48 protein-coding genes, 2 tRNA genes and 2 pseudogenes (1 of these 52 running past the window's edge) are annotated in these 57,671 nt (G+C 37.8%); 40 read left to right on the forward strand and 12 right to left on the reverse strand.

The features are described 5' to 3' along the window. The first annotated feature begins 1 nt into the window (after position 1). Positions 2-205 (forward strand): helix-turn-helix transcriptional regulator, encoded by a 204-nt coding sequence (locus ACFIL7_RS07480; protein ID WP_375683478.1) that lies wholly within the window; start codon positions 2-4, stop codon positions 203-205. A gap of 99 nt (positions 206-304) precedes the next feature. Here ACFIL7_RS07480 and ACFIL7_RS07485 read toward each other — a convergent pair. Then, positions 305-380, reverse strand: a tRNA-Phe gene (locus ACFIL7_RS07485). 400 nt (positions 381-780) lie between these two features. Here ACFIL7_RS07485 and ACFIL7_RS07490 point away from each other — a divergent pair. The 3 genes from ACFIL7_RS07490 (at position 781) to ACFIL7_RS07500 (ending at position 5,289) form a co-directional block, all read left to right on the forward strand. Beyond that, positions 781-1,944, forward strand: coding sequence for a phosphoserine transaminase (locus ACFIL7_RS07490; protein ID WP_375613717.1), 1,164 nt, complete (start codon positions 781-783; stop codon positions 1,942-1,944). Positions 1,945-2,347: 403 nt separating this feature from the next. Further along, positions 2,348-3,637 (forward strand): adenylosuccinate synthase, encoded by a 1,290-nt coding sequence (locus ACFIL7_RS07495; protein WP_375634872.1) that lies wholly within the window; start codon positions 2,348-2,350, stop codon positions 3,635-3,637. Positions 3,638-3,867: 230 nt separating this feature from the next. Next, the gene (locus ACFIL7_RS07500) at positions 3,868-5,289 is read left to right on the forward strand and encodes a hypothetical protein (protein ID WP_375634870.1); all 1,422 of its coding nucleotides are present in this window, start codon (positions 3,868-3,870) and stop codon (positions 5,287-5,289) included. 203 nt (positions 5,290-5,492) lie between these two features. Here the strand turns inward: ACFIL7_RS07500 and rpoH are convergent, their stop codons facing one another. From rpoH to ACFIL7_RS07515, 3 genes are all read right to left on the reverse strand, one after another. Continuing rightward, positions 5,493-6,377 carry an RNA polymerase sigma factor RpoH gene (gene rpoH / locus ACFIL7_RS07505; RefSeq protein ID WP_375618560.1) on the reverse strand — a complete coding sequence of 295 codons (885 nt, stop codon included), beginning with the start codon at positions 6,375-6,377 and terminating at the stop codon, positions 5,493-5,495. Positions 6,378-6,525: 148 nt separating this feature from the next. After that, positions 6,526-7,530 (reverse strand): RluA family pseudouridine synthase, encoded by a 1,005-nt coding sequence (locus ACFIL7_RS07510; protein WP_375634868.1) that lies wholly within the window; start codon positions 7,528-7,530, stop codon positions 6,526-6,528. Between the two features lie 29 nt (positions 7,531-7,559). Further along, complete coding sequence (locus ACFIL7_RS07515; RefSeq protein WP_375633509.1) at positions 7,560-8,990, reverse strand: aldehyde dehydrogenase family protein; 1,431 nt, start codon at positions 8,988-8,990, stop codon at positions 7,560-7,562. 460 nt (positions 8,991-9,450) lie between these two features. Here ACFIL7_RS07515 and ACFIL7_RS07520 point away from each other — a divergent pair, with 460 nt between their 5' ends. Together ACFIL7_RS07520 and ACFIL7_RS07525 are read left to right on the forward strand one after the other, a co-directional pair. Further along, positions 9,451-12,012, forward strand: a complete 2,562-nt coding sequence (locus ACFIL7_RS07520) for a DNA translocase FtsK (protein WP_375634866.1) — start codon at positions 9,451-9,453, stop codon at positions 12,010-12,012. A gap of 1,141 nt (positions 12,013-13,153) precedes the next feature. Further along, the gene (locus tag ACFIL7_RS07525) at positions 13,154-14,860 is read left to right on the forward strand and encodes an ATP-binding protein (RefSeq protein WP_375655228.1); all 1,707 of its coding nucleotides are present in this window, start codon (positions 13,154-13,156) and stop codon (positions 14,858-14,860) included. 18 nt (positions 14,861-14,878) lie between these two features. Here ACFIL7_RS07525 and mscL read toward each other — a convergent pair whose 3' ends face one another. After that, on the reverse strand, positions 14,879-15,286 hold the full coding sequence (gene mscL / locus ACFIL7_RS07530; protein WP_026500234.1) for a large conductance mechanosensitive channel protein MscL: 408 nt from the start codon (positions 15,284-15,286) through the stop codon (positions 14,879-14,881). A 1,353-nt stretch (positions 15,287-16,639) separates the two neighbouring features. Between mscL and ACFIL7_RS07535 the strand changes: the two genes are divergently transcribed. From ACFIL7_RS07535 to ACFIL7_RS07630, 20 genes and pseudogenes are all read left to right on the forward strand, one after another. After that, positions 16,640-17,722, forward strand: a complete 1,083-nt coding sequence (locus ACFIL7_RS07535; RefSeq protein WP_375683479.1) for a quinone-dependent dihydroorotate dehydrogenase — start codon at positions 16,640-16,642, stop codon at positions 17,720-17,722. A gap of 138 nt (positions 17,723-17,860) precedes the next feature. Then, a tRNA-His gene (locus ACFIL7_RS07540) sits at positions 17,861-17,937 on the forward strand. Positions 17,938-18,483: 546 nt separating this feature from the next. Next, a complete protein-coding gene (locus tag ACFIL7_RS07545) occupies positions 18,484-18,798 on the forward strand; it encodes a hypothetical protein (RefSeq protein WP_375683480.1) in 315 nt (104 codons plus the stop codon). Between the two features lie 88 nt (positions 18,799-18,886). Beyond that, positions 18,887-19,798 carry a hypothetical protein gene (locus tag ACFIL7_RS07550; RefSeq protein WP_375683481.1) on the forward strand — a complete coding sequence of 304 codons (912 nt, stop codon included), beginning with the start codon at positions 18,887-18,889 and terminating at the stop codon, positions 19,796-19,798. 291 nt (positions 19,799-20,089) lie between these two features. Continuing rightward, on the forward strand, positions 20,090-20,623 hold the full coding sequence (locus ACFIL7_RS07555) for a hypothetical protein (protein WP_375683482.1): 534 nt from the start codon (positions 20,090-20,092) through the stop codon (positions 20,621-20,623). A gap of 55 nt (positions 20,624-20,678) precedes the next feature. After that, positions 20,679-20,906: a hypothetical protein gene (locus ACFIL7_RS07560; protein ID WP_375683483.1), complete on the forward strand. Its 228-nt coding sequence runs from the start codon at positions 20,679-20,681 to the stop codon at positions 20,904-20,906. An 11-nt stretch (positions 20,907-20,917) separates the two neighbouring features. Then, on the forward strand, positions 20,918-21,358 hold the full coding sequence (locus ACFIL7_RS07565; RefSeq protein ID WP_375683484.1) for a hypothetical protein: 441 nt from the start codon (positions 20,918-20,920) through the stop codon (positions 21,356-21,358). Next, positions 21,330-21,806 carry a hypothetical protein gene (locus ACFIL7_RS07570; RefSeq protein WP_375683485.1) on the forward strand — a complete coding sequence of 159 codons (477 nt, stop codon included), beginning with the start codon at positions 21,330-21,332 and terminating at the stop codon, positions 21,804-21,806. The genes ACFIL7_RS07565 and ACFIL7_RS07570 overlap by 29 nt, the downstream gene beginning before the upstream one ends. A gap of 2 nt (positions 21,807-21,808) precedes the next feature. Beyond that, positions 21,809-22,723: a hypothetical protein gene (locus ACFIL7_RS07575; protein WP_375683486.1), complete on the forward strand. Its 915-nt coding sequence runs from the start codon at positions 21,809-21,811 to the stop codon at positions 22,721-22,723. 272 nt (positions 22,724-22,995) lie between these two features. Next, entirely contained in the window at positions 22,996-23,571 is a 576-nt protein-coding gene (locus ACFIL7_RS07580) for a DEAD/DEAH box helicase family protein (protein WP_375683487.1), read from the forward strand. A gap of 14 nt (positions 23,572-23,585) precedes the next feature. After that, complete coding sequence (locus tag ACFIL7_RS07585) at positions 23,586-23,948, forward strand: hypothetical protein (protein WP_375633521.1); 363 nt, start codon at positions 23,586-23,588, stop codon at positions 23,946-23,948. Positions 23,949-23,961: 13 nt separating this feature from the next. Next, positions 23,962-25,953, forward strand: coding sequence for a hypothetical protein (locus tag ACFIL7_RS07590; RefSeq protein WP_375683488.1), 1,992 nt, complete (start codon positions 23,962-23,964; stop codon positions 25,951-25,953). A 65-nt stretch (positions 25,954-26,018) separates the two neighbouring features. Next, positions 26,019-26,189 (forward strand): hypothetical protein, encoded by a 171-nt coding sequence (locus ACFIL7_RS07595; protein ID WP_375634712.1) that lies wholly within the window; start codon positions 26,019-26,021, stop codon positions 26,187-26,189. Positions 26,190-26,327: 138 nt separating this feature from the next. Further along, positions 26,328-26,450 carry a hypothetical protein gene (locus ACFIL7_RS07600; protein WP_375633524.1) on the forward strand — a complete coding sequence of 41 codons (123 nt, stop codon included), beginning with the start codon at positions 26,328-26,330 and terminating at the stop codon, positions 26,448-26,450. A 158-nt stretch (positions 26,451-26,608) separates the two neighbouring features. Continuing rightward, the gene (locus tag ACFIL7_RS07605; RefSeq protein WP_375683489.1) at positions 26,609-27,526 is read left to right on the forward strand and encodes an MFS transporter; all 918 of its coding nucleotides are present in this window, start codon (positions 26,609-26,611) and stop codon (positions 27,524-27,526) included. A 794-nt stretch (positions 27,527-28,320) separates the two neighbouring features. After that, entirely contained in the window at positions 28,321-29,664 is a 1,344-nt protein-coding gene (locus tag ACFIL7_RS07610; protein ID WP_375633526.1) for an MATE family efflux transporter, read from the forward strand. Positions 29,665-30,005: 341 nt separating this feature from the next. Continuing rightward, positions 30,006-30,131, forward strand: a complete 126-nt coding sequence (locus tag ACFIL7_RS07615) for an NADPH-dependent FMN reductase (protein WP_375633527.1) — start codon at positions 30,006-30,008, stop codon at positions 30,129-30,131. Positions 30,132-30,379: 248 nt separating this feature from the next. Then, positions 30,380-30,547, forward strand: a complete 168-nt coding sequence (locus ACFIL7_RS07620) for a hypothetical protein (protein WP_375633528.1) — start codon at positions 30,380-30,382, stop codon at positions 30,545-30,547. A gap of 270 nt (positions 30,548-30,817) precedes the next feature. Further along, positions 30,818-31,225: pseudogene (locus tag ACFIL7_RS07625) on the forward strand (hypothetical protein). Further along, positions 31,222-31,365 (forward strand): hypothetical protein, encoded by a 144-nt coding sequence (locus ACFIL7_RS07630; protein WP_375633529.1) that lies wholly within the window; start codon positions 31,222-31,224, stop codon positions 31,363-31,365. The pseudogene ACFIL7_RS07625 and the gene ACFIL7_RS07630 overlap by 4 nt, the downstream one beginning before the upstream one ends. 825 nt (positions 31,366-32,190) lie before the next feature. Here ACFIL7_RS07630 and ACFIL7_RS07635 read toward each other — a convergent pair. Then, the gene (locus ACFIL7_RS07635) at positions 32,191-33,411 is read right to left on the reverse strand and encodes an MFS transporter (RefSeq protein WP_375683490.1); all 1,221 of its coding nucleotides are present in this window, start codon (positions 33,409-33,411) and stop codon (positions 32,191-32,193) included. Between the two features lie 10 nt (positions 33,412-33,421). Continuing rightward, a complete protein-coding gene (locus tag ACFIL7_RS07640) occupies positions 33,422-34,201 on the reverse strand; it encodes a hypothetical protein (protein ID WP_375633531.1) in 780 nt (259 codons plus the stop codon). A gap of 981 nt (positions 34,202-35,182) precedes the next feature. Here ACFIL7_RS07640 and ACFIL7_RS07645 point away from each other — a divergent pair. The 7 genes from ACFIL7_RS07645 (at position 35,183) to edd (ending at position 43,726) form a co-directional block, all read left to right on the forward strand. Continuing rightward, positions 35,183-35,878 carry a hypothetical protein gene (locus ACFIL7_RS07645; RefSeq protein ID WP_375633533.1) on the forward strand — a complete coding sequence of 232 codons (696 nt, stop codon included), beginning with the start codon at positions 35,183-35,185 and terminating at the stop codon, positions 35,876-35,878. Between the two features lie 223 nt (positions 35,879-36,101). Beyond that, positions 36,102-36,311 carry a class I SAM-dependent methyltransferase gene (locus ACFIL7_RS07650; RefSeq protein ID WP_375618461.1) on the forward strand — a complete coding sequence of 70 codons (210 nt, stop codon included), beginning with the start codon at positions 36,102-36,104 and terminating at the stop codon, positions 36,309-36,311. Positions 36,312-36,769: 458 nt separating this feature from the next. Then, positions 36,770-38,197 carry a glutamine synthetase family protein gene (locus ACFIL7_RS07655; protein WP_375633534.1) on the forward strand — a complete coding sequence of 476 codons (1,428 nt, stop codon included), beginning with the start codon at positions 36,770-36,772 and terminating at the stop codon, positions 38,195-38,197. Between the two features lie 11 nt (positions 38,198-38,208). Next, complete coding sequence (locus ACFIL7_RS07660; RefSeq protein WP_375629621.1) at positions 38,209-39,492, forward strand: NAD(P)/FAD-dependent oxidoreductase; 1,284 nt, start codon at positions 38,209-38,211, stop codon at positions 39,490-39,492. 120 nt (positions 39,493-39,612) lie between these two features. Further along, the gene (gene zwf, locus ACFIL7_RS07665; protein ID WP_375633535.1) at positions 39,613-41,085 is read left to right on the forward strand and encodes a glucose-6-phosphate dehydrogenase; all 1,473 of its coding nucleotides are present in this window, start codon (positions 39,613-39,615) and stop codon (positions 41,083-41,085) included. A 10-nt stretch (positions 41,086-41,095) separates the two neighbouring features. After that, complete coding sequence (gene pgl / locus ACFIL7_RS07670) at positions 41,096-41,848, forward strand: 6-phosphogluconolactonase (protein ID WP_375618432.1); 753 nt, start codon at positions 41,096-41,098, stop codon at positions 41,846-41,848. 54 nt (positions 41,849-41,902) lie between these two features. Next, a complete protein-coding gene (edd, locus tag ACFIL7_RS07675) occupies positions 41,903-43,726 on the forward strand; it encodes a phosphogluconate dehydratase (protein ID WP_375634707.1) in 1,824 nt (607 codons plus the stop codon). A gap of 66 nt (positions 43,727-43,792) precedes the next feature. On the opposite strand, the gene folD is transcribed toward edd, so the two are convergent. Then, positions 43,793-44,692: a bifunctional methylenetetrahydrofolate dehydrogenase/methenyltetrahydrofolate cyclohydrolase FolD gene (folD, locus tag ACFIL7_RS07680; RefSeq protein WP_375618434.1), complete on the reverse strand. Its 900-nt coding sequence runs from the start codon at positions 44,690-44,692 to the stop codon at positions 43,793-43,795. Positions 44,693-45,007: 315 nt separating this feature from the next. Here folD and ACFIL7_RS07685 point away from each other — a divergent pair, with 315 nt between their 5' ends. Beyond that, on the forward strand, positions 45,008-46,888 hold the full coding sequence (locus ACFIL7_RS07685) for an AsmA family protein (protein ID WP_375642958.1): 1,881 nt from the start codon (positions 45,008-45,010) through the stop codon (positions 46,886-46,888). Positions 46,889-47,203: 315 nt separating this feature from the next. Here ACFIL7_RS07685 and ACFIL7_RS07690 read toward each other — a convergent pair whose 3' ends face one another. Continuing rightward, positions 47,204-47,347, reverse strand: a complete 144-nt coding sequence (locus tag ACFIL7_RS07690) for a hypothetical protein (RefSeq protein ID WP_273790383.1) — start codon at positions 47,345-47,347, stop codon at positions 47,204-47,206. 235 nt (positions 47,348-47,582) lie between these two features. Between ACFIL7_RS07690 and ACFIL7_RS07695 the strand changes: the two genes are divergently transcribed. Further along, positions 47,583-48,326 (forward strand): 16S rRNA (uracil(1498)-N(3))-methyltransferase, encoded by a 744-nt coding sequence (locus ACFIL7_RS07695; RefSeq protein WP_375634705.1) that lies wholly within the window; start codon positions 47,583-47,585, stop codon positions 48,324-48,326. A gap of 68 nt (positions 48,327-48,394) precedes the next feature. Then, entirely contained in the window at positions 48,395-49,768 is a 1,374-nt protein-coding gene (locus ACFIL7_RS07700) for a glutamate--cysteine ligase (RefSeq protein WP_375612076.1), read from the forward strand. A gap of 1,123 nt (positions 49,769-50,891) precedes the next feature. Here the strand turns inward: ACFIL7_RS07700 and ACFIL7_RS07705 are convergent. Next, positions 50,892-51,122, reverse strand: a pseudogene (locus tag ACFIL7_RS07705) (type ISP restriction/modification enzyme); the annotation flags it as partial. A gap of 1,022 nt (positions 51,123-52,144) precedes the next feature. On the opposite strand from ACFIL7_RS07705, the gene ACFIL7_RS07710 reads away from it, so the two are divergent. After that, positions 52,145-53,500 carry an L-cystine transporter gene (locus ACFIL7_RS07710; protein ID WP_375612078.1) on the forward strand — a complete coding sequence of 452 codons (1,356 nt, stop codon included), beginning with the start codon at positions 52,145-52,147 and terminating at the stop codon, positions 53,498-53,500. A gap of 7 nt (positions 53,501-53,507) precedes the next feature. Here ACFIL7_RS07710 and ACFIL7_RS07715 read toward each other — a convergent pair whose 3' ends face one another. Next, positions 53,508-54,386 carry a methyltransferase gene (locus ACFIL7_RS07715; RefSeq protein ID WP_375634704.1) on the reverse strand — a complete coding sequence of 293 codons (879 nt, stop codon included), beginning with the start codon at positions 54,384-54,386 and terminating at the stop codon, positions 53,508-53,510. A gap of 195 nt (positions 54,387-54,581) precedes the next feature. Here ACFIL7_RS07715 and ACFIL7_RS07720 point away from each other — a divergent pair, with 195 nt between their 5' ends. Then, positions 54,582-55,367 carry a ComF family protein gene (locus ACFIL7_RS07720; protein ID WP_375683491.1) on the forward strand — a complete coding sequence of 262 codons (786 nt, stop codon included), beginning with the start codon at positions 54,582-54,584 and terminating at the stop codon, positions 55,365-55,367. 47 nt (positions 55,368-55,414) lie between these two features. Next, entirely contained in the window at positions 55,415-55,669 is a 255-nt protein-coding gene (gene grxC / locus ACFIL7_RS07725; RefSeq protein ID WP_375618441.1) for a glutaredoxin 3, read from the forward strand. 20 nt (positions 55,670-55,689) lie between these two features. Here grxC and ubiG read toward each other — a convergent pair whose 3' ends face one another. Next, positions 55,690-56,433 (reverse strand): bifunctional 2-polyprenyl-6-hydroxyphenol methylase/3-demethylubiquinol 3-O-methyltransferase UbiG, encoded by a 744-nt coding sequence (ubiG, locus tag ACFIL7_RS07730; RefSeq protein WP_375633543.1) that lies wholly within the window; start codon positions 56,431-56,433, stop codon positions 55,690-55,692. A gap of 189 nt (positions 56,434-56,622) precedes the next feature. Here ubiG and ACFIL7_RS07735 point away from each other — a divergent pair, with 189 nt between their 5' ends. After that, on the forward strand, positions 56,623-57,671 hold the 5' portion of the coding sequence (locus tag ACFIL7_RS07735; RefSeq protein WP_375633544.1) for an aspartate kinase. Its footprint extends 208 nt past the window's final position; the window shows 1,049 of its 1,257 coding nt (coding positions 1-1,049); it begins with the start codon at positions 56,623-56,625; the stop codon falls past the right edge of the window.

The following is a 57,671-nucleotide window of genomic DNA, read 5'->3' on the forward strand; positions in this document are numbered from 1 at the left end:
GATGATATTTGATGATGGAGATGGATATGTAATAACACGTGAGTGTGCAAAGTTTTTTAGTGTATCCACAACCACGATTCGCAATTGGGTGCTTCAGGGGTTGTTTCCGGAGCCATATAAGCTAGGGAGAGCAGTGAGATGGAGAAAAAAAGAGATCTTAGCCTTCACTCCAAAGAAAAATAAGGAGCAAATAAGAACAAATTAGGTAAAATTATATAAACTGTAGAAGGTGGTCTAAAAGGTGGTCTGAAAATGGCTATTTAAAGAAAAAATCTATATATTTCAATATGCTAAACACAAAAAGTGGTGCCCAGACGCGGATTCGAACCACGGACACGCGGATTTTCAGTCCGCTGCTCTACCAACTGAGCTATCTGGGCATGCTTCATAAAAAATATAAAGCGTTTGCGGTTATAACATTAAAATTTTCTCTGTCCAGTCATCAAAAGAAAAATAATTGATTTTTTAATAAGTTTATCTCCCTATTCTAGAGCGTTATCAATGAATCTTTATCATAAAATAAATTTGATAGGTATATTGGATAGTTTAGTGTATTGTTATTAGAATGCTGTCTTATTGTGGTGATGATACGAAAAAAAATTAAAAGAATCAATCGAGAGGCATGATTAAGAAAGATTTTTTATAAAGTTTCCGTGAATTTTAAGCATACGCAATAATAGACAATATTTTTGACTTTTTTCTAAAAAGATTATTGATTAGTCTTTATAATAATTTGTTTTTCTTTATAAAGAAAGAAAAACATCTAAAAGGGGAGAAATAATGATAATGTTACAAAAACCAAGTAATCGTCCCAATAATACTAATTTTTCTTCAGGTCCTTGTAGCAAACGGCCTGGTTGGACTCTTGATGTTCTTAAAAATGCATTAGTTGGGCGTTCACATAGATCTAGAGAAGCAGAATTAAAACTTGCTGAAGTTGTTAATTTAACCCGTGAGATTCTTGAGGTTCCTTCTGATCATCGTATAGGAATTATGCCAGGATCAGATACCGGTGCTGTTGAGGCTGCTCTATGGTCTCTATTAGGTGAGCGTGGCATTGATATGGCAGCGTGGGAAAGTTTTGGGTTTGGGTGGAATAAAGATGTTGTCGAGCAATTAAAGCTTTCTGATGTGCGTCGTTTTGAAGCTCCTTATGGTGAAATACCAGATTTAACACAACTTGACTTTGATCGGGATGTTGTTTTTACATGGAATGGGACAACTTCTGGTGTGCGTATTCCTAATGCAGATTTCATTCCGCATAAGCGGGCTGGATTGACCATTTGTGATGCAACATCGGCAGCTTTTGCGCAATATCTTGATTTTTCAAAATTAGATGTTGTTACTTTTTCATGGCAGAAAGTTTTGGGAGGCGAGGCTGCACATGGTATGGTGATTTTAAGTCCTCGTGCTGTTGAGAGGCTTGAGAATCATGTTCCAGCTTGGCCTATGCCCCAACTTTTCTATATGACAAAAAATGGAAAATTGAACGAAGATATTTTTAAAGGAAAGATCATCAATACACCTTCTATGCTTTGTGTTGAGGATTTCCTTGATGGGTTGAAGTGGGCAAAATCTCTAGGAGGTGCAGCGGCATTAAGAGCACGGGTTGAGAAAAATTTTTCTGTACTTGATGCTTTTGTTCGCAAAACGCCATGGTTAGAATATTTGGCAAAAGATCCTGAAGTGCGTTCTAACACCGCTATTTGTTTAGATATTGTGGATCCAGTGATTACTGCTTTGGATACGGAAAAGCGAGTATCTTTTATAAAAGCGGTTGTGAAGCGTCTTGATGAGGAAGGGGTTGCTTATGATATCGGTTCGTATCGCGATGCTCCTCCTGGTCTTCGAATTTGGGCGGGTATAACAATTGAGGCTTCCGATCTTGAAATTTTAACACAATGGCTTGAGTGGGCGTTCCAAGTTGAAAAAGCACAGCTTTAAATAATTACTGGTGATTTTCACAGGGTGTTTTTAAACAGAAAAAGGATACGAGAGATTATGATGATCTTTCGTATTCTTGTATCAGACAAACAGCCTCTAAATATTACATGAATTGTAAAAGATTAACATGAATTGTAAAAGATTAAGAGGAGGAATAAATGCTCTGTCAGGTGTTGGATACGCACAAATTAAAATCTCTATTTTTTTACTTTTTGTAGCAAAAATGACAGATTTAAAATATTTTGGTATTTGCTTATCTTTATTATCATAAATTTGAAAATTTAATCACTTGAAGATTGAGAAAAATCTGAAATGAAGAGTCGCACTTGCTCTAAGGTTTCGTTATAAAGAAGTGTTTGTTTTTGAATGCTGGTTTTTTTGACCAAACACGACGGAGAAAGTTATGGCCAATGTAGTTGTTGTCGGTACACAATGGGGTGATGAAGGCAAAGGTAAAATTGTAGATTGGTTGTCTGAGCGAGCAGATATCGTGGTGAGATATCAGGGGGGGCATAATGCTGGCCACACATTGGTTGTTGATGGAGTCAGTTATAAATTATCACTTTTACCGTCTGGTTTAGTGCGTGGCAAGTTATCAATTATTGGTAATGGTGTTGTTGTTGACCCTCATCATTTTGTTGCAGAAGTAAAAAAACTATGTAATCAGGGTGTAAAAATCACACCAGAAATTTTGCGTATTGCTGAAAATGCTCCTTTGATTCTTTCGTTGCATCGTGATCTTGATGCAATTCGAGAAAGCGGTTTATCTGGTTTAAAGATTGGTACAACAAAGCGCGGTATTGGACCGGCTTATGAAGATAAGGTGGGACGTCGTGCTATCCGAGTGATGGATTTAGCAGAAAAAGATACACTTATGGCTAAGATTGAGCGGCTTTTGAGGCATCATAATGCTTTGCGTCGTGGGATGGGTGTTGCAGAGATTGATTCTCAAGCGCTTTATGATGAATTGATGCAAGTTGCGGATAAAATTTTGCCCTTTATGGATTGTACGTGGCGTCTTTTAGATGAAGGTTATCGAGGAGGTAAACACATTCTTTTTGAAGGTGCGCAAGGTGCTTTATTAGATAATGATTTTGGAACTTATCCTTATGTAACGTCATCTAATACAGTTGCTGGGCAAGCATGTACAGGTTCGGGGATGGGACCTGATGCAATCCATTATGTTTTGGGTATTGCAAAAGCTTATACTACACGCGTTGGAGAAGGGCCGTTCCCGACAGAGCAGATAAATGATATTGGTGAATCTCTGGGAGTGCGTGGACATGAATTTGGTGTTGTAACGGGTCGAAAGCGTCGATGTGGTTGGTTTGATGCTGTCTTAGTACGTCAGATGGTAACAATTTGCGGTGTTCAAGGTATAGCATTGACAAAACTTGATGTTTTAGATGGTTTGGATGAAATAAAAATTTGTATTGGTTATGAGCTTGATGGTAAAAGGATTGATTATTTACCTTCTTCCATGGGAGCTCAGGATCGGGTGAAGCCTATTTATGCAACATTAGAAGGTTGGAAGAAAGAAACAGCACATGCATTGAGGTGGGAAGATTTACCAGTGCAGGCTATTAAATATATACGCTATATTGAAGAACTGATTAATACAAAAGTGGCTTTATTATCCACAAGTCCAGAGCGTGAAGATACTATTCTTATTACGGATCCCTTTGTTAATTGATTATTGTTTTTAGATTTCTATATATGTTCTCTGTTCATTTTTGTATCTTTTTACAAAAAAAGTCTTTAAGAGCACGTAAGAGAAAGGTGCAAAATAGCATTGTTTATTTTTCATATTCATTTTACATTATGTTGTACCAATATTAAATGGCAACCAATTTAGAAGGCTAAAATAAAGTTTTTTGGCTTTACTATTGATTTTTTCTCAGTTTAAGAGAGATTATAGAGGAAATGGTAGATTTCGTTGGAATCTTAAAAAAGACAATTAATGCACAAAATAATATTACACCACAAGTGCGTAAGCGGATTTATAAGCGGGCTACCGAAACACTAGAACATCAATTTGTAACAGCAAAAATACCACAAGCAATAGCGGATAAACAAAGAAAGATTCTTCAAAGTTCTATTGCAACTGTTGAAGGAGAATATTTAGCAGTTGAAAAGAAACGGCTTTCTTCAGTTATTGGGTGGAATCCCACAAATATAAATGAAGATAAGAAAGTTACAAAAAAAACTATATTACCAAAGAATAATGAATTGTCAGAGGTAAACATAAAAAGAAAGCAGGATTTTGTTACACGTTCAAAGGATAACAAGGTATTTGTTGAGCTTTGTGTATCAGATATACCAGATGCAGAGCCTGTTAATATGGAGGCTGATGTGCCTTCTCAGCATGTTAATAGCAGTGTGTTAAAGATTTCTCCTTCGCAGGAAGATAATCCGCATATTGTTTCGCACATTTTTTCTCAGGCTTTACGTCGTGCTAATAAATCGTTAGTGCAAAGGCGTATTGTGATAAGTGCTGTTTTTGTTGTTAGTTTTGTTGTTTTAATTGTTGGTATTTTTTTTGTTGGTGAGCGTGTATTTGTATCAAATGATTATCAGTTTTTAGAAGAAAATCTTCAAGCTTCTCACAGAGTACCAAAGGCATTTCCAATTAAGAGAAAGTTAACACAACGCTTATTAGAGGATGGAAGTGAAATTGATGTTGGTTTAAAACAAGCGATAGATTCTTCGGATGAAGAAGTACTCTCAACAGTTGTTGATAGCAATTTGCAATCGCTTGAAAAATCAGGTGAAGCTGTTTTCTATCAAGCACGTACAAATTATGATGCAGAAAAGATAGCAACGGGAAGTGCTCGCTGGACGCTTATAAAAGAGTCTCAAGTGAAGGGGTCTCCAGAAGAAACAACTATACAAGGTGATATAACAATTCCTGATGAAGGGATATCATTGCGGTTAATTTTACGTCGTAATACCGATCAGTCATTTCCTGCTTCATATATTATGGACCTTATTTTTATTCTTTCGGATAAATTTTCAGGTAAAGCTATAAGCAATGTTCAAGCATTAACCTTTAAAGCAAGTGAACAATCCATTGGACAGGCTTTAACAAGAACCATTGCTGCAAAGATTAACGATGACTTTTTTCTTGTCGCATTGAGTGGTAATCATCCATTTCTTGATCGAAATTTACAATTGATGCGAGAATTAGATTGGATGCGTTTGGTGTTAACGGATAAAAATGGGCGTATAAGTGAATTAACCTTTGCAAAAGGACCAACAGGTAAGTCTATTTTTAATGAAGTTATTGGACAATGGCTTGCACAACAAGATAAGTTAACAGTTCTTGGTCAAAAAAATAAAACATAGATGCAAAAAAATAAACGGCTGTGAAGAATTTTCCACGACCGTCTTTATCAATTATATACCAAATACACTCACTAAATCTTTACATATCAATAACGTAAAGAATTCGATAGACTAATTTACAAGTATAAAGCCAAGGCATGCTTTTTTTCATTTTCACATTTAAAGAATGTGCAAACCATTGGCTTTATACTTAACTCTAGGTTTTACACTTGACTTTGAGATAAAGTAGAATCTTTGATAGAGTTTTGTACTTTTTCAAATGCACGCATTTCAATTTGTCTTACTCGTTCTCGACTAATATTAAATTCACCAGAGAGTTCTTCTAGGGTTAGTGGTACATCATTTAAACGACGCGCTTTGAATATACGTTTTTCGCGTTCATTGAGATTGTCCATGGCATTTATGAGCATGGAACGGCGATTTTCTAATTCACTTTTTTCAATTAAAATTTGTTCTTGATCGTTAGATTCATCCACCAACCAATCTTGTAACTCGCTGTTTTCTCCTTCTTTTGTCCGAATTGGTGCGTTGAGTGAAGTGTCACCACCAAGCCTACGATTCATTGATACAACTTCATCTTCTGTGACATTCAACTGGGTTGCAATTTCTTTCACTTGTTCTGCATTGAGATCGCCACTATCAAGTGCTTGAAGTTTACTTTTTAACTTACGAAGGTTGAAAAACAAGCGCTTTTGATTAGCTGTTGTCCCCATTTTCACCAAACTCCAAGAGCGCAATACATATTCTTGGATTGACGCTTTAATCCACCATATTGCATAGGTTGCAAGACGAAAACCCCGCTCTGGTTCGAAACGTTTAACAGCTTGCATGAGTCCAACATTGCCTTCTGAAATGACTTCCCCAATGGGAAGTCCGTAGCCCCGATATCCCATCGCGATTTTAGCTACGAGACGCAAATGGCTGGTTACTAGCCTATGCGCAGCTTTTAGATCATTATGCTCACGGTAACGCTGAGCTAACATATATTCTTCTTTTGGCTCAAGCATTGGAAAACGACGCACTTCTTCCAAGTAACGGTTTAAACCACCATCACCTGTCATTACTGATAATAAATTCATATGGGCCATATAGCACCCTCCTTTCATCTGAATTCCCTGATAAGGCAAATTCTATGTTTTAGATAGCTAACTATCCTCATAACCTCACTCTAGCATATTTTTCAATTTTGTTCAAAAAAAGATATTTTATTGTGAAATCTTGAGAAGGGGAAAAGTTTCAATTCATTTTTTTAAAAAGCTTAATAAGTTTAGCCATATCTTGAGGCAGTGGTGCGGAAAACGACATAACTTTACCGGTAGAAGGATGTTCAAAAGTAAGACTTGCAGCATGGAGTGCATGTCGGTTGAATTGATCGATTGCATTTCTAATAGTGGGGTTGAATGTGTTTGATTTTGTTTTAAAAGCGTTTCCATAAACTGTATCGCCTATGAGTGGATGCCCCATATGAGTCATATGAACACGGATTTGATGGGTGCGTCCAGTTTCTAAGCGACATTCCAGAAGGCTAGCAAAAGATGTTGAGTCTGCATGAGAGCCATATTTTTCAAGCAGAGAAACATGTGTAACAGCATGACGAGCATAAGGGTTTTGGTTATGGATGACAGCTTGCTTTGTCCGGTTATGGGGCGAACGGCCAAGTGATGCATCAATTGTCCAGACATTGCGCTGAGGTGTTCCCCAAATCAAGGCATGGTAGCGTCGATCTAATGCGCAGGTACGTCCATGATCAGAAAATTGAGCACTGAGACTTTTATGAGCTAGATCATTTTTTGCAACAACCATAACACCGCTTGTATTTTTATCAAGACGATGGACAATGCCAGGGCGTTTAACACCACCTATACCAGATAAACTATTCCCACAGTGGTAAATAAGGGCATTAACCAATGTACCGGTCCAATTTCCATTCCCAGGATGAACAACAAGACCAGCTGGTTTGTTAATAACAATGATATGATCATCTTCAAAAAGAATGTCCAATGCAATGGCTTCAGCGCTAGGTTCTGCATCACGAAGGTCCGGCATTTCCAATTCAATTATTTGGTTAGGTTTTAATTTTGTTTTTGGTTCCTTTATGAATTGACCATCAATTTTAAGACAGCCTTCACGGATGAGGGTTTGCAAACGCGAACGTGAGAGCACGTCATGATATTGTTTTGCGAGCCACTGATCAAGACGTTGCCCAAGAGCACCTTCATCCGTTATTTTCTGTATTACCATACGATTCCTATTAAGTTTTTAATAAGATTTTACCAGTACGAAATTGCTTTACTATCGAGAAATTCTTTAATTCCCCAATGTCCTCCTTCACGAGCGCGCCCAGAAAATTTTACACCTCCAAAGTAGCTTCCACTGGGTAATCCATGTCCATTAACTTCTACCATACCAGAGCGTACTTGTGCCGCAATACGACGACATTTGTTGCGATCTTGCGATTGAATATAGTTTGTAAGACCATACTCAGTCTCATTCGCTAAAGCGACGGCTTCTTCTTCTGTACTAAAAGAAAGAATCGAGAGAACTGGACCAAAGATTTCTTCTTTAAAAATACGCATATGAGGTTTTACATCAGCAAAGACTGTTGGACGGACATAATAACCGCGTTCCATTCCGTTTGGTAAACCAGTCCCGCCTGCAACAAGAGTTGCACCTTCATCAATTCCCGATTGGATAAGATCTTGAATTTTATCATATTGTTTTTTTGAAACAATGGGCCCAATATGATTTCCTTCTTGGCAGTTTGGTCCTACTTTTGTTGTTTCTGCAATATCTTTGGCTATTTTCACGGCTTTGTCATAGATGCTCTGTTCCACAAGCATACGAGTTGGTGCATTACAACTTTGTCCACTATTATAAAAGCAATGTCGTGCACCACGTTGAACAGCATCTGAGTCGGCATCAGCAAAGATAATATTCGCTCCTTTTCCCCCAAGTTCCAGACAGACTCTTTTTAAAGTAGCGCTGGCATTTTTAGAAATATCTTTTCCTGCTCTAGTTGAACCAGTAAAGCTGATCATTTCTAAATCTGGATGTGCAGAGAGGTAAGAGCCGACAGTTGCACCATCACCATTGATTAAATTAAAAACACCGGCTGGAAGTGCGGCTTCATCTAAAAATTCAGCAAAAAGCATAGCAGAAAGAGGCGCAATTTCAGAGGGCTTTAACACCATGGTACAGCCAGCCAAGAGAGCAGGAATAACTTTAAGAGTTACTTGATTCATGGGCCAATTCCATGGCGTAATTAATCCTACGACGCCGATAGGATCGTAGTGAAGGATTGCTTGCTCATTTCCCTTTATTAAAGTTTTTTGGAACGAAAACTCTTTATAAGCTTCGATAAAATTGCGAATATGGGAACTGCCAGTTGCAGTTTGCGCATTAAGCGCCATATCAATTGGTGCCCCCATTTCCATTGAAATGGTTTTTGCCATGTCTTTGGAACGTTTTTCGTAGATCTCTAGAATTTTCTCAACAAATCCAAGACGCTCATTTGGTGATGTTGTTTTCCATTTTTGAAAGGCTTCTTTAGCCGCATTAATTGCTTTATCGGCATCTTTTGTACTTCCAAGGCTAATGACAGCACAAGTCTCCTCTGTTGATGGATTAATGACGTCAAAATCGTGAGGAGTGCTTGGCTCATCCCATAGACCATTGATATAAAATTTCCGTTTATTAAACATAATTCACTCCCTTTTTTCTATTTGTATTTATGTAATTATGATTGTCTTAGTCTAAGCCTTTTTAAACGAGGATAACAAGGGTAATCTTATAAAAACGCGAGAAATTAGATTATATTGTGATAATTGATCATGGAGAATTCAATAGAGCAATGCTTATTGTATTATTGAAACTAGTTTCTTTTATGAAAAGGGAGAGAAAGAGAGGCATAGACAATTTTCTTGAAGCTTTTTTATCATGAAGTTTTCTTCAAAACAAATGAAATACGAGCTCTATGACACCATAAACTAGGCAATTTATATCGTAAATATGCAAAAGGCAGATTATGAATATGCATTATGGCACTATTTTTTTCATTTAAAAGTAACCATCAGCAAAAGGTTATTAACCTTCGTATGATAGTTTCTACGAATTCTTTTTGAAAAGGTTATTTTTCTCATTGCTATAAATTTGTTGGGTGCCATGCATAATTCGAAAACAAAATCTATTTCTACGTCTTCTTTTTCTGATGATGGTACAAAAGGTGCATCAAGAGAAGATTTATCTGTTAAGATTACTGAGATATTTCCTTATCCGGAAGTGTGGAAAAAGGCATTTGCCCTCGGAAAAAACGTCCGTTTCACGAGAACCCCAGAAGTTGAGATTTTGCGTCGTCGTATAGAAACAGATCCAGTTTTTGCAAAACAGTTTAAAATTTTTACGAAGCAAGATCAAAAAAAAATTACAGATACAGGTATTGTACGTTGTAACAAGAAAACAACAAATATTCTTTCGACAAAAAAAGTCATTAATCCTCAATCAATAGAGAATAAAACATCAGTTTGTCATTCAACGGTTTTGAAGCAGTTATCACGACAAGCTATTCATATGCCGTCAGCAAATATTCCACTTGAGGAGGATAAACAAGAACATAAATTACAAGTGGAAAATGTGCTACAAAAAATAAAACCTGCGTTGCATCTTTCCGATGATGCTTTTTTTGAGTGTGAATCTTTGATATTTGAACATGTGGAGACTCAAACTTCAAAAGAGGATGGAACATCAATTGATACGACAAATGAACTCACACCTGATATCCCCACAGCCTTTGATGAGTCAATAACTGCTCTTTACCGTGTTCTTGAATACCGCTTTCCACAACTCTATGATTCAATTACATCAGAATCTCCAGCGGAAAGAATGCGAGGTGTTGAGAAAATTTCTGATTTAATGCATACAAATAAAGAGTGTCATTCTAAGCTTTCTGTTGAAGATTCTGCTCATACGTTAAGTAATACAGGGGCGTTAAGTGATGCAGGGGTTAGTATAGAGACTGAAAATACCAATAATATTGTCGCCAATAATACTGTTGATTGTATAAACAAAGCCGTCACAAAGAATTCAAAAGATTTTTCTGTGATGCAAGCAAACAGTAAAACTAAAACATTGCAATCTACTCGTATGCCATTAGGTAATTATGATTCTGCTTTTATGCAAAATATTCAATCTATTGACTGTGATGTTTATGAATTTCCTCCGATCAACTTATTACAGGAACCTGTTTTTCACGAAGGTACGATGATTCCTCAAGAAACATTGGAACGTGGTGCTGGACTTTTGGAAAGTGTTTTGGAAGATTTTGGCATTAAGGGTGAAGTTATCCATGTTCATCCAGGGCCAGTGGTAACAATGTATGAATTTGAACCCGCTGCGGGTGTAAAGTCATCGCGCGTTATTAATCTTTCTGATGATATTGCGCGTTCTATGTCTGCTATTTCTACACGCGTTGCTGTAATTCCTGGACGTAATGTTATCGGGATTGAGTTACCCAATGCGGTTCGTGAAACTGTTTATTTACGGGAATTAATCCAAACACGTTCTTTTCGTGAAAGTGAATTTAAACTTGCTCTTGCTTTGGGGAAAGGGATTAATGGTGAACCTGTCATTGCAGAATTAGCAAAAATGCCTCATTTATTGGTTGCAGGAACAACAGGATCAGGCAAGTCTGTTGCAATTAATACAATGATTTTGTCGATTCTTTATCGTATGACACCAAAGCAGTGTCGTTTGATCATGGTTGATCCTAAAATGTTAGAGCTCTCTGTTTATGATGGCATTCCACATCTTTTAACACCCGTTGTCACAGATCCCAAAAAAGCAGTAACAGCTTTAAAATGGGCGGTTCGTGAAATGGAAGAGCGTTATCGCAAAATGGCTAAGTTGGGTGTGCGTAATATTGATGGTTTTAATGCACGCGTTGCACTTGCAGCTCAAAAAGGCGAAACGATCATGTGTACTGTTCAGTCGGGTTTTGATAAGGAAACAGGGGAAATGCTTTATCATGAAGAAGCCATGGATCTCACGCAGCTTCCTTATATTGTTGTGATTGTTGATGAGATGGCTGATCTTATGATGGTGGCAGGGAAAGAGATAGAGAATGCCATTCAGCGCTTAGCGCAAATGGCGCGTGCGGCAGGTATTCATCTTATTATGGCAACGCAACGTCCTTCTGTTGATGTTATCACAGGTACAATTAAAGCGAACTTTCCTACCCGCATTTCTTTTCAAGTAACATCAAAAATTGATAGTCGTACGATCTTGGGTGAACAAGGTGCTGAAACACTTTTAGGTCAGGGGGATATGCTTCATATGGCAGGTGGTGGACGCATTGTGCGCGTTCATGGACCTTTTGTTTCTGATGAAGAAGTTGAATCCATCGTTGCACATCTAAAAATGCAAGGTAAACCTGATTATTTAGCAACGGTAACAGATAATGAAGACGATAACAAAGAGGATAATTCTGCTGATTCAGCTGCTGGAATTTCTGAGGAAGAAAATTTTGATGAAGAGGGTGAGGAACTTTATAACCAAGCTGTAAAAATTGTTATGCGTGATAAAAAATGTTCAACATCTTATATTCAGCGCCGACTTTCAATCGGCTATAATAAAGCAGCTTCTCTCGTCGAGCGGATGGAAGAAAAAGGCATTGTTGGAGCCGCTAATCATGTTGGAAAACGTGAAATTTTACTCAATGAAGTAAAATAAACAAACACATTTAAAAATATGCAATTTTTTAAATATTTGACAGTCATTATTTAAATGTGCTTGTTTTATTTTTTTATATAATATTAAAAATTTAAATGGAGAGTAATAAAGAAAAAGCGATCTTTTGTATTAAGACTTCTGACGAGGTAAACAAGCTGATATCAAAGGAGATTATGAGATATTTTTAACATTTCTAAATGATATGGAATATAAAGAAATTAAACAAATCTTTATATGAGGACATATGATTTGTGTTCTCTTTTCTACAGAGAATTTTTTAATAAAATAGTGCGGTGGCATATTTTTTTTCTTTTGTAGCGATTCTAATGAAAGAAAGATCTTTGGAAGATTATTGAGAGCATCATAAAAAAATGCCCAATATGCAAGTTCTGTTGCATGGGGTACTTTAAAGCGCTACGCTGAATTTATTATCATTTGATATTATTGGCTCAAGAAAGGTGTTCTTACGAGAAGCTTTATTTGAAAAAGAGATTTTTATAATGCAGTATATTGATTGATAGTAATTTATCATTATTCACAGTGAATAAAAGTCTCAAACATTGTAAGATTTTCTCATTTCAAATCTGTTTCTGTTGAAACAATTAAAACCATTTCCTTGCGTATCATAATAATGTAGGAGTAAAAAAGTTAAAAATGCTGCTTATGAATGCCTTCAAATGCTAAGAACTATTGGTGACATTAGGGGCTGAAATTAGTATAATGATGGTGCTAACCAGCTCTTTTATAAGCATAAAAATGGTAATGCACAATGCCTTGATATCCTCTATAGGGACCTTTACATTACACCATTTACGGATGCTGTCGTAAAATAAGCTTGGGGATCTTGGGAGTTATTTTTTCAAAACAGGCGCATGAATGCGTAAAATAAGTGTATTCTTTTTGAGTACTATTTATGCGAGGGAGATGTTATCATTATTGTAACAAGATTTATTACAATAATGGGTGAATGAGCAACCAGAGCTGGAAGCTTCTTTTTATTCTTGTTTTGTTGATGAAACAGTCAAAATTTTGCTACAGACAATTGATATGAGATATCAAGTTATTATAACCAGAACAGATAATTGTAAACAAATTAGCATTATTCATTTGAGAGTAAATCCAACACTTTTTAGTTTTAGTTATGCCATTAAAAGCAGATGAGTTAAAGTTAAATACAAATGAATTAAAATGTCAGCAAGAAGCTTTTCGTTTTACACCAGAGCTTTTGCCACGGCCTTTTACGTGGGAAATCGATCACAATGGTTTGTTTTGTGAAGTCTCAAAAGAGCTAGCTGAAGTTGTTGGTCCTCTCTCTTCTTCTATTTTAGGGTGTAGTTTTCATGAGCTTGCTCATCAATTTAATGATGATCGATATCTGGTTCTCAGTCATTTTATTGAAGCGGCTATGCCTTGGAGTAAAGAGATTGTTCAATGGCCTATTGATGGTTGCTTACAATGGCTTGATGTTGAATTGTCGGCTTTGCCAATTTTTGATGTTACAAAGCAGCTTAAGGGGTTTCGTGGCTTTGGTGTTTTAAAAATACAAAAAAAAGTCCAAGAAAAAAGAAATGAAAAGCTAGAAACAGAAATGCTATGTCTTACGGAGATAGAACGCTCAGCTTTTCGTGAAATTGCAGAGCAATTGCGTGATGAATTGAATTCATCGGTAAAAGAAGAAAATTTAGTTGAAGAAACAGCTATTCAGTTACCATATGCACAAACATTGTCGGTAAATGCTATAGAACAAGCTCTCGTAAAAGAGCCCGCTGCAGTTTTATCATTGTTGGATACAGCAACAGATGGTGTTTTATGGTTGGATGAAGAGGGCTTTATTCAATCGGCGAGTAGGGCAGCTTTAGCATTAATGGGTTATGAAATAAATGAACTACGAGGACAGCTATTCTCTTCATTATTTACTTTGCAAAGCCGACTTTTGGTTGAAAAATATTTTAAATCAATCCGTATGGAGGGAAAAAATCAGGTTTTAAATCGCAGTGAAACCGCTGATTTAATGACAAAAAATCATAAAAATATAACCGTTTTGATAACGATTGTATTTTTGGCAAAGCAAGGCAATTATGCTGTTATGTTGCGTGATAGGACACAAACAGTTCCATCAGGAGAAAAAAAAGCAGAAGAGGATAAAATCGTTGGAGTTGTTCATGAAATACGAACACCTTTGAATGCTCTTATTGGTTTTGCAGAAATTATGAGAGAAGGCCGTTTTGGTTCGATAGAAAATGAGCGCTATCATGGATATTTACGCGATATTATTTCCTCTGGAAAACATATATTATTGCTGATTAATCAATTACTAGAGTGCTCGAAGATAAATTATTCTGGTTCCGATAATCAGATTGATTCTTCCCTTACTTATGAAACATTTGATGTAATATCTTGTTTACGTGCAACGATAGCTTTTCTTGAAACTCAAGCCAATCAGAACGGCATTATCATGCGTATTGTTGCTCCACCTCACGTTCCATTTATTCCTGTATCACAACAAGTGTTTCGCCAGATTATATGGAATCTTCTTTCCAATGCTATTCGTTTTACACCTTTGGGTGGACAGATTATTGTTCACGTTTCTTATAGAAAAGAACGTGTAAAAATTTCAGTGAGTGATAATGGTATAGGGATGAACGAAGAAGAAATTATACAGGCACTGCAACCTTATGGTCAAGTAGAGCGCAAAGATGGCCGATCTGGTGATAGCGCTTTTATGGGAACAGGTTTAGGCCTTCCAATGTGTAAAGCAATGGTGGAAGAAAGAGGGGGACAATTTTTACTGTTCTCAAAACCCAATCATGGAACAACTGTGGAAATGTTTTTTCCTCGTGTTCCATGATGTAAATCTTGCATAAAATTATTTTTTCTTAGCCAAAAGATCTCTAATTTCTGTTAAAAGTTGTTCTTCTGAAGACGTTTTTTTGGGGCTTTCTTCTTCTTTTCTACGGATTTTATTCATAGCTTTAACGAATAAAAAAAGAACCCAAGCAATAATGAGAAAATTGATAAGTAAAGTAATAAAGTGTCCATAGCTAATGGTTGCTCCAGCTGCTTTGGCGGCACTCAATGTTGCTTGTTTTTCGCCAGCAAGTTGAATAAACATATTAGAAAAATCAATTCCACCCGTAATCAGCCCAATGATTGGCATAAAAATATCATTGACAATTGAGTTGACCAAGCTACCAAAAGCACCCCCTATAATCACACCGATAGCAAGATCAATCATATTACCTTTTAGGGCAAATTCTTTGAATTCTTTAAGCATTGCGTTTTCCCCTTTATATAAGCGATATACGGTAATTTACTTACCGCTTTTGATGAAAAAGGAAAGGGCAGATTTTATTTTTAGGATTATATTACGATATTAATATTATTTTCAAAGAACTTTATAAGGTTTAATAAAGAGCTTTAGGGCTCTATTTGAATGTACATAGAATATTTCCTAGAAAAAAGCTTTTTTGATAAAAACTATATCTGCTTTTTCAACAGAAAGTAGAAAACTGTAGCTTAATTTATATAATTGCCTCAAGATTTTTATTTTAACATTAAAAAGAGAGATTTTTACACAATACCACAAAATGGGCAGTGTTGAAAGCTGAGCTATCAGAAAGCTTCTCAAATGAAGTACATATAAATGAAGCACATATATTGTAAATGAAGCACATATATTGGCATAACATTTTATTATAAAAAGAAAATTTAGGAATAAAAAATATATTTCAGCGCTGATAGAAGAAATAGATAAATGAGACAGAAGTAAAACTTATAATTTAATTCCTCTTAATTCAGCAAGCGATAATAGCAATTAGGAGGGCATTATGGCTTATCTAAAAGCTATTTGTATTGGGTTGCATGAGCTAAAATGGCGATAATTCCGATGGAAGAAACACATTTCATCTGCTGGAAGATTGTATCAGTTTATAAATAGCAGAGCTATAGGGTTTGCAAGATCATTTTGGTTTGAAAGTCGTTGGTATGATGTGTGAGTTCAATGATCAACTGTCATTACTTGAAACATATGTTAGACAGAGCACTTAATAGATGCAGAATTGTATTTAACGCATCAGAAATGGCAAAGGAAACAACGCAGATTATCAATAGAGTACAAATTGATTGAACATTCTGTTGCTCATAAATGGTGCAACAATAGTATGAATTTAGATGATTTCATGAACCATGTATCCTATAAATGCTAGGAAAAAATAGCTTTATAGAACAAGCTTTGTTTCTATTGAAAACAATATTACACAAAGGAACTTTGGGAATAGAGATAATTTGCCTGCATTTTTAAGAGAATTATGAGCTTGCTTGCATGAGACGTTACAAAACCATGACTATGGTGAAGAGCCTTTGATGTTTCAATTCATGCTGCATTTTATAAGATTAGGATTCATATTTTAATCTTTAAAAAATGTCGAAAAAGAGAAACATTTTTTTAGAATAAAAAGTTTTTTACACAGTATACATCAATATAAACATGTATGGCTATTATGTGATAAGTTTTCTTTTAGAAGAGGAATATTATTTGGATAATATGCTCTCTTTGATTGGTAATCTTTTATGTTAAAAGATATAGGTGAGGTGCGATGGATCATTTTTATGTTGTGGAGAAGGATTGATGAGTTTTTTTCGTTGTATTGGCCGTTCTGCCTTATTTATGTTGGATCCAGAGCAAGCACACGGTTTAGCGATTCTCGGGCTGAAAAGTGGATTAAATGGCTGTCAAAAGGTTATCGATAAACGTTTGTGTGTAACTGTTGCTGGGCTTGAGTTTGAAAATTTTATTGGTCTTGCAGCGGGGTTTGATAAAAATGCAGAGGTTGTAGATGGTATTTTTCGGTTAGGATTTGGTTTTACTGAAATTGGGACAGTGACACCAAAGCCTCAGATTGGAAATCCTAAACCACGGCTTTTTCGTTTAAAAGAAGATGAAGCGATTATTAATAGAATGGGTTTTAATAATGATGGACATCAAGTTGTTTACAACAGATTGCGTGCGCGTAAAAAAACTGGTGTTGTAGGAGTCAACATTGGAGCCAATAAGGATACGGTCGATAAGATTGATGATTATACTGTTGGTATTGCTCATTTTTATGATGTTGCTGATTATTTTACGGTTAATATTTCTTCTCCTAATACACCAGGTTTACGTGATTTACAGGTCCGTGACAGTTTGCATCTTTTGTTGAGTGCAGTTTCGCAAGCGCGAAATGAGCAAGAGAACAAGCATGGATTCTCCATTCCTATTTTTTTAAAAATTGCCCCCGATTTATCAGAGAAAGAATTAGATGATGTTGCTGAAGAAATAAAACTTTCTGATTTTAATGGACTGATTGTTTCCAATACGACTCTTGCACGCCAAGGTCTTAGCAATAGTCACCTCAGTAATGAAGAGGGTGGGCTTTCTGGACGTCCACTTTTTGAGCGTTCTACTATTGTGCTTGCAAAAATGCGTAAAAAATTAGGGAAGGAGATTGCAATTATTGGTGTTGGCGGTGTAAAGGACGCACAAACTGCTTTGGAAAAAGTAAAAGCTGGTGCAGATTTGATTCAATTATACAGTGGGATGGTTTATGAAGGTCCAAATCTTGTCATAACTATTCTGCAAGAGATTTTGCAGATGATGCAACAAGATGGCGTTGATAACATAAAAGGCTATCGTGATCATAGTCTTGAGCAGTGGGCAAAATTTCCTTTGTAAAAAACGCTTTTTTCTTCACAAAAAATTGAGAGATTTTTTTAAAGGGGCTTGCAAACTTTGTTGATCTTCCTTATGTCTCATAAGCAAAGAATAAATGTTTACGAAATCGTGAACAGTTATGATACATTTGCTTTTTATGCGGTTGTAGCTCAGTTGGTTAGAGCGCTGGTTTGTGGCACCAGAGGTCGTAGGTTCAAATCCCACCAACCGTACCATTTGTCTTGTTACAACTTTTCTAATTCTTATTTTTGGCGTTTTGTGAGGCGGTTAAAAAGCCGTGCTTGGCGGGCTTTTTTGCGTGTGAGCCGTCACGGAGCAGAGACCTTGCGCGGATGATTTTTCTCAAATTTTGCCCAAAACGGAATGATAAGATCAATAATCGCTTGAAATATAAACGGGTTAACTAAATCTATGATTCTGATTGCAATTGCAATAATAAATATCTCTATCAGTATATTTATATACTTTTAGTATATTTTGTAAACCAAGAGAATCCTATTTTACTTTCATTATTATTGCTCATAATATAAACCATTAAGTTTAAACACATAAAATAAGTAAGCATAAATTTACTAAAATATGCCATATTTTTGACACAATACCCTTAATTTTGTCAACTATATATTATAAATATGAACTTGCATGAAAGTGCATTCATATCTCCAGGGGTGTTTCGGTGGTTAATTATGGGTAAGCCATTCTGGCGCGGGGACATAAGTAACCTTGGGGGATTTATTTATACAATAAATTGGGGAAAATAAATGGGAAGTTCAAGTGGTTCGCACGATTATTGCAGTGCCGATAATTTTAGTAGCAAATATAACTCTGGTACTGCGTTTGGTAGCAAGTATGGTGGTAAGGTTGGCCTTGCGAGTGGTCTTTTCATAGGAGCAGCGGCATCGCGTAATCCTGTTACTACCATGGACTCAGCAAGCTTTGGGCAAATTGTAGGCGATAATTTCGGAGACACCATAGGCGGTTATGCTGGTTATGGTGTGGCTGCTGCCCAGTGTGGCACACAGTTTTTGGGTCAATCTATTGCTAATTCAGGTGGTGGGATGTTGATGCACTTTTGATGTAGTTCTTTGGGTTATCCTAAAGCCTAGAACGGTGGTACTGTAAAAGGTGCCACCTTTATGTTTGAAATATTGCACAGGAGGAGCTATGGGCGAATTTAGTATAGTGCTCGTTTATTTTTGTCTGTGGTTTGGCATGTTGTATCTATTCTTAAAAACTATTGCTATTAATGGAAAAAGCATGTTAGGCAGGGAGAACACGGTTACATTCATAGTGGCGGCATTGGTTGTTCCTCCTCTCATTTATGCCTTTGAGTATTTTGAGTATATAGTCGGTGTGCCGATAACATCTTCTCATGTTGCTATAATTATGTTCTTTCTTTCTTTTTGCATTGAATTTATACCCAATATAGTAAACAATATAAAATGCTTTAGTTTGTCCATTATCGCAAGTTGCCCCATTTTTTTCATCGCAGCTGGTTTTATTGTTATGAGTGATGACGTTCTGTTAGATTTTTTTGATCTGCAGCTTTCGAGCTATATTTATCTGCTTTTCATTATTCCGTTGATGATAGGGGGGGCTCGCTATGTCCTAATTGCTAAAGCTTTGAAGGAAAAATCTATGTCAGTGCTAGATTTAAGCATTTGCATTGGCTGTGGGTTTGCCATAGGCGTCTTTTTTGTGTCATCACTGCTTTTATCAGACCTTCGAGAAATCTATCAACAGATAGGTTTTGCAAACAGGGAGGCAGTGAAAAAAATGTTTGATTACGCGGTGTTTGGTTTTGCTATTCTAACGGGCCAAGTTTTTGTGACATTTTTGATGGTTCTCTTTGTTACTACAAAGAAATATTATTGGTTGGTCCTTGATGTTTTTGCAGAGCTGTTTTTTAGCCTCTTTGTTTCTTATTATGTAGCGTTTGTTCATACAGATGATGACTATGGAATGGTTAGAAATTGGATTTGTTTGATGTTTGTTGTTTATGTGTACGCGCGTTACATTAAATCAAAGAATGTGAAGCTTAGCGTGATTAACCCGTTTAAAAAGAAAACTGAGTGAGAAGACAGGAGGCTATAGTTCTTTGGGTTATCCTAAAGCCTAGAGCAGCCAACCCAGGAGAGGCAGTTTCTGGAGCAATAGTAGGCGGGGTCCCGTGGCGCAGCCGCGGGTGTTGTTAAAGCTGGTTGGGATTGTGTTCGCTCTAAGTAGTGAAATTGTTGTTTGACCTGGCTTTTTTAACAAGGTAAAGGCCTTGCTAAGAGGTACACTATCAGCCTCTTAGCAGGGAGTTTTTCTCCCGCAATAATATCTTGGTATGCTTGGGAGGGCAAGGCGCTTTAAGGAAATTATATGTCTGACTTAATTTTTGGAATGTTGCTTAGTTTTGGGATAAGTTCCAGCCCTTGTCTCCTTAAAAACAATGGCTTGTTGGGCGAGCGTGTCATTTTTTTGGGGGGGCTAGCTGGCCTTTCCTGCGCTATCATCTTCGCTTATCCACATAGTGAAAGTGGGCTTCCAGACTTATCTTTGCTTTTGGTATGTTATCTTGGCATTCTTTTAATTCTGCACGAGCACTACTTATATAAATATTTAGTTCTTGGGTTCTGTGGTGCAGTTGCTACCTTGTGTATTGGGGCAGGTTTTATATATTTGAGTTCTTTGTTGCCATTGCCTGCTTTGTCTGCTGCTAATAATAGCCAGCAGCAGGTGGTGCATTACATGAGTTTGGTTGCTGCAAACTATCCCTTTTTTATCCTTTTGATATCAGTTTTAACTGCGGAGCTTTTGCGTTTGTGGTTGCTTCGCGTATATAAGCCAGAATTAGCTGCGCGTGAGGTCCTTTATTTCGGGCTGGGCTTGGGGTGTTCTAGACTTATGCTATAAGACCCTCCCAGCTCTTTTTCTTTACTTGAATTACCGTGTTGATAGGGCGCCACAAATGGTGGGCTATGTCGCATTTGAATCTTGTCCACAAGCGATCAGCCATCTTATTGCCGCGGGCATGATTGTATTGATGCATGTTGTAAATACGCGTTTTATGTATCTTGGTTTCCAAGATAAGCGCAAGGTCTATTTCTATCTGCCTTTTGTAATTCATTTTGCGGTTGGTCTTTTGTTTATGTTTGACATTTCTTCAGGCTATGCAATTAATAAATTCTATTTTTGAGGCTTGCAATAATGCTTGACAAATTGACATTATCTGTTATCGGCGCCGTTTTTTGTCTGGTGCTGATTATTTTTCCTTTGATGAAGAAAAAAACATTGGTTGAACATTTGGTTTTCTTGCTCGTTGTTTTGTGTCTTGTTTTTCTTTATGTTTATGGCGCTACGAGTTATTTTCCTTATTATGTTTTGGCGCTTTCGCTTATATTGGGGTACCGCTGGTTACTCTCTTTGGTTAAAACGTTTAAAGGCACGAAGGCGATTATTGGGTCAAGCGCTGGTTGTTATGTGCTTTTTATTTTTTTTCTATACGGCTTTATGCGTATGATAGGCAGTTTGATTTTAGATTTTTCTGCTTATAGTACGCCTAATATTGTTTTTGCTGTTGGTCTATTCCCTATAGGCATGGCGATTATGCAGTTTTTTTTTGCTCTCTCATTGGGTGGCAGAAGATAATGGCAATGGTGTAGAGGCAGGACTGGGCGTGGGAATGGGGATTTGGGGGGCTGCTATAGGGCTTGTACTGCTTACATCTCTACCAGAAACTGTGAAAATCCTACAAGGGGCTTTTAGTCTTGATAGGGACGCCTTACTTTCTTTACTTGAGACGGTAATATATTATACGTTTATTATAGGTCTGAATCTTTTATCAACTTTTTTAATGCTTGTGGTTTGCCTTGACAAGAAATGGCGTTTTTTTGTTCTTATCCTGCTTTTACAATGCTTGGCGGCTTGGGCGCGCTTTTCATGGCGGGCCGCTGAGCCAGAACTTCTTGCAATTGGGCATTATACAATCGCTACTATTCTTATGTTTGCTCTTATGCAGCAAATTTATGATTTTGTGCAAGACAGATTATCCATGAAGAAAAATAGCAGTTACGCTGTAGTAAATGAGGGGGCATAATAATGTTGGTTTTATTTATTACTTCGCTTCTCGCAGGCCTTATTTATGGCGCTGTCATTTATAATTTTTTTCGCTCTACGTTTAGTTGGATAAATGTGCTGTTGAGCGGCATAGTTTTTGGGGTGATTGTTCTGTTAGTATGGCGTTACTCGGAAACAGAACATAAACTTGATGCCTTACGTGTACTGCAAGTGCTTGGCGTTGTTTTTCTTCTATGTGTGTTTCATCATTTTCTGAAGTTCAAATTGGTTGTCGCTGGTGCTGTGGGATGGTTTGTTGCTAGCTGCATTGCTGGCGGGTTTATTGCTTTTTGGGAGCAATCTGTAATAAAAACGCTTTATATGATGAGTATTGTTGAAACCAAGAGTCGTGCAGAGCAGGGGCTGGCGCTTGTTTTTTTATTTTTAACATTTTCGGTTTTTTTTGTTGTAGCAGAAGAAGCTATGCGTCGTTGGTTAGTTACTAAGTTTTATCGGTGCTCGCCTAGTTTGTTGTGGCGTTTGCCGCTGAATATTGGCATAGGCTGGGGTTTATGCGAATTAGTTTATAAGGCGCTAGGGCCTTTCCTTGTTTATAATGGCTGGCCTATTCGATCTAGGTTATTAGCCAATGAGTATGTAATTTTTTATTCCTGGACGCAAGCGAGTATTTTTTTGTGTGCTTTAATGAGCGTCATACTTATGCATATTTTCAATACATGCTTGGCGTATCGTGGTGTTGTTACGCGCTCTAAATTTTATGCGTGTGCGCCTTTTTTTGTCCACGCTATTGCTAACTGTTTCGGTGCAACAGTGCTGGTTACAGAGAAGGTTTGGTTTAATGTTGGGGGCAGCTTGTTTATTCTACTTTGTGTGATGTTGTTCATATATTTTGAAAGCAAAAATCCTTTAATACAAAACATAAAATTGCGCGCTTAAAGTGTTGTAGAGTGATGAATAACTTTGCGTACTCTAAGTATGGCTAGAGAGCCTGATACGCGCTTGCTGTTCTGCAAAAAAATAGAGAAGGTTAGCACCGACGTAACGCGTCCAGTACCAAGAGCGACGTCATTTCTGCACTAATTGGGGGGAGGGTGTGCCACTATCCACGTGCATATGGGAGTTTGCAAATATGCTATCATGTAACTTTCTAGTGTTTTCCTTTCTATTATCCTCCATGAGATTGAAGATGGGAATCTTGAGGCGGCGATATGAGACTTAAATTTAAACAACAAGAATTTCAAAATGATGCGGTTAAAAGCGTCATTGATTTGTTTAAAGGCCAGCCACAACGGAATTCTTCTTTTTCTTTGCATTCAGAACAAGGACAATTAGCGTTAAATGAATTTGGTTATGGTAATCAATTATTGATCAGTGATGAAAGCATATTAGCAAATTTACGAGAGGTGCAACAGAACAATAAACTCTTGGCGAGTGAGACGCTAGAGCAAAAGCAGTTTTCTATTGAGATGGAAACGGGAACAGGCAAAACTTATGTCTATAGCAAGACGATTTTTGAGTTAAATCAACGCTATGGCTTTACCAAATTTATTATTGTCGTACCAAATGTTGCTGTTCGCGAAGGGGTATATAAATCACTTCAGGTAACAAGGGAGCATTTTCAAGCAGAGTTTGATAATCTGCCCTATCGTTATTTTATTTATAATTCAAAAGATCTTTCGCAAATTCGCCAATTTGCAAGCTCTAGCAATATTGAAATTATGATTATCAATATTGATGCATTTAAAAAGCAGAAAATATTATCAACCTTCCGCAAGATAGACTGAATGGCGAAAGCGCTATGCGCTATATCCAAGACACAAAACCGATTGTGATCATAGATGAACCGCAATCGGTGGATAATACAGCAAAAGCGAAGGAGGCTATTGCGAGCCTTAACCCGCTTTGTGTTTTCCGCTATAGTGCCACGCATAAAGATGAGATTAATCTTTTATATCGTTTAACACCTGTTGATGCTTATCAAAAAGGACTGGTAAAGCAAATTTGTGTTTCTTCTAATCAGATAGAGCAAGATTTTAACCGTTCCTATATTGCCTTGAAATCCGTATCACACAAACATGGCTTTAAGGCGCGCTTAGAGTTGGATATTGCGGGAAAGAATGGCACGGTGAGCCGCAAAACAGTTACAGTGAGACGGCGATGATCTGTATCGCGTTATGGGCGGACGTGAGCTTTATAAGGGCTATATTGTTTCGGGTATCAATTGCATGGCGGGGGATGAAGCTGTTGAGTTTTCTGATACTGAAATTGTCAAATTTGGCCACGCACTTGGTGATGTGAATACAATAGAGCTTAAACGCGCACAAATTTATCGCACTATAGAAACACATTTAGATAAGGAATTGCGGCTTGTGCCTTTAGGGATTAAAGTTTTATCACTTTTTTTTATTGATGAGGTGGCTAAATATCGTAGCTCTGATGAAGAGCCAGCACTTTATGAGCGTATGTTTGAAGAATGTTATGAAGAGCTGTTGGCGAAAAAGAAATATGCCTCCTTGCGAACTAAGTTTGCGCAAAATATTCGAAACGTGCACGGCGGTTATTTCTCGCAAGACAAGAAAGGCGTGTATAAGGATACAAAGGGCGACAGCCAAGCTGATGATGACACTTATAACACGATTATGCGCGATAAGGAGTGGTTATTATCTTTTGCATGCCCCTTGCGTTTTATCTTTTCGCATTCGTCCTTGAGAGAAGGCTGGGATAATCCGAATGTGTTTCAAGTGTGTATGTTGATTGAACAAAAATCGAATTTTACCGCACGGCAAAAGATTGGTCGCGGTTTGCGCTTGTGCGTAAACCAACAAGGTGAACAGGTAGAAAATAAAGATATAAATGTGCTGCATGTCATGGTGAATGAAAGCTTTGCTGAGTTTGTGAGTACATTGCAAAAAGAATTAGAGGCGGATATTGGTTATAAACTTGGTACATTGCAGATGGAGCATTTGGTTGGCCGTATTTATGAAGATGTAAAATATGTGGCTGCTAAAGTGGAAGTATCGCAAGCACAAAAAATTGTTAAAATACTTGTTGCAAAAGATTTTATTGATGAGGCGGGTGTCGTTAAAGTAGATCAAAATTTAGTAGCGAGCGAATTTGATGCTATAGGGGCGGAGGAAATGCCACGCGAATTGCGTCAAGAAATTGTGAAAAAAACTGATGCGGGCGCGCTTATTAATGTTGAGATACTGCAAGATCTGATTTATATGACAGCTGTGACGGAAACAAAGATTCTGTCTTCGCAAGAGGCTGCTGATATATTGGTTGAGTTGCGTGAAAAAGCCTTGCTTACATCAGCAGGAAAAATCACAGATACATTAAAAGCGCAATGGGCAACTGGGACGTTAGATTTAAGTGAACGTTTTAGTAAAGGGCAAAAGCAGGCTGTGCTGCAGGCGCTAGAAGCGAGCCAAGCCATGCCGATTATTCGTAATGCTGCGCGCGAAGTGCGGGTTAAGCTTAAAAAGCAAACAGTGGCTTCGCCAGAGTTTTTGTCCTTGTGGGAGAAGATCAATAAAAAGACCACTTATCGTGCAAAGCTTGATCGCACAGAGTTTGTTGCCAAAGCAGTGGATGCAGTGGAAAAAATGGCACCAGTTGCGCCCGCGCATTTGGTTTATCAGACAGCAGAGATAGAACTGGATAGTGCTGGTGTGACCTATGAAGAGCAGTTATTAAAGCAGAGTGCGCTTGATTATAGTTTTTGTGCACTGCCGAACATTGTACATTATTTGACCTTAAAGCTGAAATTAACCGCAAAGACAATTATTGGTATTTTGACAAAGAGTGGTCGTGAGCATGAGTTTGTGAAAAATCCACAAGCTTTTTTAGAGTGCATAGAAGAAATACTCAATAAAACCTATGTTAATCTTACAATTGATGGCATTAAATATTTAAAGCTGGTCGGGCAAGAATATAGTGTGCAAGAGCTTTTTACCAGTGAAGAGCTTGTGGCAAATTTAGAGCGTACAGCTGTTGTGAGTGAGAAGAGTGTGTATGATCATGTGGTTTATGAAAGCAGTGTGGAGAAAGAGTTTGCGCAAAATCTCGATAATGACTCTGATGTAAGATTGTTTTTTAAACTGCCAAGAAATTTAAAAATAGCCACTCCCATTGGTTCTTATACGCCTGATTGGGCGGTTTTTTAGAGTGAGATGGCGCGCAAAAGCTTTATTTTGTACTGGAAACAAAAGGAACGAATAGCGAGTTTGATTTGCACCTTAAAGAATTACTGAAGATTAAATGCGGTAAAGCGCATTTTGCTGCACTGCAAACGAGCGTTGCGTTTAACGACCAGCCAGTGATAAATTGGCGTGAATATAAGCGTACTTTGCCCGAAGGGGCGCATGAGTTTCCAAGTGCTGCGGTGGTTGTTGCAGAATGATTGGTGCATGAAATACTTAACGTGGGTGAGGGGGAGAGCAAAGCTTTTTATATCAAGATAATAAATTGACAAAAGGTAGCTATAATGTACACTTCATGTTAAATTTAATTGTTTTCATTTAATACGGGGGGTAAAGTTATGAAAACTAAAAATATGTATAATCCACTGAAAAAAATTAAAATTAAGCGTGTTGATGTTGCTACGCTCAAAGCCCGAGTAAGTGAGCAGAAAATGGCTGCTCGATGTGCCCTTCTGAATTGAGATTTTAAAATATATAAAGCTGGCGGCAGAAAAAACGCTAGCTTTATAGCTTTTGGATATATTAATGACGATAGATTATGAAGTTAAAAAGTTGCTCTATGGCTGTGCGGCAATGAGTGGGGGTCGGCTGATTACAGATTCTTTCCATGCTTTTTTTCTTGTCTATGGGCGTTAGTATAACACAGTTAGCTTTATTACAAATTGTGTTTAGCGCAGCTATTTGTATTTTTGAAGTGCCTTGTGGGATTTTAGGAGATAAAATTGGCGTTAAAAAAAATGTTATCTTATCATGTTTCTTTTTTTCGCTCTTTTTCTTTTTATGTATCTACGCGCCTAATCTTTTTGTCTTAATTCCGGCAGAAATTATTTATGCTTTAGGCTTTGCTTTATGTTCTGGCGCTGATAGCACATGGATTAAAGGCTTAATCGACGGCGGTGGTTACAAGGGTAATTTGATCTACCACCAAGTAAACGCCTATAAACGGGAACTAGCGGCATTCATGAATATGGTTGCTGGTGCGCTAGGTGTTCTTATTGTTTTGTGTATGGATAATTATCAGTCAGCATATTATTTTTTTTCTTTCGGGTTTCTCGTGCTTGTATTCTTGTTTAGTCGGGTGACGGGGATAGCTATTGCATCCGTTTCGGATAGTCAGCCAATAGACTCAGGTTCTTTGTTGCATGCAACAGAAGCTTTTGCTTATTTAGTTACCTCAAAGATCGGGTTATATTATATATTGATATGTGGTTTTATTGTTGCTGCATTGCAGCCAGTATTTCATTTTTGGCAACCTTTTATTTTGGGACAAACAGGAGTATTAGACAATGCAACAGGAAAGACTAAAATTCTTATTCTTGGCCTGTGCTTTGTGTCTTATACTCTCGTAAAATACTTATTTAATCGCTTTGTAATTAAATATTTTATGCAAAAATACGCTCCTATGGCGATAACTTTGTATTCACTAGTCCTGAGTGCTGTTGTTATGCTTGCTCTGCTTCTCGTTGCAAACAGTTGGGCCCCATTATTTTATTCACCGTATTTCACAGTTTTTTTCTGTCCCCGTAACGCAGTTTGAAGCAGAATTTTTTAAACATATTCAACAAAAGAATGCAAATACGGTTTTATCCATTGTTAGTTTTCTTGCTCGTATTTTTGGTATTTTAGCGCTTGTGCTGATTGGTTGGTTGGCAAACAATGTTTGTATAGAAGCAGCTTTTTGTTTCGCCTTGGTTTGTATATGTTTAATTATCCCGCTTAATTTGGCTTGGCTTTATACTGATAAAAAGTTAATAAAGACGAGGAGGTTTGAGAGTGAAGATACAGTTGAATAGGGACTTGCCTATGACTTACATAAAGACACAGGAAAAAATAGTGTGTGGGTCATCTTATATGGATTTAGTCGAAATTAATAGCTGTTTTAATCGGTGTATAGGCACAATGGATTGTAAAAATGCTAATGCCTGTGTTTTTTGACAACTTGGTCGGCTTTGTTTTTTTACGTATGTAAGCAGCGAATAAGCAAAGGTTAGCACAGGTGTATTACTTGCAGTACCAAAAAGTTTGATTAAAAATACTAAAAATGGATATACAAGACGAACAAACGGCTCGCTGAGGATCTTTTATCAATGACTGTAGTTGCTTGGGGGCATAATATTGTACAAAAAAACGCATGGCATAAAGTCCAAAAAACCAATAAAGGCGCATTGCGCTTTTTTTTAAGAACTGGGCATCTCCTCTTACCGTAATGCGTTCTCATTATGCATCCTTTAGGCAAGACTTGCGATGGAAAGGCTTTACGGAAAAAATCAATGTGTTTTGTTTAAAAGATCCGATCTTAATACACCTTTCAATATGGAAGGGTATTTCACAATGTTTGTTGTGATGAAGCAATTGCTATCTCTTGGTATGCCACTGGCTATAGGGTTTATCTCTCAGATGATGATTTCCTTCACAGATGCAGCGCTTGTAGCGCATTTAGGCGTGCAAGCCTTGAGTGGTACAATGTTAGCTCTGAGTATATTTAGTTTTGTTATGTTGCTTGGGCTAGGTATTATTACCGCGGTTGCACCAAAACTTGCGGAAAGTTTTCGCAGACAAGATAGATATGCATTAAAGGCATGGTTTGATCAAGGAATATGGCTTTCCCTTTTGATTGGAATGATGAGTGCGATCATTTTACTCAACACGAGGAATATTTTGTGTCTTCTCGGACAAGATGAGGCAATTGCTACTATAGCGCAAGAATATAATCGTGGCGCTGCTATAGGGGTGGTGTTTTTTTATCTTTATGTAAATAGCCGGGGATTACTGTCAGCAATTGGTAATCCAAAGCCCTTAACCTGGGTTATGCTTGCGGCTATCCTTGTGAATTTTCTTATCTCTTGGCTGCTTATTTTTGGTATAGGTTCTGCAAGCGGATTAGGTGTCTTTGGTGCAGGAATTGCGAGCAGTTTGATCCGTATTTTAATTGTTATTGCAGCAGCAATAATTTTGTCCCGCAATTCTGCTTTTCATTCTTTTCGCTTTAATTATTTGAGACCAAAGTTAGAGATTTCACGAATAATAAAATTGCTGCGAGTAGGGCTACCCATTGGTATACGTATTCTTATTGCGGAGGGCTTTCCTTCGGTCATTGCATTTATGATTACGGCTTATGGGGTTGAATCTTTGGCCGCGCATACGATAGGGATGCGTCTCGATATGCTTATTTCTGTGGTGGCTTTGGGGATTTCCAGCGCAGCCGCGACAATAGCAGCGTGGTATAGAGCAGATAGGAATAATATGGCTCTAAAACAATTGCGTATGAGTGTCACAGTTTTTGCTGTAGCTTATGTCTTGTTTTTATCAGGGATTGTTTATCTCTCTTATGGATTCATCCTTACAACCATCTTTAATATTTCTTCAGAACGCGTTGTTGTTTTCTCTTGGGAGTTGCTTCCGTTCATCTTATTGTCTTTTGCTTTTGGCACTTTAGGAGCTATGCTCAATGGCATACTTGTGGGTTTGTTTGATACGTTTTGGTCAACAATTGTTGTAGCAATAAGTTATTGGGGGTTAGGCCTATTGGGGGGAGCGCTAATGGCGCATTTTTTTGAATATGACTTTATTGGCTATTGGCTTGGCATGATTGGTGCAAGCTTAATCGTTTCTATCTTTAATTATATGCGCGTGGGTTATTTAATAAAATGCAATCCTATGTTTGGGGCAGAGTGAGTGTTATAAAAGCGCTTGTAAAGCACTAGCTGTGAAGGCATAGCTATTCACCGTCCATAGAGGCTGTTTTGCTTCTATAGAGATAACAATATAGCTTACAAAACTTGCTTAATATTGAAAAGAAGTGCCTTTGATTGTAGTCTTAATATTCTTTATTGAATTTTAAAATAATATGGATTTATTAAAATCATTCGGCTTCAATTTAAGAGTAAGCTCGGTAGATTGGAAGAGTTTAATACCTTAAAAAATGACGAGAAAAAACGTGCTTATATTCATACGCCGTTGAGGAGGCATTTAAAAAAGTTGTTGTTTTTATAAGTTATTACCATTGCGATGCTAAAGTGTATACATTTGTCAAAACAATCGCAGACGCTGATGATGTTATTCTTGCAAGCCCTGTTTATCACGGGTCTTATTCAGGGGGATTGAAAAATGCTCTTGATAATTTAGATTATGATGCTTTTTAGATAAAGCTTTTGGTCTTTTCTCTCATGACAATACAACCAAAAATGCGCACTGCCATGTGTATATTTGGTACTAATTGTGCATATGCTTTATGGACAGGCACTGCAATATCAAGTTGCTTCAGCTAAAGATGATTTTGTGTCTGAGAATGCAGTCCGTACATGGAGACTTAGCAGCGCAAATGTACGGGTTTGCTGCGCACATCTTGCTGATAAAATGTACAAATTTTAAAATAATAAGGGTGGAGGATATGATCAAAATTGATAGGAAATACCGTTATTTAGTCGTTGGTGGTACAGGAATATTGGCTCCCTTGTGCCGGTTATTAGGGCTGAACAACGTGATTATCGCAGCGCGTTTTCGTTCTCATCAATCCAAAATTGAGTTATTTCAGACAAGGGCTAAATGTATATTTTGAAGATTATTATAAGCCATAGGCACAATTTTAAAAAGGGATACCACTATAGACGGGCTTGAAATATTGCATATTATGGAGGGCATTCGCCTGCACATGCATTTTCGTGTAGGTTGAGATTGAACGGTTGGTCTTCTTACCGAAGCTGCTTGCGTATTGTTCATGTTTTTGGTTCTAATGCAGAGGATAAAATAATCTCTGGATGTGCGCATCATAATAAGATTGATCCCACATCTGTAAATTAGGTCGGAAAAGGCGATCATATGGCCGGCGGTGGTCAATGAGAAAAGTGTTTATGATCATGTGATTTGTGAGAGCCGTATTGAGAAAGAGTTTGCGCAAAATCTTGATAATGACTCTGATGTAAGATTGTTTTTTAAACTGCCAAGAAATTTAAAAATAGCCACTCCCATTGGTTCTTATACGCCTGATTGGGCGGTTTTTTTAGAGTGAGATGGCGCGCAAAAGCTTTATTTTGTACTGGAAACAAAAGGAACGAATAGCGAGTTTGATTTGCGCCTTAAAGAAATGCTGAAGATTAAATGCGGCAAGGCGCATTTTACCGCCCTTGAGACTGGTGTGGTGTTTAACGAGGCACTGGTGATGAGTTGGCGCGATTCTAAGCGGGGGGTGGTGGTAGAGAGAGTGGGGGGCTGTGGTAGGAGTGGGCGGCACGAATGACGCTGTCTTTAGTTGCGTACCACCAAGCTAATTTTGTGCTTTGCGAAATTCGCCAAGGCTTTTGGACGTACCGCGTTTATCGCGTAATAAAATCTTATGAATATCATGCAGAAGGCGCGCAGAAACGGGTGATTGCGTGACTAGCTTCCCAATGCCGTAATAATGCCGTAATTAAGTACAGCCACATAATGAGATAGCTCTTCAATATCATCAGTCGCACTGATACTTTTTTTTATTTTCAAACAATAATAGGTCAGATGGTAACGATTATGTCCTTTCTATCTAAGAAAAGAGTAGCACCGCTTGCGTATATGCACGAGTAAAAGTCAATCAACATTGGTCTGAGGTAAAAACCGCCAATTATTTCTAATACACCTAAGGATTTCATAGCTTGCTCTAACGGTTTATATAAAACTGCCCTTTTAAAAGATGGATTGGGCGGCAAATTTATTGGGATATAGGCTTTATGAATCTCTCGAACTAAGCTTTCTACTATGCAGGTCCTAAGGCGTGAATGCATATATGGTCGCATCTGTTGCTGCATTGTGTAGGCAGGGATCCTAAACTAGGAAAGGAGGGCTGCTCTTTTAATTACAAAGGAAGAATACGGCGCGTAAGTGCAGCAAAATGTATTTTGAGGAGCAGTAAAGGGGTGAGGCATTTGATGTCCAGCGGGTAACGGATTAACTGGAGTATAAGTAGGCATTGCTAGGGCGGAGTTTTTAGTTAAGAATTGCACTTCGTACGCTATAAGCTCTCTGCATCCTTCATATAGGCGTTGGATCATCGCCCAATGCAACGTAAAGGGGCTGTTTTGTCTTTAGCGTTTGTTTGGCTGCTTCTATAGTGCCGCTGGCTCTATCAGCCATTATGGTGATAATTTTCTCATCCAAAGAACAGATCAATCGATTGCGTAATAGGGTATGTGTGCCTTTTTTGACCGTGTCTTTTTTTTAAAGCAGCTGTTACCTCGTGGCAGGATTGGGTGTGTTTATATGATCAGCCTGCCAAAGAAATGGAAGCGTTATCGCGATAGCCACCAATAGGAGCCCAGCGATAAAGGTGGCAGCAAACTGCAATGATATAAAAGAACCAAGGACGCCGACCAAAAAGCTTCCGACCGGCGTTCCAGTATAGCCTATCACTCGAAAAGCAGAATTAGCTCGCCCGAGAAGTTGCTTTGGTGTGAGGCGCTGCCTGAAGGCGGTAACACCAATAAACCATAAGCTTGCTCCAATGCCAGCGATAAAGGTGACGCCCCATACGACGACAGCACTTTTTGAAAAGGCTGGAATCAACAGCAAGACAACCGTTCCTAAACCGTCAGTGAGAACAGCTAGGCGCACCGGTGCATAACGTATATGCGGTGCAAATAAGGCACCTGCCATTGTACCAAGCGCGTAGGCTGCAAACATCACGCCATATTGGCTGCTATGTAGGCCCAGATACCGACTGTCGGTAACGAAGAAGATGAATGAGGTTAGGAATGCTCCAAATACCACCGATAGAAAGAATGTGAGTAATGTAAGGGAGGTAAGATGCCGATTTGAAAAAATGAAATGAAAGCCGGCAATGATATAACGGAAAGTGATGTTTTCTTTATCAGGTGTTGGCGATGTCGGAACAGCATGGCGAGCGGTAAAAATCAATGTGATAAAAAGCACGATTAACAGGCCGAGAAATAGCAGTGTGCTATGCGCTAAAATGCTGCTTGTTATGACAGGGGCAAGAAAATAGGAGACCCCGAAATCTAAAAACAAGACAATAGAGTAGAAGGTCATCAATCGCTCTCCCTCCATGATAAGTGGTGGAATCGTCATTATATAAGCTTCGGCAGAAACGACGATGAATCCAGCAATGGTTGCATAGAAGAAAATTTGTTCGGTTGGAGTAATCTGTATCATGAGCAGTACGAACAGGACAATATGCAGTAGCATGAAGATGAAGAGAGCCGAGGTGGCAAGTTTTATTTTGTCGCAGCGATCAAGTAAAGCGCCTGCAAGGATGCCGAAAATTGGCCACGCTAATGAAAAGAGACCTTGCGCCCAACTTACTCCGATTATGCCATATCCAGATTGTCTTGCTAATAGCGGGATGGCAGTGCGCAAAGCACCGCTGAGTAAGGCGAGCAGACTAACGGTTAGGCAAAAATAGCGTATGTTCTTGTTGGCAAAAAGCGTGAACATTCTGTTCTCCTTAAGATGCCACACAGGTTTCCGCTGTTCCATCAAGTACGGCGGTTGTATTCAGCATGTTTGCGACATAGTCGTCCAAGATATTCCTGTCTTCCTGAGGTAGAAGAAAATACATAAGGTTGGAATACCATTGCCAACCACGCTGAGTCAGCTGGAGATTGTTATCACTTTCTGCGATGAGACCTGCACCTATGAGCTGTTGTAGGTTATTGTATACGAAAGAGGGAAGTGCGGTCCAGTCAATTCTTTCTTTTTTGGCATAGCCGTTATAAGGTAGCCGCATACACAAAGCTTTGGAGGCTTGTTGCTCCGCTGATACCCAATTGTAGTATACTTTGGATTTTCCTTTAAGTTGTATGTCGGTAATGTATCCGCTTCGACTGGGATTGGCTCGTGTGACGAGTGAGCCGAGAATCGACAGTGCTGACGCCCCAAAGCCAACCACATAATTGTCATGATAACCATGCAAATATTTGTGATAGCGGAAATAATTAGCTGAACTCGTTTTAGCGAGCGTTAGAGGAGTGTTATTGGCAATTTTGATATAGGAATGCCCATTACACGGCGCATAGCCGCAGCTGCGCATAACGATATCGCTAAATAATCGAAGCATCTGTCGATGCTGTAGGCTGGACGGTTTTAGCCCTTTTTGTGCGTAAGACTTATGCAGTTGCGACGTGATAGCCAGATTGTTGATTGCATAGAGGTTGATGGTTTCAGGGTGAAGCTCGCTGGCTTGCTTCAAATCGTATAATAGTTCTTCAGCTTGCTGGCTGTGCATGCCATATAGTAGGTTGAAACCGACATGTCCAATTATGTCTTGTGATCAAGCCACGGTATTGTTGATTTGTTCACGTGTTGAGGTGAGGTTAAACAATGATCGGAAACGCTCAATGAAACTCTGTATGCCGAAGCTGATTCAGTTAACGCCGATCTCACGGGCAGCATAAAGTTTATCACGTATGACGCTCTTCGGTTCGCTTTCCAGTGTAAATTCGGTTAAGGAAGAGAGCTCAAATTCGGCATGCAATACTTTTCCGATGTGTCGGATATTATCTGCGGACAAAAGCGACGGTGTGCCGCCCCCCTATATAGATGCTGCGGATGGGCCCTCTAAGCGAGCGAATGAAATTTCCTTTGGTTCTGATCTCTGTGGTAAGCGCTGACATATAAGATTCGATTTGCTTAACGTGCTTGTAGGCCCCTTTCTGAAAGGGACAGAAGGAACAGATGGTTTCGCAAAAGGGAATATGCAAATAAAGAGAAATGGTACGCGCTTGTGGAATCTGCTTACTTTGCGCTAGTTTATTAAAGTCTAGGTAATCGTAAAATTCATTTGAAATAGTGCGAAATAACGGATATGTGAAGTTGTAAATCGGCTTGAGTTGATCGAACTTCACAAAAGGATGATCCACGAGTTGCATAGCTTACCTCCCCCAATTTCTTAACTCGCACTATATTATTGACGGGCGACAGGTGATCCAATCATCCGAGTGTATTACCAAAGATTTTTACGGAACATAATGAATCCTCCTTTTGTAGAAGTTATATGTATTATACATATAACTCATTATATGAACAGATGAGCTTGTTTAAGAGGCAATGTAAAGATAAAAATATAAAAGAACTTTCTCTTGCAGCCTTATGGTCTGATATTGTAATTGGTATCCTGTTTTACGCGGTCGGGCTATGAATGCCTAGGGCGAGAAAAAGCAGGGTATTTTAATGGACGTGCGGGGTATCTTTGTTATGTTGCTGGGATTTGGAATTTGCGTCTGGTTATGAAATATCATTAGCGCAAAAAGATGGTTTTAAAGGTAGAGATACATTTTTTAATATCCCTGTAAAACTTCGAGAAGAGATAGAATTATCTATTAGAAAACATATAAATATCCAGTGTGATAATATTATCGAATTACATGACATCATCACTCTTGCACGCCATTTTGACATATTACCTAAAATCTCATTGAGATTGTGCCATGTACTGGCAAACGGGGATAGATCGTGTTTTGGTATGACTGCGGCGAAGTTACGTGCCGCATTATCTTTGCTAGAATCCAATAGGATTAGGCTTAATGGGGTGCCTTTGCATGTGGGCTCTAATTTGAATTCGACTGAGTTAATAGTATCCACCTTAACTAAGGCTGGAAAGGATATTTACGCATTGAAGGATCAAAAAAGTTTTATCAGTCTAGGCGGAGGATATCCGACTTCCACAGCATTTTGCGATGCCGTGACGGTCAATGACGAATACCCTCGTAAAATTTATGAGGCATTATCACAATTGGGTTGTGATTTACATAAGCTTACGGTAATTATTAAACCTAGGCGTATTATATCTAAAGATTATGGTTATTTATTCTCAAATATTAGCTCTATAAAAGAACAGAATGGTACGAACTTAATTATAATCTGGGCTCTGGGGATGTGTGCTCAATCTGCACAGTATCACTAGATCATAAGTCAAAGTATGTGAAAGTAACTGATACAAAAAAGATTTTACGATAGTGAAAGATCGACGTAAAGGACGTTAGTTCAAAGGAAATTGATATTATTGTGTTCTCATATCCTGATTTTTTGGCTTTTTAGATATAAATAACACACCTCCTAGTGGGCTGGAAACTATCAAATGTTGGATCACGCATGGCGCAATTAGCAAAAAATCCTATCTATTGGATTTGGTATGCTCTACTAGATTCTCAGCTCTAAATATTGTGTGCGAAGTGCAATGTCAAGCGGTGGGAATTGATATAAGTGCAGAGTCTGTACCATCCGCTCAGAACAAGGTTGATAGCTCTGTTATGCAGACGATGGTTAAGTTTCATGTCGGAAATGCTGAGCGTATGACTTATCCTGAAAATACATTTACGCATATTATGGCGGGGTGAGTGTTTGTAAGCACTAGCTGTAAAGGCTACTCACCATCCTAGGGTGTTTACTTCTATGTGGATAACAATAGAGTTACAAAACTTGCTTCATATTAAAAGAAAAGTTTCTTTTCTTTTAATATGAAGCATTGCTACAACCAAAAGGAAATTAAATATCTCGCCTTTATTATTCTCGTCAATGTTTGCTTATATATGATTATTTGAATCGGAATTAGGTTACGTACAATATGGTATTTCTCGCTATTTTATATAAGGAGAAGGTTCGCACCGATGTATCGGGTGCAATATCAATTTTTTCACTATGGTGATAGGATAGCTTTTTGAGCGTAAAGTTCTTTTACCTTGATAGATCTTATAGTATTCTTCAAAAATATCAGTTGATAAATTTTTTTCGTGTCGTTTATGCATGGGCTGATACAATAAGAATAGGACTTGATTGTTTTTAAAGTTGGTATGTTATGGCTGTAAAAAATGGTAAACAAACGAAAAGTAAGAATTTTAAACCTGTCTCTCGTTTTCTCAAAAGTTTACGTGGTGTGCGCAATTGGGAACAAGTTTCACAATGGCTTGCTTTTCGTAAGGTAGAGGATATTGAATGTATTACGCCTGATCAAGCAGGGGTACCACGGGGCAAGATGATGCTTTCTAAAAAATTTACATCGGAAACATCATTGGCATTGCCTTCAGCAGTTTTTATGGCAACAATTTCAGGGGATTATCCGGAAGATGGTCATGGTTTTGAATATCCTAAAGAAGATGGTGATTTACGCCTTGAGCCTGATCTTTCTACGTTAAGCATTGTTCCATGGGAAGATGCTCCTACGGCACAGGTGATTTGTGATCTTGTGTATCAAAATGGTCAGGTTGTGGATTACACACCACGCAATGTTTTACGAACAGTGGTTCATTTTTACACAAAAATGGGTTTAAGCCCTGTTGTGGCACCAGAAATTGAGTTTTATTTGGTACAAAAAAATCCCGATCCTGATTATCCGTTAGTTCCACCGGTTGGTCGTTCTGGGCGTTCAATTGGTGGTGGACAGGGGTATTCCATTGCTGGTGTTAATGAATTCGATGATTTGATTGATGATATTTATCAATTTTCAGAGGCACAAGGATTGGAAATTGATACCCTCATTCATGAAGAAGGAGCAGGACAGTTTGAAATCAATTTACGTCATGGTGATCCTATTGAATTAGCGGATCAAGTTTTTATGTTTAAACGAACAATTCGTGAAGCAGCACTAAAACATAATATGTATGCAACTTTTATGGCAAAACCCATTCAAGGGCAGCCGGGTTCTGCTATGCATATTCACCAATCGGTTGTTGATAAGAAAACCGGTATGAATATTTTTACACAGGAAAATGGTGAAGAAAGTATCTGTTTTCGCCATTTTATTGGTGGATTGCAAAAACATATGCCAGGCGTACTTGTGATGCTTGCGCCTTATGTGAATTCTTATCGACGTCTTGTCCCTGATAATTCGGCTCCTGTTAATTTGCGGTGGGGATATGATAATCGTACTACAGCTTTTCGAGTTCCCCGTTCTGCTCCTCAAGCGCGACGTGTTGAGAATAGGCTTCCTTCATCAGATGCGAATCCTTATTTAGCCCTTGCGGCTTCTTTAGCGTGTGGTCTTATTGGTTTGCAACAAAAAATTGAGCCGGATGAGCCAGCGATAAATAATGTAAACGCTGATAATATTGAGTTACCGCGTGGGCTCATTGAGGCAGTCAATTTGTTTGAACAAGATACAGTGATACGTGCTATTTTAGGGGATGTGTTTGTCAGTACTTATGCTGCAATCAAACGACAAGAGTTTGAAACTTTTATGGAAGTAATCAGTCCGTGGGAGCGTGAATATCTCCTGCTGAATGTTTAAATTTTATGACGATGATTGATTATAATTCAATTTCTCCAGGAATTTCTTGGTATGAAGATGCTTTAAGAGAACGTCCCTCTTATCCTTCTTTTTGTGAAAACAGACAGTGTGATGTGGTCATTATTGGAGGCGGATTTACGGGTCTTTCGGCTGCTTATCATTTAGCCAAGGCTGGAGTAGATGTTGTTTTATTTGAAGCATCACGTTTTGGTGATGGTGCTTCAGGGCGCAATGGTGGACAGCTGGGAACAGGGCAACGGCAATGGGTAGAAACATTAGAAAAAAAGTATGGTTTTGAGCGAAGTAAAGCTCTATTTGATTTAGCAGAAGAAGCTAAAAGAGATATTTTAGCTTTATGCGCAATGCCTAATTGTCCTTGTGATTTGATAGGAGGACAGCTTTCTGTAACTCATAAAAGGCGTGAGCTTCTCTCTTATCAACAGCATATTGAGGCGATGCAGCGTTATGGCTATCACGCGCTTACTTTTATGGATAAGGCTGAAACATTTGAGCGACTTGGATCAACTTTTTATTGTGGTGGTATTTATGATGCGGATACCGGTCATATAAATCCCTTAAAATTGATTATTGGGTTGGCAAAAAGAGCACAAGATGCTGGTGCTAAGCTTTATGAGAAGTCACAAGTAACGACCGTAAGGCGCAAGGGAGCACATTGGAAAGTAATAACAGAAAAAGGTAGTGTAACAGCAGAGCATGTTTTACTTGCAACAAATGGGTATAAACTTGGTCTGGAGCGTTTTATTGAAAAAAATATTGTTTCTATTCGCTCTTATATTGGAGCAACGGACCCATTACCAAAGCATAGTTCAATTCTTATAGGGGGGGAATCGGTTGATGATTCCCGTTTTATGGTTCGCTATTTTCGCAAAAGCATTGATAATCGTCTCTTATTTGGTGGTGTAGAAAGTTATGATAATAAGCATCCTCTAAATTTAGATGAACGTATAAAACGGCAAATTGTTGAAATTTATCCTCAATTACATTCTATCAATTTAAGCCATCGGTGGGGAGCAACGGTTGCCATCACAGTTGAACGCATGCCCTATGTTCGCCAAATTTTTTCAAGGATGACTTATTGTGGTGGTTATTCAGGGCATGGCGTTATGCTGGCTCCTTTCGTGGGAAAATTATACGCAGAATGGTTAACTGGAAAATATGAACGTTTTTCCTATTTCCAAGACTTAAAGATTTCATCTTTTCCGGGAGGAAGAGTTTTGCGTTATCCGCTTATATTTTTAGCAATGCGTTGGTTTTCTTTATTGGATCGCCTTTAATGGAAACATTGCTTGAAATGAAGAAAATTAATGGCTTATTTAGTATCTGTCTGCTTTAATGATGAAAGCTTTTATAAGTGATATGGGATTTCATAATCGAATAGAAAAATAAACAAGTTCATGGTGCGTAAAATTATTCCAGTTTCTTCCTTTGATTGTATTGTTTTTGGTGGCAATGGTGATCTGGCGTTGCGCAAGCTTTTGCCGGCTTTGTATCATTGTCAGTGTGCTGGGCAATTCAGTGAGCCAACACGTATTATTGGGGTTTCGCGCACTTCCTTAAGTCGTGAAGAATATCAAAATTTTGTCCGCATTTCTTTAGAAAAACATATCCATCCAAAAGATCTCAATTCAACAGAACTCAATCGTTTTCTTGCACGTTTAAGCTATGTTTCTGTTGATGTTTCCTCAAATCGAGGGTGGGAGGATTTAGCCCTTCTTCTGTCACAAGATTCAGCGGATATTCGAGCTTTTTATTTGGCTGTTGGTTCGTTACTTTTTGCTGATATTGCGATGAAGTTGGAAAAAAATGATTTGGTGACAGCACAAACACGGATTATCATTGAAAAGCCAATTGGTTGTGATGTAAAAACAGCTGTTTCACTTAATGATGTATTTGCAAGCGCCTTTAATGAAGAGCAGATCTTTCGTATTGATCATTATCTTGGGAAGGAAACTGTTCAAAATTTAATGGCATTGCGGTTTGTTAATACACTTTATGAACCGCTATGGAACTCCAATTATATTGATCATGTTCAAATAACCGTTGCTGAATCTTTGGGGTTAGAGGGGCGTACAGAATATTATGAAAGCACTGGTGCTCTACGCGATATGGTTCAAAACCATATGCTACAATTACTTTGTTTGGTTGCGATGGAAATACCATTTACTAACAGTGCTAATGCTGTGCGCGATGAAAAACTTAAAGTTTTACATTCTTTAACACCGCTTGATGTCCATAATGTAGGGCAGCATACTGTACGTGGGCAGTATCTTTCTGGTCTATCAAATGGTATATCGGTAGAGTCCTATTTTGATGATCTGGGAAGAGTGAGTAAGAGTGAAACATTTGTAGCACTTAAGGTTAAGATTGATAACTGGCGTTGGGCTAATACGCCTTTTTATTTACGAACAGGTAAGCGCATGTTCACGCGAATGTCTGAAATTGTTGTGGTTTTTAAACCTATTCCTCATAATATTTTTAATGTGGATTTAGATGAAATTTTTTCTAATCGGCTTGTAATTCGTCTCCAACCTGATGAAGGTGTAAAACAATGGTTGATGATTAAGGATCCAAGTTATGGCGGTATGCGGTTTCGTCACATTCCATTAGACATGAGTTTTGCTTCCGCATTTTCTGAACGTAATCCTGATGCTTATGAACGTTTATTAATGGATGTTATTCGTGGAGATCAAACACTGTTTATGCGTCGTGATGAAGTTGAGGCTGCTTGGCGTTGGATTGATCCAATCATTGAGGGATGGGAAGCAATAAAACAGCCTGTTCACAGTTATAACGCTGGTTCGTGGGGGCCGTCTGCTTCGATGAGCCTCATGGAACGTGATGGGCGTATATGGAACAATTTAGTTTAGAGCAATAAGTATGTATAGAATGAATATTGACCGTTTAGATTTTGAAACCCCTCAGACTTTAGCCTTGGCATTAGCAGATCGAGTAGCCGCAGAGCTTAGTGTATCTGTTCTTGAGCGCAAGAGAGCAGTTTTAGCGGTGTCTGGTGGTAAAACACCAGAATTGTTTTTTCATTATTTGTCAAAAGCGGATATTGATTGGCAAAAGATCATTATCACTTTGGTCGATGAACGTTTTGTCCCTACACACGATGAACGTTCAAATGAATATATGGTACGGTGTCATTTGTTACAAAATTTTGCCGAAAAAGCACGTTTTGTAGGGCTTTATCATAAAGCAATTACTGCTGAACTTGCTGCTTTTTCAGCGGCGAGTCGTGTTAATACTTTGCCTAAACCCTTTGATGTTGTTGTTTTAGGAATGGGGGAGGATGGACATACGGCATCTTTTTTTCCTGATGCTGATCGTTTAAAGCAAGCGCTTGATTTACGAACACAAGCACTTGTTTTACCCCTTCATGCTAAGAGTGCTGTTGAGCCAAGACTCTCACTAACTTTGCCAGTTATTATGCAATCTCGTTGTATTATTCTCCATTTCGAAGGTTTTCAGAAACGCGATTGTTTTGAAGAAGCTTGTCAAGACGGGTTTGAAATAGAAATGCCTATTCGGGCAATTTTGCGTAATTCCCCTCATCTCGTTCAGGTTTATTGGTCGCCTGCAGAAAATGAAATAAGTGAATCAAAGTATGCGACACAAGGTGAATAAAACGTAATCTCTCTCAATGAATGAGGGGAAGAAACAATGAAGGGGGAGAGAAATATGGCACTTTCCAAGACAATTGCCACAGTTACACGAAGGATTTATGAACGTTCTCGATCAACACGAGAAATTTACTTAGATCGTATTGCAAAAGCACAAGTTCATCGCCCCAAACGGAGTTTTTTAGGATGTGCCAATCAGGCTCATGGCTTTGCTGCTTGTAGTGCAATAGATAAAGAGCGTTTGAAGGGAAATATCGTTGGGAATATTGGCATTATCACGGCATATAACGATATACTTTCAGCGCATCAACCTTTTGAAAAGTTTCCTCACTTAATTAAAGAGTCGGCCCGTATGGTTGGTGGTGTTGCACAGGTTGCAGGTGGTGTTCCCGCGATGTGCGATGGTGTTACACAGGGAAATGCGGGGATGGAGCTTTCCCTTTTTTCGCGTGAAGTAATTGCAATGGCGACAGCTATAAGCTTATCACACGATGTCTTTGATGCAGCATTGTATCTTGGGGTGTGTGATAAAATTGTACCAGGTTTATTGATTGGTGCACTAACATTTGGTCATTTACCAGGAATTTTTATAGCAGCTGGTCCCATGACAAGTGGTCAAGGTAATGATGAAAAAGCGAAGATACGTCAACTTTACGCGGAAAATAAAATAGATCGCCAAACACTTTTAGCATCAGAAGCACGTTCTTATCATGGGCCAGGAACATGTACATTTTATGGAACAGCTAACTCTAATCAGGTGATACTGGAGATGATGGGGCTTCATATGCCGGGAGCTTCTTTTATTAATGCGAATACACCATTGCGTGATGCTTTAACAAAAGAAGCTACGAAACGTGTACTTGAAATGACAGATCTTGGTGATCATTATAGTCCACTTGGTATGATCATTGATGAGCGTTCTTTTGTGAATGCCATTGTAGGATTAAATGCAACAGGAGGTTCTACCAATCATACGATTCATTTGATTGCTATGGCTGCTGTTTGCGGTATTAAATTGACATGGCATGATATTGCAGAAATTTCATCCGTTGTGCCTCTTTTAGCGCGCATTTATCCTAACGGTTTAGCAGATATTAATCATTTTTATGCTGCGGGGGGAATGGGATTTATTATTCGCGAGCTTATCGAGGCAGGTTTGGTACATGAAGATGTCTCTACGGTTTTTGGTAAAGATCTCAATGCTTATGCAATTGAAGCAAAGCTTTCTGCTGATGGTCATGTGGTACGTGAAGCGGCTCTTAAGGAAAGTGGTGATCATAAGGTGTTAGCGGGGTGGAGAAAGCCATTTCAGCTTGATGGTGGTCTTCGTGTTTTATCAGGAGATTTGGGAACAGCTATTATAAAAGTTTCCTCTGTTAAACCAGAGTATTGGCAGATTAAAGCACCAGTCTTTGTTTTTAATGATCAAGAGGAACTACAAAAATCTTTTAAATCTGGAGTGTTGCATAATAAAGACTTTATCGCTGTCATTCGCTATCAAGGACCAAAAGCCAATGGTATGCCAGAGCTTCATAAATTAACGACCATTTTAGGCGTTTTACAAGATCGCGGTCAAAAGGTAGCATTGATAACCGATGGGCGTATGTCAGGAGCGTCAGGAAAAATTCCTGCTGCTCTCCATGTGACACCAGAAGCAGTGGATAATGGCCCCATTGCACGTTTGCAGGATGGTGATATTGTTTTTCTTGATGCTCATGAGGGTAAATTAACTCTTTTGGAGGATTTAGCAAAATTTAACGCGCGAAAAATCATACCTCCGGATCTTTCAAAAAACGAACATGGTGTTGGACGCGAACTTTTTCATGTTTTTCGTCAATTCGTTAATCGTGCAGATCAAGGGGCATCTGTTTTTATGACATGAAAAATGCAAAAATAAATAAGCTGAACCATATACAATGAAACCATATACAAGGAATTGTTACAATTTTTAGAATTTTGGTATAGGCAGATTGTGTGATCGCGCAGCTGCTTTGAGTGTATTAACCATAAGCATGGCAATTGTCATTGGTCCAACGCCTCCTGGAACAGGGGTGATCGCAGCAGCTTTTTCTTTTACGTTTTCAAAATCGACATCACCAACAAGACGTGTTTTCCCTATACCTTTTTCTGGTGCAGCAACGCGGTTAATACCGACATCAATAACAATTGCACCATCTTTTATCCAGTCTTTTTTAATCATTTGTGGGCGGCCTACAGCTGCTACTAGAATATCAGCGCTTCGACACACATCATCAAGGTCACGGGTACGACTATGGGCAATTGTCACAGTGGCATTGGCTGCTGTTAAAAGGGCAGCCATAGGTTTTCCAACAATATTAGAGCGTCCAACAACGACAGCATCAAGTCCAGATAAATCTTGCCCACAGTGTTGTTCAATCATCATCATGGCTCCAGCTGGAGTGCAGGGAATCATCGCATCTTCAAGTGCGTTTGCTGCGAGTTTTCCTACATTAATATAATGAAAACCATCAACATCTTTTTGGAAAGCAACGGCTTGTGTTATGCGATTTGTATTCATATGAGCAGGGAGAGGCAGCTGTACCAAAATACCATGAATTTTGGGATCAGAATTTAATGTTGCAATAAGTTGAAGGAGTTCTTTTTCTTGCGTTTCTTTGGAAACGACATGTTTGATTGAAAGAAACCCACATTCTTCGGCTTTTTTATTTTTTGAGGTGACATATACTTGACTTGCAGGATCATCTCCAACGATAATAACAGCGATACTAGGTTGTATATTATAGTGATGGCGGAGCTTTGCTGTTTCGGCCTTAACTTTCACAATAATCTCTTCAGCAAGTTTTTTTCCGTCGATAATATTATTCATTCAGAGATCCTTTCGGTAAGGCTGTTTGTTTTTTTTGTAAAGCATTTTCTAATAATACGATAGAGTTTTATAGCAATATTCATATGAGAACAGTAAGAATGGTTTTATAATGTTGTGGATTTATAGTTTTGAAGACTTTTAAATAATTGCTTTATAAAGAAGCAGCAACATTGCTGTTTGAATAAATTTTGGATAAAGAACAAAAATAATGAAGATACAAAGTGGATATAGTGAATTATAGGGTTATAAAAACTTTTTATGATCATTTAAGTTTGTTTTTAATCTGTTATAGGGGGATAAGTATAGAGGGATAATGTGCGCATCAGAATAATAAAATTTTTGAGCGGAGTTTTTATTACAATTATCTTTTTATTTGGAGTGGGGATTCTCGTTTTACCTTATCTTATTTCTACAGATGCGATTCGTATTCGTTTAGCGCAGGATTTAAGTGCATGGACGGGTTACAATGTGCAATTGCGTGATCCACCGCGGTTACATCTTTTTCCTTATCCTAAAGCATTTCTTTCTGGCGTTACTTTAACATCAAAAATGGATGATGTTGCGCCATTAATGGAAGCTGAATCAATAGAAGTTGATCTTTCTGTCGTCGATCTTCTTTGGGGACATATTTCTTTTTCAGAGACGCGGATTATGCATCCTCAATTTGTTATGGAAAAGCCTGTTAAAACAATAGCAGATTTTTTTGATCGGTTTTCTCGCTCACAAGGTGCATTAGGGGTGGCAATACGTAATACGCGTGAAATATTAAAACATAATCCTGAGCATCCAGAGATAGAGCACCTTTTAAAACAACCTTTTGGACGGATTGTCATTAAAAATGGTGTTCTTGTGTATCACGATAGTTTTTCAGGAGTAGCAGAAAAAATAACAGGATTAAATGCAACTTTAGATTGGCCGGAATCAACTCAGGAAGTACGGTTACGTGCAGATGCGCGTTGGCGCGGAGAGTTTACAAAATTATCACTTGATGCTTCTCAAGCATTACTGCTTTTTGCTGGAGGCAAAAGTCATATTAGGGCAAGTCTCAATTCTGTACGTGGGGGAATAACTTTTACAGGAAAGGCTCGATTATCTGAATATTATATTTTTGACGGAAAAGTGTCAATGCGTTCTCCTGGATGGAATCAGACATTGTCTTGGGTTGGTGGAAATCAGTTTTGGGGACATAAATTAAAAATACCCATTGTATGGGAATCTCATTTTTTAGCGCAGCCAATGCATATCCAAATGAACAATGTTACATTTACGATGGGGAAAGCCAATGCGCGAGGAGCTTTAAAACTCGATTTTCAAGATTATGTACCAAATGTCATGGGCTCTTTAGCCTTTGATAATCTAGACCTTAGCCTCTTGGGTTCAATGTTTTTTTCAGGTAAAAAGAAAAATGCCTGCTTTGACATTAGAACTTTTGATTGTATTGGCGTGGATATACGACTTTCTGCGCCACAAGCTAAAATAGGAAATATTTCACTCACAAATTTAGCTGCTGCAATACAAATAAGAGATGGTCATGGTATTTTTGATCTTGGACATGCGAATATTTTTGGTGGATCTGTGCAAAGTAATATTGAAGTTACCTCAGCTGGACAGAAAGTGCGTATTGGAGGAAATATTTCAGGTGCTTCTATTGATATGCAGGAGACTTTAGAAATCTTGGGATTTATTCCATTTATACAAAGCAAAACGAATTTTACTGCAACGGTACGAACACTTGCTGATTCTTGGCCAGAAATTTTTACGAAAATGCAGGGTGAGTTAACACTGAAGATGTCTTCTGGTCGGCTATTAGGGTATGATCTGAATGAATTACAAACAAGACTTTCAAATAAACAACAATTTCTTTTAATGAATAATGATACTTTTTCAACAACATTTGATCACTGGGATATTCAGACAAGCTTTTCAGAAGGTATGATGAAGGTAACAGAGTCATTAATGCGTACAGCAGACTTGAGCTTATCCATTCAAGGAATCATTGCAACTGCTATTGCGCAAGGGAAGGAAAATGAACTGATATTACAGGCACAACTACGCAAAAACTATAGATCAGAAACTTTATGTAAAGATGTCCAATGTCTTGCTAATAGCCTTGCATGGCCTTTTACATTTTCTCTAAGCTCTAAAGGACAAAATCATGGTGATTTTTGGGTTACAAAAGATATTAACGCAGATTGAGTATCGTTTTTCATCTGTATAATATTCTATCCTATAATGGTAATTCGTCTTTTTACAACTTAAAATTGTCTTTTAAATTTAAATCAGAGCTCCCATTATCGGAAGATTCTCTCATTTTAAATCCGTTCGTCGTGAAGCAGTAAAAACCATCCTCACCGTCATAATAAGTGAGGTTGGTATAGATAAATGACTGAAGAGAGGAATAAAAAACCTTCTTATGGAATCTTTCAAATACAAGAGATTCATAATATCGGTGCTAATCTTATAAAAATTGCTAAAAAACATTAAAATTTTAAGGAGGATGTTGGCCAGTGCTTATTGAATCGCAGAAGAAATACCATAGCCATCTTTGGTAATTGTATGCTTCCCGTCGGCTCCAACAGAACCAATTCCCACTGTAATCAAAATAAAGGCTAAGAGGGTTGTAATCGTAATAATTGTAGCTTTTTTAGCAGACATATTTTTCCTCCACGGATGCATCAATGACTGAATGCAAAGATGAATGGTGCATTATTTAAACTTTTATGAAAGCAGAATCACTTAAGGATCTATAAGTTCCTATTATTATCTCATAAAGCTAAAAAAACTCTATAATTCTTTAATATATTATAGTTCTATAGATATAATTTTTTCTTTTTGCTATATATTTTTCTTCATTTTCTCGATGACGATAGTGAGCATTGGCAAAATTTTTATGCGCATAAATTATAAACTTAAAAGATTATTTATCCGACAGACATTGGCTTTGAATGAAGAAATAAAGATAGAGGGGGCACAAGCTTCTTATCTTATGCATGTTTTGCGTATGAAAGAAGGAGCAGAAATTTTACTTTTTAATGGACAGGATGGTGAGTGGCTTGCTAAACTTATCACTGTTAAGAAAAAATTTGTTGTGGTTCAGCTTATCCATCAAGAAAGATTACAAACGACGCATTCCAATCTTATTTATTGCTTTGCTCCACTCAAAAATGCGCGGTTGGATTATATGGTGCAGAAAGCTGTTGAAATGGGGGTATCGATTTTGCAGCCTGTTATAACGCATCATACGCAGGTTACGCGTATCAATATGGCGCGTATGGAAGCCAATGTTATTGAAGCTTCTGAACAGTGTGGAATTTTATCTCTTCCTAAATGCGTATCGGCTCTATCATTAGCAGAACTTTTAGCACAGTGGGATGAGACACAGCCTTTATTCTTTTGTGATGAAGAGCATAAATTGCATAATCCATTACCTTCTTTTAAAAAGCGTGACGTTACAACACCTGGTATTCTTATTGGACCGGAAGGTGGCTTTAGTGAAGAAGAGCGGAGCTTTTTAAAAAAACATCCTTTTGTGTTTCCAATATCACTAGGTCCGCGTATTTTACGCGCTGATACTGCCGCTGTTGCTGCTTTGGCTCTTCTTAATGCTACCGTGGGGGATTGGGCAATGGATTGAGAAATCTGTAAAATCATTCTAAACAATTTATTTAAGATGATGATACCAATTATAGGATACGGTAAGTTATGGCGCTTGATATAACTGATGAAAGTGAAATTTATAACTTAGATTCTTTGGTTAGCTATTTCCAAGGGGGGTATAAAGCAGAAGATGATTGGCGCATTGGTACAGAACATGAAAAATTTCCGTTTTATAGAGATGGTTTTCACCCTGTTCCTTATGAAGGAGAGAGGGGAATCCGAGCGCTTTTAGAGAGGATGCAAAGCGCCTTAGGATGGAAACCTATTTTAGATGAAGAGAATATTATTGGGCTCGTAGGATCAGTTGATCAGGGAGCCATTTCTTTGGAACCTGGGGGACAATTTGAATTATCTGGTGCACCATTAAAATCAGTAAGCCATACATATTACGAGTTGATGGAGCATTTAACTCTTCTCAAAAAAATTGCAGAACCATTAGGTATAGGTTTTTTAGGTCTTGGAGCTAGTCCAAAGTGGACTTTAGCTGAAACGCCGCGAATGCCTAAATCACGTTATCAGATTATGACTGATTATATGCCTAAAGTGGGGTATAATGGTCTTAATATGATGTATCGCACATCAACAGTTCAGGTTAATCTTGATTTTTCATCTGAAAGTGATATGCGGCGAAAAATGCAAGTATCCATGAAGTTACAGTCCATTGCAACGGCATTATTTGCAAGTTCGCCCTTTACAGAAGGGCGCCCAAATGGCTTTTTATCGTGGCGTTCTGAAATTTGGCGTAATACGGATAATCAGAGGACAGGCGTTCTGCCCTTTGTATTTTCTGAGCGTTTTGGTTTTGCTGATTATGTTGAATGGGCCCTTGATGTTCCAATGTATTTTGTTGTGCGTGATGGTCGTTATTATGATTGTACACACATAACGTTTCGTCAGTTTATGAATGGAGCATTAAAAGGACAAGTTGCAAATTCAATTCCAAACATGGGAGATTGGATTAATCACTTATCAACGTTATTTCCTGAAGTCCGCTTAAAAAGATTTTTAGAAATGAGGGGAGCTGATTGTGGTTCTTGGAAGCGCATTTGTGCGTTGTCGGCTTTTTGGGTTGGGCTTCTTTATGATAGGGAAGCACTTAATGAGGCAGAGGCTTTGACAAAAGATTGGTGTTTTGAAGAAGTTTTAGAGTTGCGCCAACGCGTTCCTAAAGAAGGGCTAAGAACTCCTTTTCGTCAAACTATTCTTTTAGAGTTAGCACGTCAAGCTCTCGCTATTGCTCGCAAAGGCTTAAAAAATCGCAAACAGTATGATACGAATGGTTTTGATGAAACAAATTTTCTTAATCCTCTAGAAGAGGTTGTTGCAATGGGACAAACAGATGCTGAAAAATTTTTGTCCCATTACTATTCTATTTGGAATGAGTCGGTAGAACCTTTATTTTTAGAATGTGCCTATTAAATTTGAAGCAAAGATACTTCCTACTTTTTTAAAAATGCATATCACCGTGGTGGTTCATTCACTCATTTGCTCTAGAGAGCATATCCTACCTTGCTTTTAACATTTCTCATAACGGAAAGGATACAATACAAAAATCTCTTGGGCAGTGTGATTTTTATACCCAATAATATCACGATATTTCCGTAATCGTAATGTTGTCCCTTTGTACAAAAGATAGTTCATAAGAGATAAAGCTTATTATCAAACATTTTTTATTCACTTGGCTCATCTACTTATGAATAGGTCTGAAAATAATATTTTTCACTTTTAAAAGGGATAAAAAAATATAATTTGCGGTTAATAGTCAATTATTATAATTCAATATACAATGCTTATATGAAAGAGTATTTTATTATACAAAAATTACGATATCAATCTTTCAGTGCGCTAAAAAGACAGTAGAAAAAATACCGATAGATCTATGTATGTATAACTCAATTTTATTTTTATAAAAAAAAGAAATATATTATGTAAATAGATAGAAATAAAGATTATTATATATAATGAATGTGTTAATTACATCATTAAATATTGATAAATAAAAAATATTATCTTCATAGAGTTATATGAAATTATAAGCTATTCATAGATAAGAAATAACTATTTGTATGCAAAGGGGTATTATATTAAAATACTATTATTCTTGATAAAGAGGCACGAGATAAAGAGATTGAGCTTGTAACGAATGAGTGTTTGAATACGCACAAAAATTCAAAAAAGCACAACATTTCTATAGCAGAATAATCTTTATCAGTATGAGCGCAACTTATTATAGGCAATTAATTATCCCCATACATTGTAAATCTACTGTAAGACTGCTTTTAATGCTTTAAACTGTACTATTCATAAAATTTATAATATTTGTAGGCTTAAAGCCTCTCATTGTAATCATATATCCTCAGTCTTTTCCATTGTTTTCATTATCTAGAAATTTGTAATCGTCTTTGTTATGCTCCACTAGGATAAGCAGCTTTAAAATGTGCTCGTCCTTCATCCGTAATGGCATCACGCCTCTGTAAACCAGATGTTTTTCTTTCCTTTATTGAATTTGCAAATAAATGGGATTGTTTTTCATCATGAACAGTTACAGAGATTCAACGTTTTTATAAAGATACAGTGGAAAGCATTGACCTGTATCTATTGCATCTAGATTAGGCAAATTCTTAGCTATCAATACAGAAAAAACGCTTCGTGCTCCTATGCCTGTAATTTGTATCATCCTATTTTCAACTTTTTGTCCTATCAGGACTATACGAGGCATTTGGTAAATTCCATCGTTGAGATTCCGATTATAATAAAACCACTGTTGCGTAAAAGGATGATATGAACTCTGAGTGAGGCATGCCTCTTCAAATTCAAAACCTTTCTTCTTATTAGTTCTTGCGTAACATTATAACTCCAACTTATCTTTTTTATATCTAAAGTGACAAAATTATCTACAGCACGTGCACGTGTTGTTCGATCAGCATATGAATAGGTATCGTTAAAACGTTTTACTGCGCTATTATAAAAAGCAATCATATTATTTATATTTGCTGCTCAAGCTCCGCTCTCCAATGTTGCGACAGCTCTTGCACTAAGATGTTTCATCAGAGGTATTTCTACTCCTTTCTTATACATTTTTACCCATACGGCCAGCCCTGCTTATGACGTGCAAGCAAATGATTTTGATTGATTCAAGATAAACAGGTTTGAAATGAGAGAATCTTACGTTATTCGGGATTCTCATTTAATATGCAAAACAGTAAATTATCATTATAAATCAACATCTTGTCTTTCAAAGCCTTTTTATGACTATAAAAAGAGTTTTGAAAAATAAAAAAGCTTTCATTGAGAGCAAAGAAAGAATGTATAAAAAGTATTTTCAATAAAATAATTATATTTGAAGTGCTGATCAAAGCTATTGAGAGTGCAGTCCATAAAATGAGCAGAAGTAGCTTGTTGGTGTATTTTCTAGAAAAATCATGAATGTTCGATTGTTAATTCATCCTTGCTTGGAAAGCTCGCTTCAGTTCAAATAGAAAAAGAGAGAGGTAAAGAGATTTATAGGATAAGATATGCTGGAATTATTCAGTATTAAGATGCAATGAATGTTGCTTATATTTTTCTTTTTTAACTATTTTATGAGAGTGAAAATTTAAATAATAAGAAAATAATTTTATTTATTTTCTTTAAACATTTATTAGTAGATAAAAAATTCTCTTTTAATCTATAAATTAAAAAAATAATGATTTTGTAAAAGCCTTGTAAGCTTTATAGGTTAATTTTAAATATCATGCATTGATTTTGAATTATGCAGATTATTTATGTCAACCATAATAATAGTGAGCATAGACAATGACATTTAATTTTTTCGTCAATTTATTTCTATTTGTTATTTTTTTATTGTTGGTTTCTCAAAGTAAGAAAATGCAATGGAGTCTTTCACTACGTGTTATGCTATGGCTTATCCTTGGCTTGATTTTTGGAAGTGTTTTGCAGTTTATTTATGGAGAGGGTGAAAGCACTTTATTGAAATCCGTTGAATGGTTTAACATTGTCGGTGAGGGCTATATTTTATTGTTGCAAATGATTGTTATGCCACTGGTTTTTATCTCTATCGTTTCAGCAGTTGCTCATTTACATTCTGTTTATGCTGTTGGAAAGATGAGTATAATAACAATTTCAATATTGCTTTTTACAACGGCTCTTTCAGCATTGGTTGGTGTGCTTGTGGTTAATTTTTTTGGATTAACAACCGATGGTTTGGTGCATGAAGGGCAAAATGTTTCTGCTCTTCTTGAAGGTCATATTTCTAAACTTGGAGATATGAATATACCAAAGATGATTTTGTCTATGATTCCTAAAAATCCATTTGCTGAGTTGAGTGGAGCTAAACGTACGTCAATTATTAGTGTTGTGATTTTTGCGTCATTTTTAGGTGCATCGGTTCTTCTTTTAAAGAAAGATGAGCCAGAAAAAGGAGAAAAAGCGCTTTTATTTATTCAAGTGGCACAAGCTTGGATTATGCGGTTAGTCCGTATTGTGATTGCTTTGACGCCTTATGGTATTTTTGCACTTATGACGAAAGTAGGAGCAATATCGCGTATTACAGATATTTTAAATTTACTGGTTTTTATCATTGCCTCTTATGTCGGTATTATTTTAATTTTTGGAATTCATGGTGTATTGCTTGGTATTTCTGGGATTAATCCCTTTCGTTTTTTCAAAAAGGTTTTACCGGTTTTAACATTTGCTTTTAGCAGTCGTTCAAGTGCTGCAAGTATTCCTTTGAATATTGAAGCGCAAACACAGTGGATAGGTGTACCACAATCCATTGCGAGTTTTGCAGCTTCTTTTGGGGCAACAATTGGACAAAATGGTTGTGCTGGTCTTTATCCAGCGATGCTTGCGACCATGATTGCACCCTCTATGGGGATTAATCCTCTTGATCCTACTTGGATTGCTACGCTTATTGGTGTTGTAACGTTGAGTTCTATTGGTGTTGCTGGTGTGGGGGGAGGTGCTATTTTCGCTGCATTGATTGTGTTACCAATTATGGGGCTTCCTGTTACTTTGGTTGCTGTACTTATCTCTATTGAACCGCTAATTGATATGGGACGTACTGCTCTAAACGTGAGCGATTCAATGATAGCTGGAACGGTCACCAGTCAAATATTACGGACAACAGATAAAAGTATTTTTAAAAAATAATTTTAGATTATATTTTTTGGGGCTGTAAAACATCTGTAAGAGATATTTGCGCTGAACCAGGCTGGAGCGGTTTTTGTTGATTGGGATGAGGAGCCCAACCAGAGAGCCAGATGAAAGAAAAATGTGCACGAATACGTCCATCAGGATCACTAAATCGTTGTGCATAGATTTCAGCTGCGCGGAGAAAAAAACGTTTGGATACAGGGCGTCGTGAACGATTTATGAGTGCATTTTGCATTCCCATAGCTTTAAGATCGTGCATAAGGTCGAACATTGTATTATAACGTATTGTGATATCTTCAACGTCTGCTACAGGAAGGGCAAAGCCAATACGCTGTAAAAGAGCGCCTGCATCACGAATGTCGGCAAAAGGGTAGACCCTAGGGCTTGCTCCATCATAAATTTCACTTTCAGCTTGCAGCAGGCTTTCGCGCAATTCTCTTAATGTGCCAGCTCCTGCCATAACAGCAAGAAATAAGCCATCTGGTTTAAGGGTATTTTTTATCTGGCTTAGAACACCAGGGGTATCATTGGTCAATTGTAATGAAAGAAGTGAAACAATAAGGTCACAGTAACTTTGAGGTAAATCAAGAAATTCTCGATGACGTAAATGAAATTTTTTATCATGGCTTTGATAAAGCGGATCGGTCTCAATGCGTTCTATAGAACAAACTTTTCCAGATTTCATTAAAGCTTGCGCAGAAAGGTCTGTATGGCTGTGTAAATCGAGAGCTAATGTAAAGAGGCGATCAACAGTGCTAAGGCGTTTATAGAGATCTTCTGCCATGTGAGAGAGTAAAAAGTCACATCCTTTTTTTGCTTTTTGAAAGGCTCGTTTTCGGAATTGTTCAATGCGGTTATGATCAAAAATTAAAGGATGCGACATATTGTAGAACACTTTCGATCTATGAAAGAATATATTTTGAAAAGGTTCATTATTTGTGCAAGCTCTGTCAAGTTTATAATATGAAAGAAATAAATTTATAGAAGGTAAGAGTTTTTAAAGGAATTAAAATTATAAATTGAGGAAATACAAAGGAACTTTTGTTCTAAGGGAAACTTGTAAAAGCCTAAATTTATAATGTTGTATTTTCGAGAAGCGGCGTTAAATAGCGGAGATATACTAAGTAAGTTCGTTGAACGCTTGAAAACGATGCTTTATCCACCAATTTGTCCTGGATGTAAGCAAAATGTTTCTACTTATGGTACGATTTGCTCCGAATGTTGGAAAGAACTTCAATTTATCACGAAACCTTATTGTCCTGTTATGGGGACTCCTTTTGTTTGTGATATGGGGGAAGGTTTTCTTAGTGGTGAAGCACTCCGTAATACTCATCCTTTTTCACGTGTTCGCTCAGTCATTGTTCATAAAGGGCTTGCACGAACTTTAGTAACGCGCTTAAAATATGGTGATCATATAGAATTGGCATCATTTATGGCCAATTGGATGATGTTTGCTGGACGCGAGGTTATTAATGATTGTGATGTTATTATTCCCATTCCATTGCATTTTCGTCGTTTTTGGGAGAGGCGTTATAATCAATCTGCTGAGCTTGCACGTTATATTGCAGCATCACAAAAAAAGCTTTTAAAACCGAGTTGGCTTGTTCGTTGTCGGCATACCCGTCCGCAGGTTAGTCTTTCTTCGAGAGAGAGAAAACTTAACGTAAAAAATGCTTTTAAGGTTTCGCATAAAGTTAAAAAATATCTCAAAGGATGTTCTGTTTTGCTGATTGATGATGTATTTACAACGGGTGCAACAGTTACAGCAGCAGCTGCTGCATTAAAAGATGCAGGTGCACGACAGGTTGATGTGCTAACATTTTCGCGTGTTCTCAAAGAAGATTCTATTTTTCCCTCTTCTTAAGAGGAATTTAAAATGAATATTATTAAAAAATATTGGAGGATAATACTATGAAAGAGATAATAATTTATACACGTCCTGGTTGTCCTTATTGTACAAAAGCACGTGATTTGCTTAATAAAAAAGGCGTAAAGTATACAGATATTGATGCTTCCACATCCCTTCGCCAAGAAATGGTACAGCGTGCAAATGGACGTAATACATTTCCACAAATTTTCATAGGTGATTATCACGTTGGCGGTTGTGATGATCTTTATGCTTTAGAGGCTGAGGGAAAGCTGAATTCTCTATTACAAGGCATATAATATTTGTAAATTACATATTCTTAAGACCGTTTTGCAAGAAGGAGATAGTTAACGCCCATGTCTTTTGAGCGATTCCAGCTGTCGTTTAATGGGTTATAAGTAATACCTATCTCATCAATGACAGTCAGAGCGTTTTTTGATAAGAAATTTTTAAGTTCTAGAGGTTTTAGGAATTTTTTATAATCATGGGTTCCTTTAGGAAGCCAACGTAGAATATATTCAGCGCCTACAATAGCAAGCCCCCATGCTTTCCATGTGCGGTTGAGTGTTGAGACAAACATCAACCCTTGTGGTTTCAACATTTTTGCTGTAGCTGCTATGAAGAGATTAACGTCAGCGACATGTTCAACAACTTCCATATTAAGGATGATATCAAATTTTTCTCCTTCATTGGCAAGTACTTCTGCTGTCGTCGTGCGGTAATCAATGGAAAGGTCATTTTGAGCTGCATGGGTTTTTGCGACTTCAATATTTGTTTGTGCAGCATCAACGCCTACAACCATAGCACCAAGACGTGCCATTGGTTCACATAACAAGCCTCCTCCACAGCCAATATCAAGAATTTTCAAATTGTCAAAGGGCGTAAGTGAAGAAGGGTCACGATTAAACTCTAAACAGATTTTTTCTCTGATGTAAGCAAGGCGTGTTGGGTTAAATTGGTGAAGAGGTCGAAATTTTCCTTGTGGATTCCACCATTCTGTAGCAATACGTGAAAAATGATCAATTTCACTTTGATCAATAGTTGTTTGTGTTTCATCGATCATGTTGCCTTCCTTTTATTTTTAATGATCAGGTCAAGTAGATTTTATACAAAGTCAAGAGAAATTAATATAATCATAATGAAACTTGCACAAATGATAGATATTCGCTATGTCGAGAAAATGGTTAATTGATACAGCATCTAATTCTCATTACTGTTTGAGATAAGAGATGTAAAGGTAAGAGTGTTATTAATGGCGCGCATTGTCATGAAATTTGGTGGAACATCTGTAGCAAACATTGAATGTATTCATAATGTTGCACGGCATGTCAAAAGAGAGGTTGATGCAGGCAATGAGGTAGCCGTTGTCGTATCTGCGATGGCTGGTAAAACAAATGAACTTGTTCAGTGGACAAGTGATGCTTCCTCTATGCATAGAGATGCTCGTGAATATGATGTTGTGGTTGCTTCTGGTGAACAGGTTACTTCAGGTTTGTTGGCTTTGACACTTCAAGAAATGGGGGTGAATGCACGTTCATGGCTTGGTTGGCAAATTCCTATTCATACAGACAATGCGCATGGCCGTGCACGTATTACTAATATTGATGGATCTTTTTTAATCGAGTGTTTTCAGGAAGGTCAGGTTGCCGTTATTGCTGGTTTTCAGGGGTTATCTCCGGATAACCGGATTTCTACCTTAGGGCGTGGGGGATCAGATACAAGTGCTGTTGCTATAGCCGCTGCTGTACAAGCTGATCGCTGTGATATTTATACAGATGTGGATGGTGTGTATACAACGGATCCACGTATAGAGCCGAAAGCGCGTCGTTTACCAAAAGTAGCTTTTGAAGAAATGCTAGAAATGGCTTCTCTTGGTGCAAAGGTTTTACAGGTTCGTTCTGTTGAATTGGCAATGGTTCATAAGGTTCGTACCTTTGTGCGTTCAAGTTTTGAGGATCCTGATGCGTTAGGCATGGAGGATCCAATGAGTTCTTCTGGAACACTTATTTGCGATGAGGATGAAATTGTGGAACAACAAAATGTTACTGGTATTGCTTTTGCTAAGGATGAAGCACAAATTTCCCTTCGGCGGCTTGCTGATCGTCCAGGGATCTCGGCAGCAATTTTTGGTCCCTTGGCTGAAGAACGCATTAATGTTGATATGATTGTGCAAAATATTTCTGAAGATGGCTCAAAAACTGATATGACTTTTACGGTACCATCATCAGATGTAGAAAAAGCCGTTACACTTCTTGAGAAGAATCGCAAAGAAATTGGATTTGATGTTCTCCAATTTGAAAG

This window comes from Bartonella sp. AP3QHHD, from assembly GCF_042195765.1.
GTDB lineage: Bacteria > Pseudomonadota > Alphaproteobacteria > Rhizobiales > Rhizobiaceae > Bartonella.

Bases quoted from the DNA above. Each gene is read 5' to 3' on its own strand.
- ACFIL7_RS07480 (WP_375683478.1), top strand. From the start codon at position 2: ATGATATTTGATGATGGAGATGGATATGTAATAACACGTGAGTGTGCA.
- ACFIL7_RS07490 (WP_375613717.1), top strand. From the start codon at position 781: ATGATAATGTTACAAAAACCAAGTAATCGTCCCAATAATACTAATTTT.
- ACFIL7_RS07495 (WP_375634872.1), top strand. From the start codon at position 2,348: ATGGCCAATGTAGTTGTTGTCGGTACACAATGGGGTGATGAAGGCAAA.
- ACFIL7_RS07500 (WP_375634870.1), top strand. From the start codon at position 3,868: ATGGTAGATTTCGTTGGAATCTTAAAAAAGACAATTAATGCACAAAAT.
- rpoH (WP_375618560.1), bottom strand. From the start codon at position 6,377: ATGGCCCATATGAATTTATTATCAGTAATGACAGGTGATGGTGGTTTA.
- ACFIL7_RS07510 (WP_375634868.1), bottom strand. From the start codon at position 7,530: ATGGTAATACAGAAAATAACGGATGAAGGTGCTCTTGGGCAACGTCTT.
- ACFIL7_RS07515 (WP_375633509.1), bottom strand. From the start codon at position 8,990: ATGTTTAATAAACGGAAATTTTATATCAATGGTCTATGGGATGAGCCA.
- ACFIL7_RS07520 (WP_375634866.1), top strand. From the start codon at position 9,451: ATGCATAATTCGAAAACAAAATCTATTTCTACGTCTTCTTTTTCTGAT.
- ACFIL7_RS07525 (WP_375655228.1), top strand. From the start codon at position 13,154: ATGCCATTAAAAGCAGATGAGTTAAAGTTAAATACAAATGAATTAAAA.
- mscL (WP_026500234.1), bottom strand. From the start codon at position 15,286: ATGCTTAAAGAATTCAAAGAATTTGCCCTAAAAGGTAATATGATTGAT.
- ACFIL7_RS07535 (WP_375683479.1), top strand. From the start codon at position 16,640: ATGAGTTTTTTTCGTTGTATTGGCCGTTCTGCCTTATTTATGTTGGAT.
- ACFIL7_RS07545 (WP_375683480.1), top strand. From the start codon at position 18,484: ATGGGAAGTTCAAGTGGTTCGCACGATTATTGCAGTGCCGATAATTTT.
- ACFIL7_RS07550 (WP_375683481.1), top strand. From the start codon at position 18,887: ATGGGCGAATTTAGTATAGTGCTCGTTTATTTTTGTCTGTGGTTTGGC.
- ACFIL7_RS07555 (WP_375683482.1), top strand. From the start codon at position 20,090: ATGTCTGACTTAATTTTTGGAATGTTGCTTAGTTTTGGGATAAGTTCC.
- ACFIL7_RS07560 (WP_375683483.1), top strand. From the start codon at position 20,679: ATGGTGGGCTATGTCGCATTTGAATCTTGTCCACAAGCGATCAGCCAT.
- ACFIL7_RS07565 (WP_375683484.1), top strand. From the start codon at position 20,918: ATGCTTGACAAATTGACATTATCTGTTATCGGCGCCGTTTTTTGTCTG.
- ACFIL7_RS07575 (WP_375683486.1), top strand. From the start codon at position 21,809: ATGTTGGTTTTATTTATTACTTCGCTTCTCGCAGGCCTTATTTATGGC.
- ACFIL7_RS07580 (WP_375683487.1), top strand. From the start codon at position 22,996: ATGAGACTTAAATTTAAACAACAAGAATTTCAAAATGATGCGGTTAAA.
- ACFIL7_RS07585 (WP_375633521.1), top strand. From the start codon at position 23,586: ATGCGCTATATCCAAGACACAAAACCGATTGTGATCATAGATGAACCG.
- ACFIL7_RS07590 (WP_375683488.1), top strand. From the start codon at position 23,962: ATGGGCGGACGTGAGCTTTATAAGGGCTATATTGTTTCGGGTATCAAT.
- ACFIL7_RS07600 (WP_375633524.1), top strand. From the start codon at position 26,328: ATGAAAACTAAAAATATGTATAATCCACTGAAAAAAATTAAAATTAAG.
- ACFIL7_RS07610 (WP_375633526.1), top strand. From the start codon at position 28,321: ATGTTTGTTGTGATGAAGCAATTGCTATCTCTTGGTATGCCACTGGCT.
- ACFIL7_RS07620 (WP_375633528.1), top strand. From the start codon at position 30,380: ATGATCAAAATTGATAGGAAATACCGTTATTTAGTCGTTGGTGGTACA.
- ACFIL7_RS07630 (WP_375633529.1), top strand. From the start codon at position 31,222: ATGACGCTGTCTTTAGTTGCGTACCACCAAGCTAATTTTGTGCTTTGC.
- ACFIL7_RS07635 (WP_375683490.1), bottom strand. From the start codon at position 33,411: ATGTTCACGCTTTTTGCCAACAAGAACATACGCTATTTTTGCCTAACC.
- ACFIL7_RS07640 (WP_375633531.1), bottom strand. From the start codon at position 34,201: ATGCACAGCCAGCAAGCTGAAGAACTATTATACGATTTGAAGCAAGCC.
- ACFIL7_RS07655 (WP_375633534.1), top strand. From the start codon at position 36,770: ATGGCTGTAAAAAATGGTAAACAAACGAAAAGTAAGAATTTTAAACCT.
- ACFIL7_RS07660 (WP_375629621.1), top strand. From the start codon at position 38,209: ATGATTGATTATAATTCAATTTCTCCAGGAATTTCTTGGTATGAAGAT.
- zwf (WP_375633535.1), top strand. From the start codon at position 39,613: ATGGTGCGTAAAATTATTCCAGTTTCTTCCTTTGATTGTATTGTTTTT.
- pgl (WP_375618432.1), top strand. From the start codon at position 41,096: ATGTATAGAATGAATATTGACCGTTTAGATTTTGAAACCCCTCAGACT.
- edd (WP_375634707.1), top strand. From the start codon at position 41,903: ATGGCACTTTCCAAGACAATTGCCACAGTTACACGAAGGATTTATGAA.
- folD (WP_375618434.1), bottom strand. From the start codon at position 44,692: ATGAATAATATTATCGACGGAAAAAAACTTGCTGAAGAGATTATTGTG.
- ACFIL7_RS07690 (WP_273790383.1), bottom strand. From the start codon at position 47,347: ATGTCTGCTAAAAAAGCTACAATTATTACGATTACAACCCTCTTAGCC.
- ACFIL7_RS07695 (WP_375634705.1), top strand. From the start codon at position 47,583: ATGCGCATAAATTATAAACTTAAAAGATTATTTATCCGACAGACATTG.
- ACFIL7_RS07700 (WP_375612076.1), top strand. From the start codon at position 48,395: ATGGCGCTTGATATAACTGATGAAAGTGAAATTTATAACTTAGATTCT.
- ACFIL7_RS07710 (WP_375612078.1), top strand. From the start codon at position 52,145: ATGACATTTAATTTTTTCGTCAATTTATTTCTATTTGTTATTTTTTTA.
- ACFIL7_RS07715 (WP_375634704.1), bottom strand. From the start codon at position 54,386: ATGTCGCATCCTTTAATTTTTGATCATAACCGCATTGAACAATTCCGA.
- ACFIL7_RS07720 (WP_375683491.1), top strand. From the start codon at position 54,582: ATGTTGTATTTTCGAGAAGCGGCGTTAAATAGCGGAGATATACTAAGT.
- grxC (WP_375618441.1), top strand. From the start codon at position 55,415: ATGAAAGAGATAATAATTTATACACGTCCTGGTTGTCCTTATTGTACA.
- ubiG (WP_375633543.1), bottom strand. From the start codon at position 56,433: ATGATCGATGAAACACAAACAACTATTGATCAAAGTGAAATTGATCAT.